Source organism: Peribacillus simplex, assembly GCF_900156045.1.
Taxonomy (GTDB): domain Bacteria; phylum Bacillota; class Bacilli; order Bacillales; family DSM-1321; genus Peribacillus; species Peribacillus simplex_D.
The window spans coordinates 1-56,178 of sequence record NZ_FTMX01000015.1 but is presented as its reverse complement, the minus strand read 5'-3'; the positions used below and the strand labels follow the sequence as shown (position 1 = coordinate 56,178).

The 56,178-nt window shown below is 41.0% G+C and carries 72 protein-coding genes, 1 rRNA gene and 2 other annotated features (1 of these 75 only partly in view); of the genes, 70 read left to right on the top strand and 3 right to left on the bottom strand.

The features are described 5' to 3' along the window. From radA to rpsI, 62 genes are all read left to right on the top strand, one after another. Positions 1–113, top strand: partial view of a DNA repair protein RadA gene (radA, locus tag BW986_RS27850; RefSeq protein ID WP_076372905.1) — the final stretch only. The gene continues 1,276 nt to the left of window position 1, outside the view; the window shows 113 of its 1,389 coding nt (coding positions 1,277–1,389); the start codon falls outside the window, past its left edge; its stop codon occupies positions 111–113. A 2-nt stretch (positions 114–115) separates the two neighbouring features. Beyond that, positions 116–1,189, top strand: a complete 1,074-nt coding sequence (disA, locus tag BW986_RS27845; RefSeq protein WP_076372903.1) for a DNA integrity scanning diadenylate cyclase DisA — start codon at positions 116–118, stop codon at positions 1,187–1,189. Between the two features lie 225 nt (positions 1,190–1,414). Continuing rightward, positions 1,415–2,512, top strand: a complete 1,098-nt coding sequence (locus tag BW986_RS27840; protein ID WP_076372901.1) for a PIN/TRAM domain-containing protein — start codon at positions 1,415–1,417, stop codon at positions 2,510–2,512. Positions 2,513–2,533: 21 nt separating this feature from the next. After that, the gene (gene ispD, locus BW986_RS27835; RefSeq protein WP_076372899.1) at positions 2,534–3,223 is read left to right on the top strand and encodes a 2-C-methyl-D-erythritol 4-phosphate cytidylyltransferase; all 690 of its coding nucleotides are present in this window, start codon (positions 2,534–2,536) and stop codon (positions 3,221–3,223) included. A 14-nt stretch (positions 3,224–3,237) separates the two neighbouring features. Further along, complete coding sequence (ispF, locus tag BW986_RS27830) at positions 3,238–3,717, top strand: 2-C-methyl-D-erythritol 2,4-cyclodiphosphate synthase (RefSeq protein WP_076372897.1); 480 nt, start codon at positions 3,238–3,240, stop codon at positions 3,715–3,717. A gap of 90 nt (positions 3,718–3,807) precedes the next feature. Beyond that, positions 3,808–5,265, top strand: a complete 1,458-nt coding sequence (gene gltX, locus BW986_RS27825) for a glutamate--tRNA ligase (RefSeq protein ID WP_076372895.1) — start codon at positions 3,808–3,810, stop codon at positions 5,263–5,265. 42 nt (positions 5,266–5,307) lie between these two features. Continuing rightward, positions 5,308–5,556 (top strand) — a binding site (T-box leader). An 84-nt stretch (positions 5,557–5,640) separates the two neighbouring features. Continuing rightward, entirely contained in the window at positions 5,641–6,291 is a 651-nt protein-coding gene (gene cysE, locus BW986_RS27820; protein WP_076372893.1) for a serine O-acetyltransferase, read from the top strand. A 1-nt stretch (position 6,292) separates the two neighbouring features. Continuing rightward, entirely contained in the window at positions 6,293–7,690 is a 1,398-nt protein-coding gene (cysS, locus tag BW986_RS27815; protein ID WP_076372891.1) for a cysteine--tRNA ligase, read from the top strand. Between the two features lie 3 nt (positions 7,691–7,693). Next, positions 7,694–8,116 (top strand): Mini-ribonuclease 3, encoded by a 423-nt coding sequence (locus tag BW986_RS27810; RefSeq protein ID WP_076372889.1) that lies wholly within the window; start codon positions 7,694–7,696, stop codon positions 8,114–8,116. After that, the gene (gene rlmB / locus BW986_RS27805; protein ID WP_076372887.1) at positions 8,113–8,856 is read left to right on the top strand and encodes a 23S rRNA (guanosine(2251)-2'-O)-methyltransferase RlmB; all 744 of its coding nucleotides are present in this window, start codon (positions 8,113–8,115) and stop codon (positions 8,854–8,856) included. The genes BW986_RS27810 and rlmB overlap by 4 nt, the downstream gene beginning before the upstream one ends. Positions 8,857–8,860: 4 nt before the next feature. Further along, the gene (locus BW986_RS27800; RefSeq protein WP_034305067.1) at positions 8,861–9,370 is read left to right on the top strand and encodes an NYN domain-containing protein; all 510 of its coding nucleotides are present in this window, start codon (positions 8,861–8,863) and stop codon (positions 9,368–9,370) included. A gap of 85 nt (positions 9,371–9,455) precedes the next feature. Continuing rightward, positions 9,456–10,088: an RNA polymerase sporulation sigma factor SigH gene (gene sigH, locus BW986_RS27795; protein WP_094246690.1), complete on the top strand. Its 633-nt coding sequence runs from the start codon at positions 9,456–9,458 to the stop codon at positions 10,086–10,088. A 200-nt stretch (positions 10,089–10,288) separates the two neighbouring features. After that, the gene (rpmG, locus tag BW986_RS27790) at positions 10,289–10,438 is read left to right on the top strand and encodes a 50S ribosomal protein L33 (RefSeq protein ID WP_076372885.1); all 150 of its coding nucleotides are present in this window, start codon (positions 10,289–10,291) and stop codon (positions 10,436–10,438) included. A 50-nt stretch (positions 10,439–10,488) separates the two neighbouring features. After that, positions 10,489–10,671, top strand: a complete 183-nt coding sequence (secE, locus tag BW986_RS27785; RefSeq protein WP_076372883.1) for a preprotein translocase subunit SecE — start codon at positions 10,489–10,491, stop codon at positions 10,669–10,671. 257 nt (positions 10,672–10,928) lie between these two features. Continuing rightward, a complete protein-coding gene (gene nusG, locus BW986_RS27780) occupies positions 10,929–11,462 on the top strand; it encodes a transcription termination/antitermination protein NusG (protein ID WP_048677866.1) in 534 nt (177 codons plus the stop codon). 175 nt (positions 11,463–11,637) lie between these two features. Beyond that, positions 11,638–12,063 carry a 50S ribosomal protein L11 gene (gene rplK, locus BW986_RS27775; RefSeq protein ID WP_063235791.1) on the top strand — a complete coding sequence of 142 codons (426 nt, stop codon included), beginning with the start codon at positions 11,638–11,640 and terminating at the stop codon, positions 12,061–12,063. Positions 12,064–12,167: 104 nt separating this feature from the next. Continuing rightward, on the top strand, positions 12,168–12,860 hold the full coding sequence (rplA, locus tag BW986_RS27770) for a 50S ribosomal protein L1 (protein WP_076372881.1): 693 nt from the start codon (positions 12,168–12,170) through the stop codon (positions 12,858–12,860). Between the two features lie 49 nt (positions 12,861–12,909). Further along, positions 12,910–13,060: a sequence feature (ribosomal protein L10 leader region), on the top strand. A gap of 39 nt (positions 13,061–13,099) precedes the next feature. Continuing rightward, positions 13,100–13,600 carry a 50S ribosomal protein L10 gene (gene rplJ, locus BW986_RS27765; protein WP_076372879.1) on the top strand — a complete coding sequence of 167 codons (501 nt, stop codon included), beginning with the start codon at positions 13,100–13,102 and terminating at the stop codon, positions 13,598–13,600. Between the two features lie 62 nt (positions 13,601–13,662). Then, positions 13,663–14,022: a 50S ribosomal protein L7/L12 gene (gene rplL / locus BW986_RS27760; RefSeq protein WP_034305050.1), complete on the top strand. Its 360-nt coding sequence runs from the start codon at positions 13,663–13,665 to the stop codon at positions 14,020–14,022. Positions 14,023–14,217: 195 nt separating this feature from the next. Next, positions 14,218–14,823, top strand: a complete 606-nt coding sequence (locus BW986_RS27755; RefSeq protein ID WP_076372913.1) for a class I SAM-dependent methyltransferase — start codon at positions 14,218–14,220, stop codon at positions 14,821–14,823. Positions 14,824–15,061: 238 nt separating this feature from the next. Continuing rightward, a complete protein-coding gene (rpoB, locus tag BW986_RS27750) occupies positions 15,062–18,631 on the top strand; it encodes a DNA-directed RNA polymerase subunit beta (protein ID WP_076372877.1) in 3,570 nt (1,189 codons plus the stop codon). Positions 18,632–18,815: 184 nt separating this feature from the next. After that, positions 18,816–22,415, top strand: coding sequence for a DNA-directed RNA polymerase subunit beta' (rpoC, locus tag BW986_RS27745; RefSeq protein ID WP_076372875.1), 3,600 nt, complete (start codon positions 18,816–18,818; stop codon positions 22,413–22,415). Between the two features lie 293 nt (positions 22,416–22,708). After that, on the top strand, positions 22,709–22,957 hold the full coding sequence (locus BW986_RS27740; RefSeq protein ID WP_034305040.1) for a 50S ribosomal protein L7ae-like protein: 249 nt from the start codon (positions 22,709–22,711) through the stop codon (positions 22,955–22,957). Between the two features lie 104 nt (positions 22,958–23,061). Further along, complete coding sequence (gene rpsL, locus BW986_RS27735; RefSeq protein WP_034305038.1) at positions 23,062–23,484, top strand: 30S ribosomal protein S12; 423 nt, start codon at positions 23,062–23,064, stop codon at positions 23,482–23,484. A 41-nt stretch (positions 23,485–23,525) separates the two neighbouring features. Continuing rightward, positions 23,526–23,996 carry a 30S ribosomal protein S7 gene (gene rpsG / locus BW986_RS27730; RefSeq protein WP_048677878.1) on the top strand — a complete coding sequence of 157 codons (471 nt, stop codon included), beginning with the start codon at positions 23,526–23,528 and terminating at the stop codon, positions 23,994–23,996. Between the two features lie 44 nt (positions 23,997–24,040). Continuing rightward, positions 24,041–26,119 (top strand): elongation factor G, encoded by a 2,079-nt coding sequence (fusA, locus tag BW986_RS27725; protein WP_076372873.1) that lies wholly within the window; start codon positions 24,041–24,043, stop codon positions 26,117–26,119. A gap of 120 nt (positions 26,120–26,239) precedes the next feature. After that, positions 26,240–27,427, top strand: a complete 1,188-nt coding sequence (tuf, locus tag BW986_RS27720) for an elongation factor Tu (protein ID WP_076372871.1) — start codon at positions 26,240–26,242, stop codon at positions 27,425–27,427. 418 nt (positions 27,428–27,845) lie between these two features. Beyond that, the gene (gene rpsJ, locus BW986_RS27715; RefSeq protein ID WP_019244375.1) at positions 27,846–28,154 is read left to right on the top strand and encodes a 30S ribosomal protein S10; all 309 of its coding nucleotides are present in this window, start codon (positions 27,846–27,848) and stop codon (positions 28,152–28,154) included. A gap of 40 nt (positions 28,155–28,194) precedes the next feature. Beyond that, positions 28,195–28,824 (top strand): 50S ribosomal protein L3, encoded by a 630-nt coding sequence (gene rplC / locus BW986_RS27710; RefSeq protein WP_076372869.1) that lies wholly within the window; start codon positions 28,195–28,197, stop codon positions 28,822–28,824. A gap of 25 nt (positions 28,825–28,849) precedes the next feature. Then, positions 28,850–29,473 (top strand): 50S ribosomal protein L4, encoded by a 624-nt coding sequence (rplD, locus tag BW986_RS27705; RefSeq protein WP_076372867.1) that lies wholly within the window; start codon positions 28,850–28,852, stop codon positions 29,471–29,473. Then, positions 29,473–29,757 (top strand): 50S ribosomal protein L23, encoded by a 285-nt coding sequence (gene rplW / locus BW986_RS27700; RefSeq protein WP_034305023.1) that lies wholly within the window; start codon positions 29,473–29,475, stop codon positions 29,755–29,757. The genes rplD and rplW overlap by 1 nt, the downstream gene beginning before the upstream one ends. Before the next feature lie 26 nt (positions 29,758–29,783). Next, complete coding sequence (gene rplB / locus BW986_RS27695; RefSeq protein ID WP_076372865.1) at positions 29,784–30,614, top strand: 50S ribosomal protein L2; 831 nt, start codon at positions 29,784–29,786, stop codon at positions 30,612–30,614. 60 nt (positions 30,615–30,674) lie between these two features. After that, complete coding sequence (gene rpsS, locus BW986_RS27690) at positions 30,675–30,953, top strand: 30S ribosomal protein S19 (RefSeq protein ID WP_034305018.1); 279 nt, start codon at positions 30,675–30,677, stop codon at positions 30,951–30,953. Between the two features lie 17 nt (positions 30,954–30,970). Continuing rightward, positions 30,971–31,312, top strand: coding sequence for a 50S ribosomal protein L22 (gene rplV, locus BW986_RS27685; protein ID WP_034305017.1), 342 nt, complete (start codon positions 30,971–30,973; stop codon positions 31,310–31,312). A gap of 3 nt (positions 31,313–31,315) precedes the next feature. After that, the gene (gene rpsC, locus BW986_RS27680) at positions 31,316–31,972 is read left to right on the top strand and encodes a 30S ribosomal protein S3 (protein WP_034305014.1); all 657 of its coding nucleotides are present in this window, start codon (positions 31,316–31,318) and stop codon (positions 31,970–31,972) included. 1 nt (position 31,973) lies between these two features. Continuing rightward, on the top strand, positions 31,974–32,408 hold the full coding sequence (gene rplP, locus BW986_RS27675; RefSeq protein ID WP_034305012.1) for a 50S ribosomal protein L16: 435 nt from the start codon (positions 31,974–31,976) through the stop codon (positions 32,406–32,408). Beyond that, complete coding sequence (gene rpmC, locus BW986_RS27670; protein ID WP_034305010.1) at positions 32,398–32,601, top strand: 50S ribosomal protein L29; 204 nt, start codon at positions 32,398–32,400, stop codon at positions 32,599–32,601. Before rplP ends, rpmC begins: the two co-directional genes overlap by 11 nt. A gap of 18 nt (positions 32,602–32,619) precedes the next feature. Beyond that, on the top strand, positions 32,620–32,883 hold the full coding sequence (rpsQ, locus tag BW986_RS27665; RefSeq protein ID WP_034305007.1) for a 30S ribosomal protein S17: 264 nt from the start codon (positions 32,620–32,622) through the stop codon (positions 32,881–32,883). A gap of 41 nt (positions 32,884–32,924) precedes the next feature. Further along, positions 32,925–33,293 carry a 50S ribosomal protein L14 gene (gene rplN / locus BW986_RS27660; RefSeq protein WP_076372863.1) on the top strand — a complete coding sequence of 123 codons (369 nt, stop codon included), beginning with the start codon at positions 32,925–32,927 and terminating at the stop codon, positions 33,291–33,293. A gap of 43 nt (positions 33,294–33,336) precedes the next feature. Continuing rightward, entirely contained in the window at positions 33,337–33,648 is a 312-nt protein-coding gene (gene rplX / locus BW986_RS27655) for a 50S ribosomal protein L24 (RefSeq protein ID WP_034305002.1), read from the top strand. A 29-nt stretch (positions 33,649–33,677) separates the two neighbouring features. Further along, positions 33,678–34,217 (top strand): 50S ribosomal protein L5, encoded by a 540-nt coding sequence (rplE, locus tag BW986_RS27650; protein ID WP_063235797.1) that lies wholly within the window; start codon positions 33,678–33,680, stop codon positions 34,215–34,217. Positions 34,218–34,242: 25 nt separating this feature from the next. Beyond that, positions 34,243–34,428, top strand: coding sequence for a type Z 30S ribosomal protein S14 (locus BW986_RS27645; protein ID WP_034304998.1), 186 nt, complete (start codon positions 34,243–34,245; stop codon positions 34,426–34,428). 30 nt (positions 34,429–34,458) lie between these two features. Next, on the top strand, positions 34,459–34,857 hold the full coding sequence (gene rpsH, locus BW986_RS27640) for a 30S ribosomal protein S8 (RefSeq protein ID WP_034304995.1): 399 nt from the start codon (positions 34,459–34,461) through the stop codon (positions 34,855–34,857). A 30-nt stretch (positions 34,858–34,887) separates the two neighbouring features. Then, positions 34,888–35,424 carry a 50S ribosomal protein L6 gene (gene rplF, locus BW986_RS27635; protein WP_076372861.1) on the top strand — a complete coding sequence of 179 codons (537 nt, stop codon included), beginning with the start codon at positions 34,888–34,890 and terminating at the stop codon, positions 35,422–35,424. Positions 35,425–35,456: 32 nt separating this feature from the next. After that, positions 35,457–35,819 (top strand): 50S ribosomal protein L18, encoded by a 363-nt coding sequence (rplR, locus tag BW986_RS27630; RefSeq protein WP_076372859.1) that lies wholly within the window; start codon positions 35,457–35,459, stop codon positions 35,817–35,819. Between the two features lie 22 nt (positions 35,820–35,841). Beyond that, positions 35,842–36,342, top strand: a complete 501-nt coding sequence (rpsE, locus tag BW986_RS27625; RefSeq protein WP_034304987.1) for a 30S ribosomal protein S5 — start codon at positions 35,842–35,844, stop codon at positions 36,340–36,342. A gap of 16 nt (positions 36,343–36,358) precedes the next feature. Continuing rightward, positions 36,359–36,541 carry a 50S ribosomal protein L30 gene (gene rpmD, locus BW986_RS27620; RefSeq protein ID WP_076372857.1) on the top strand — a complete coding sequence of 61 codons (183 nt, stop codon included), beginning with the start codon at positions 36,359–36,361 and terminating at the stop codon, positions 36,539–36,541. A 32-nt stretch (positions 36,542–36,573) separates the two neighbouring features. Continuing rightward, positions 36,574–37,014, top strand: coding sequence for a 50S ribosomal protein L15 (rplO, locus tag BW986_RS27615; protein WP_034304982.1), 441 nt, complete (start codon positions 36,574–36,576; stop codon positions 37,012–37,014). Then, positions 37,014–38,309 carry a preprotein translocase subunit SecY gene (secY, locus tag BW986_RS27610; protein WP_034304981.1) on the top strand — a complete coding sequence of 432 codons (1,296 nt, stop codon included), beginning with the start codon at positions 37,014–37,016 and terminating at the stop codon, positions 38,307–38,309. Before rplO ends, secY begins: the two co-directional genes overlap by 1 nt. A 58-nt stretch (positions 38,310–38,367) precedes the next feature. Then, positions 38,368–39,021, top strand: coding sequence for an adenylate kinase (locus BW986_RS27605; RefSeq protein WP_076372856.1), 654 nt, complete (start codon positions 38,368–38,370; stop codon positions 39,019–39,021). 565 nt (positions 39,022–39,586) lie between these two features. Next, positions 39,587–39,805 (top strand): translation initiation factor IF-1, encoded by a 219-nt coding sequence (gene infA, locus BW986_RS27600; RefSeq protein WP_028390440.1) that lies wholly within the window; start codon positions 39,587–39,589, stop codon positions 39,803–39,805. Between the two features lie 40 nt (positions 39,806–39,845). Continuing rightward, positions 39,846–39,959, top strand: a complete 114-nt coding sequence (gene rpmJ, locus BW986_RS27595; protein ID WP_003156543.1) for a 50S ribosomal protein L36 — start codon at positions 39,846–39,848, stop codon at positions 39,957–39,959. Between the two features lie 22 nt (positions 39,960–39,981). Continuing rightward, positions 39,982–40,347, top strand: coding sequence for a 30S ribosomal protein S13 (rpsM, locus tag BW986_RS27590; RefSeq protein WP_034304978.1), 366 nt, complete (start codon positions 39,982–39,984; stop codon positions 40,345–40,347). A 22-nt stretch (positions 40,348–40,369) separates the two neighbouring features. Further along, positions 40,370–40,759 carry a 30S ribosomal protein S11 gene (rpsK, locus tag BW986_RS27585; protein WP_028390438.1) on the top strand — a complete coding sequence of 130 codons (390 nt, stop codon included), beginning with the start codon at positions 40,370–40,372 and terminating at the stop codon, positions 40,757–40,759. Positions 40,760–40,936: 177 nt separating this feature from the next. After that, positions 40,937–41,881, top strand: a complete 945-nt coding sequence (locus tag BW986_RS27580; protein WP_034304976.1) for a DNA-directed RNA polymerase subunit alpha — start codon at positions 40,937–40,939, stop codon at positions 41,879–41,881. An 83-nt stretch (positions 41,882–41,964) separates the two neighbouring features. Then, a complete protein-coding gene (gene rplQ, locus BW986_RS27575; RefSeq protein ID WP_034304973.1) occupies positions 41,965–42,327 on the top strand; it encodes a 50S ribosomal protein L17 in 363 nt (120 codons plus the stop codon). Positions 42,328–42,695: 368 nt separating this feature from the next. After that, complete coding sequence (locus BW986_RS27570) at positions 42,696–43,535, top strand: energy-coupling factor ABC transporter ATP-binding protein (RefSeq protein ID WP_076372855.1); 840 nt, start codon at positions 42,696–42,698, stop codon at positions 43,533–43,535. After that, positions 43,511–44,377, top strand: a complete 867-nt coding sequence (locus BW986_RS27565; RefSeq protein ID WP_076372853.1) for an energy-coupling factor ABC transporter ATP-binding protein — start codon at positions 43,511–43,513, stop codon at positions 44,375–44,377. Before BW986_RS27570 ends, BW986_RS27565 begins: the two co-directional genes overlap by 25 nt. Continuing rightward, on the top strand, positions 44,377–45,174 hold the full coding sequence (locus BW986_RS27560) for an energy-coupling factor transporter transmembrane component T family protein (protein ID WP_076372851.1): 798 nt from the start codon (positions 44,377–44,379) through the stop codon (positions 45,172–45,174). Before BW986_RS27565 ends, BW986_RS27560 begins: the two co-directional genes overlap by 1 nt. A 14-nt stretch (positions 45,175–45,188) precedes the next feature. Continuing rightward, positions 45,189–45,929 (top strand): tRNA pseudouridine(38-40) synthase TruA, encoded by a 741-nt coding sequence (gene truA / locus BW986_RS27555; RefSeq protein WP_076372849.1) that lies wholly within the window; start codon positions 45,189–45,191, stop codon positions 45,927–45,929. A gap of 267 nt (positions 45,930–46,196) precedes the next feature. Next, the gene (gene rplM, locus BW986_RS27550) at positions 46,197–46,634 is read left to right on the top strand and encodes a 50S ribosomal protein L13 (RefSeq protein ID WP_034304960.1); all 438 of its coding nucleotides are present in this window, start codon (positions 46,197–46,199) and stop codon (positions 46,632–46,634) included. A gap of 20 nt (positions 46,635–46,654) precedes the next feature. Then, positions 46,655–47,047: a 30S ribosomal protein S9 gene (gene rpsI / locus BW986_RS27545; RefSeq protein WP_034304957.1), complete on the top strand. Its 393-nt coding sequence runs from the start codon at positions 46,655–46,657 to the stop codon at positions 47,045–47,047. Between the two features lie 169 nt (positions 47,048–47,216). Here the strand turns inward: rpsI and BW986_RS27540 are convergent, their stop codons facing one another. Continuing rightward, positions 47,217–48,671, bottom strand: a complete 1,455-nt coding sequence (locus BW986_RS27540) for a DHA2 family efflux MFS transporter permease subunit (RefSeq protein ID WP_076372847.1) — start codon at positions 48,669–48,671, stop codon at positions 47,217–47,219. A gap of 170 nt (positions 48,672–48,841) precedes the next feature. Between BW986_RS27540 and BW986_RS27535 the strand changes: the two genes are divergently transcribed. From BW986_RS27535 to BW986_RS27515, 5 genes are all read left to right on the top strand, one after another. Further along, a complete protein-coding gene (locus BW986_RS27535; protein ID WP_076372845.1) occupies positions 48,842–49,390 on the top strand; it encodes a TetR/AcrR family transcriptional regulator in 549 nt (182 codons plus the stop codon). 269 nt (positions 49,391–49,659) lie between these two features. Then, on the top strand, positions 49,660–50,190 hold the full coding sequence (locus BW986_RS27530; protein ID WP_076372843.1) for an ECF transporter S component: 531 nt from the start codon (positions 49,660–49,662) through the stop codon (positions 50,188–50,190). A gap of 577 nt (positions 50,191–50,767) precedes the next feature. Then, positions 50,768–51,193, top strand: a complete 426-nt coding sequence (locus BW986_RS27525) for a DUF2521 family protein (RefSeq protein ID WP_076372841.1) — start codon at positions 50,768–50,770, stop codon at positions 51,191–51,193. A gap of 83 nt (positions 51,194–51,276) precedes the next feature. Beyond that, positions 51,277–51,993, top strand: coding sequence for an N-acetylmuramoyl-L-alanine amidase CwlD (gene cwlD / locus BW986_RS27520; protein ID WP_076372839.1), 717 nt, complete (start codon positions 51,277–51,279; stop codon positions 51,991–51,993). 140 nt (positions 51,994–52,133) lie between these two features. Continuing rightward, positions 52,134–53,192: an Mrp/NBP35 family ATP-binding protein gene (locus tag BW986_RS27515; RefSeq protein ID WP_076372837.1), complete on the top strand. Its 1,059-nt coding sequence runs from the start codon at positions 52,134–52,136 to the stop codon at positions 53,190–53,192. Between the two features lie 45 nt (positions 53,193–53,237). Here the strand turns inward: BW986_RS27515 and gerD are convergent, their stop codons facing one another. After that, positions 53,238–53,798 carry a spore germination lipoprotein GerD gene (gerD, locus tag BW986_RS27510; protein WP_076372835.1) on the bottom strand — a complete coding sequence of 187 codons (561 nt, stop codon included), beginning with the start codon at positions 53,796–53,798 and terminating at the stop codon, positions 53,238–53,240. A gap of 137 nt (positions 53,799–53,935) precedes the next feature. On the opposite strand from gerD, the gene BW986_RS27505 reads away from it, so the two are divergent. Then, positions 53,936–54,616 (top strand): KinB-signaling pathway activation protein, encoded by a 681-nt coding sequence (locus tag BW986_RS27505; RefSeq protein ID WP_076372833.1) that lies wholly within the window; start codon positions 53,936–53,938, stop codon positions 54,614–54,616. A gap of 93 nt (positions 54,617–54,709) precedes the next feature. On the opposite strand, the gene pdaB is transcribed toward BW986_RS27505, so the two are convergent. Continuing rightward, positions 54,710–55,462: a polysaccharide deacetylase family sporulation protein PdaB gene (gene pdaB, locus BW986_RS27500; protein WP_076372831.1), complete on the bottom strand. Its 753-nt coding sequence runs from the start codon at positions 55,460–55,462 to the stop codon at positions 54,710–54,712. 132 nt (positions 55,463–55,594) lie between these two features. On the opposite strand from pdaB, the gene BW986_RS27495 reads away from it, so the two are divergent. Continuing rightward, positions 55,595–55,831, top strand: coding sequence for a hypothetical protein (locus tag BW986_RS27495; RefSeq protein ID WP_076372829.1), 237 nt, complete (start codon positions 55,595–55,597; stop codon positions 55,829–55,831). Between the two features lie 279 nt (positions 55,832–56,110). Continuing rightward, positions 56,111–56,178: ribosomal RNA gene (locus BW986_RS27490) — 16S ribosomal RNA — on the top strand; the annotation flags it as partial.

Genomic DNA, 56,178 nt, shown 5'->3' with positions numbered 1-56,178 from the left:
AGCGGGTTATCATACCGGCTAATAATATAGGGGGATGGACCGCGCCGAAGGGTATTAAGATCGTGGGTGTTTCATCGGTTTCGGAGGCTCTTAAACAATCGTTAGGGGGTTAAGTATGACAGATAAAAAAGGGTATGAGAAAACAAAATTGGAAATTCTGCAAATTGTAGCTCCGGGTACCCCGCTTAGGGAGGGGATTGAAAATGTCCTGAGGGCAAACACAGGTGGTTTGATAGTGGTCGGATATAATGAGAAGGTGCGAGTGATCGTGGATGGCGGCTTCGAAATCAATTGCAGCTGTACCCCCAGCACATTATATGAGTTGGCAAAGATGGATGGGGCCATCATTTTAAATGAAACAGCCGATAAGATCATTTTCGCCAATGCCCAGCTAGTGCCGGATAACAGTACACCTTCCACTGAAACGGGAATGCGGCATAGGACAGCGGAACGTGTTGCAAGGGAGACCAAGTCGTTGGTCATCGCAATCTCACAACGTCGGAATGTCATCACATTATATCAAGGCAACTTCCGATATGCCCTTAAAGATATAGGAGTCATACTTGCCAAGGCTAATTTAGCCATCCAGACCTTGGAAAAATACAAGGTGGTTCTGCAGCAGAGCATATCGGTTTTAGGAGCGCTCGAGTTTGAGGAAATCGTGACCTATGCCGACCTTTTGCAGGTATTTCACCGATATGTAATGGTGCTCAGAATCAAGGCGGAGCTATTAACGTACCTTAATGAGCTTGGTACGGAAGGAAGATTGATCCGTTTGCAAATGAATGAAATCCTGGCAGATATTGAAACGGAAGGAAAATGGCTTATCAAGGATTATACCTCCAGTAATGATGAAAATCCTGAGGAAATCATTTTTAGGCTTCAAGAGTTGGCCATGCAGGAAAAACTGGATGAAAGCATTCTTCTTAAGGTGCTGGGCTATCATGGTTACATACACCTTGATGAGTCAGTACATCCCCGTGGTTACCGTATTCTTCATAAAATCCCACGCTTGCCGGGTTTGATCATCGAAAATTTAGTGAAACAGTTCGGAAGCTTTAGTGAAGTCAATAAAGCTACGGTTGAAAACCTTGATGATGTGGAGGGCATAGGCGAAGTCCGGGCTAATAAAATCAAAGAAGGACTCCGGATTTTAAAAAATCAGCTTGTCACAAATAGAAGGATGTAGGTGCGGCTGACCTTTAAAATTCCCCTGAACTAGCTTGAAATTGGTTGGTGTTTATTTTTGACACTCAAAACTCAGGGTGCTAGGCTAATATTACGAAAAAGAGAAGAAATCATATTTGTAAATCCACTAATTCCTTAAGTGAATTTAACGTATATAATGAAAACGAATTTTCGAAGGTTTCATTTTATTTTATTGGTCAATAATGAGTAGAAGGAGGTGAAAGGGATGTTAAAACGCATTATACAAGCATGCTTCTTAATAGTCGGCGGAACACTTGGTATGTTACTTATTCCAGAATTATTAATTGTTTTACATGCAGATGATATTGCTTTAATAAACAATCCTTATGTAAGTGTACTGTTGGGTGCCATTATCTTTTATCTTATAACTTTTTGGGCAGTAGATCATGTGATCTATTTTATGAAGTGGCTGGAGGAACAGCTTGTAAAGATACCGATTACGGATATAATCTTTGGCAGCGTCGGTCTTTTAGTGGGACTGCTTGCGGCGTTCTTGGTTGGCTCTGCCTTCAGTGCCATCAAGGTTCCTATTCTAAATACAGTGGTTCCCATCATCCTTACGCTTTTATTTGGTTATCTTGGTTTTCAGGTGGGCTTTAAAAAGCGTGATGAGCTATTGAGTTTATTCACGAAAAGCAATAAGAAAAAGAACACGGATGGTGAAGCGAGCGAAGAGGATGAAGAGGGGTATAGCAAGCGGCTGAAGATTCTCGATACAAGCGTCATCATTGATGGCAGAATTGCAGATATTTGTCAGACAGGCTTTCTGGAGGGTACCATAGTCATTCCTCAATTCGTATTAAACGAACTGCAGCACATTGCCGATTCATCCGATGCATTGAAAAGGAATCGTGGAAGGCGTGGTTTGGATATCTTGAATCGGATTCAAAAAGACCTTCCGATTAAAGTGGAGATGTACGAAGGGGATTTTGAAGACATTCAGGAAGTGGACAGTAAACTAGTGAAACTTGCCAAAATATCGGGCGGAATGGTCGTTACCAATGATTTCAATTTAAACAAAGTATGCGAGTTTCAAAATGTGGCGGTCCTTAATATCAATGACCTTGCCAATGCCGTAAAACCTGTTGTCCTTCCTGGGGAAGAGATGAATGTTCAGGTCATCAAGGATGGGAAAGAGCAGAACCAGGGCATCGCTTATTTAGACGATGGCACCATGATCGTTGTCGAGGGTGGCCGTGACCATATCGGGAAACGCATCGATGTACTTGTCACAAGTGTATTGCAAACTTCTGCAGGCCGTATGATATTCGCTAAACCGAAACTATTAGAAAAAGCATTATAAAGAAGAGTAGGAGAAACCGTTATGTTTTATGAAGTAGTGATACCTGCAGCTGGACAAGGCAAAAGAATGAAGGCGGGCAAGAATAAACTTTTTATTGAACTATCGGGTATCCCGATTATTGTTTATACACTGCGTGTCTTCGAAGAAGATCCTGACTGTCGGGGGATCATCCTTTCGATAAACCCGGCAGAAAAGGATTATTTCAATCAATTGATTGCAGCGTATGGGCTTAAAAAGGTCAAGAAACTGGTCATGGGTGGAAAGGAGCGCCAACAAAGCGTTTATAATGGACTGCAACATGCAGGAGAAGAAATCATCCTGGTCCACGACGGTGCCCGCCCTTTTATCAATGTTGGGCAAATCAGTGAATTGACTACTGCCGCCTCCCTTCATGGAGGTGCCGTAATTGCAGTGCCCGTTAAGGATACGATTAAAAAAGCATCAAACAATAAGGTAGTGGAAACAGTGGAACGATCAAGCTTGTGGGCGGTACAAACTCCACAAGCTTTTCGTGTATCCATATTAAAAAGTGCGTATGAACAGGCAGAAGCTGATGCATTTTTAGGGACGGATGATGCAAGTTTGCTAGAGCGGATCAATGAACAGGTAGTTATTATTGAGGGCAATTATGATAATATTAAAATTACGACTCAGGAAGACCTTTATTTTGCAGAAGCGATTTTACATAAACAACAACATGGAAAACGATGATTGGGGAGAATGATATGTTTAGAATAGGACAAGGATATGACGTTCATCAGCTTGTGGAGGGGAGACCTTTGATTATTGGCGGGATTACGATTCCGTATGAGAAAGGTTTGCTAGGTCATTCGGATGCGGATGTCCTTCTGCATACTGTTGCTGATGCCTGCTTGGGGGCAATTGGTGCAGGGGATATCGGTAAGCATTTTCCGGATACCGATCCTGAATTTAAAGATGCCGATTCGGCAAAACTGATGCAGCATATTTGGGCGATCGTAAAAAAAGAAGGATATTCGCTAGGTAATGCGGATTGTACAATCATTGCACAAAGCCCGAAAATGGCACCGTATATTGAGGAAATGCGAGGCAGGATTGCTGAACTTTTAGATGCGTCGATAGACAGGATTAATGTAAAGGCGACCACTACCGAGAAACTTGGATTTACAGGCAGGAGCGAAGGAATCGCGGCACAGGCTGTGGTTTTATTGGTTAAATCAAACTAATTTCGTTTTTAGAGTGGATGCCTTTATCCCAATGTATTTAAATGATAATATATACAATAGAATAGAACGACTGGGAGGTCTATATATATCATGAGCAGCGATATTCGAGTTCGCTATGCACCGAGTCCGACTGGACATTTACATATTGGTAATGCACGGACTGCTTTATTTAATTATTTATATGCACGAAATAAAGGCGGGAAATTCATCATCCGTATTGAAGATACCGACCAAAAGAGAAATATTGAAGGCGGAGAGGAAAGTCAGCTTAAATATTTGAAATGGCTTGGTATGGATTGGGATGAAGGTGTTGATGTTGGCGGTGAATTCGGGCCATATCGTCAATCCGAAAGGAACGACCTTTATCAGGAATTGTATCAAGAGCTTTTAGATAAGGGTTTGGCATATAAATGCTATTGTACGGAAGAAGAACTTGAAGCAGAGCGTGAAGGACAGGTCGAACGGAATGAAACGCCAAAATATTCAGGGAAGTGCAAGCATTTAACCGAAGAAGAGCAAGCGGAGCTAGTGGCTCAAGGAAGAAAACCGAGCATTCGCTTTGCCGTTCCAGCTGGGAAGGTCCTAACTTTTAAAGATATGGTTAAGGATGAGGTTTCGTTTGAAGCGGATGGCTTTGGTGATTTTGTCATCGTTAAAAAAGATGGCATTCCAACCTATAACTTTGCAGTGGCCGTCGATGATCACTTGATGAAGATTTCCCATGTCCTTCGCGGTGATGATCATATCTCCAATACTCCAAAACAACTGATGATTTATGAAGCTTTCGGCTGGGAACCGCCGGTATTCGGACATATGACGCTGATTGTAAACGAAAGCAGGAAGAAACTGAGTAAACGTGATGAGTCGATCATTCAATTCATTGAGCAATATGAAGAGCTTGGTTATGTACCTGAAGCTTTATTCAATTTCATTACATTACTTGGATGGTCTCCGGTCGGGGAAGAAGAGATTTTCACGAAGGAAGAATTCATTAATCTTTTCGATGCTGATCGACTGTCTAAATCACCTGCACTTTTCGATAAACAAAAGCTTACATGGATGAATAACCAATATGTGAAGCAATTGGACGTAAATCGTGCAGTGGAATTGTCAATGCCTCACTTAATTAAAGCCGGGAAGGTTTCAGAGACAATGACCGCCGAAGAAGAAGAGTGGGTACATGGGCTAGTTTCCCTTTTTCAAGAGCAGATGAGCTATGGAGCGGAAATAGTCGAGCTATCTGAACTGTTTTTCAAGGATGAGGTCGTGTTCGAGGAAGAAGCTAAGGAAGTACTGGCTGAAGAACAGGTACCGGAAGTCATGAAAGCTTTCCTTCAGGAGATCGACGGCCTTGAAGAATTTAACGCGGATGAAATCAAGAAGTCGATTAAAGCCGTACAAAAAGGCACAGGCCATAAAGGGAAAAAATTATTCATGCCGATAAGGGCGGCCGTCACGGGTCAAACACATGGTCCTGACTTGCCTAAGGCGATTTCATTATTGGGCAAAGAAAAAATTAAACAGCGTATTCAGAGTATTTTATATTAACAATTTGTCAAAAATGTAATATAGTATTTAATAATCTTACAAAAGAACGCGTAGATGGGGAGAAGTAAGTAAACGAAGCTTTTTAGAGAGAACCATAACCTGCTGAAAGTGGTTCAGGCCTCTCGTTTTCTGAAATGCACCCTTGAGTCCTTTGCTGAACTAACCTATAGTAGGCACAGGCGGAATGTCCTCCGTTACAGGGATTAAAGTTGGGGATGAAAAAACAGGAAAAAGCTTTACCTGCTTCGTACATTCCAAACAGAGTGGAACCGCGCTTAAAGCGTCTCTGTCTATTTGGACAGAGACGCTTTTTTATATGCTTTAAAAGCTTCAAAGGGGATGTTGGAAAAGTACGGAACATAGGGGGGAATCATTTTGTTAAAGATGTTTAAAGAGGATATCGAAGTGGTTTTTGATCAAGATCCTGCTGCGCGCAGCTATTTGGAAGTCATATTGACGTACGCGGGTTTACATGCGATTTGGAGTCATAGGATGGCTCACGCATTATTTAAGAAGAAATTCTTTTTCCTGGCGAGAAGTATATCTCAGATCAGTCGGTTTTTTACCGGAATTGAAATTCATCCTGGGGCTACGATTGGCCGTCGTTTCTTCATTGACCATGGAATGGGGATCGTCATTGGCGAAACTTGTGAAATTGGCGACAATGTATCTGTCTTTCAAGGTGTAACCCTTGGGGGGACAGGAAAGGAAAAGGGAAAACGTCATCCTACGATAAAGGATAACGTATTGATTGCTACAGGAGCAAAAGTGCTGGGTTCCATCACTGTTGGGGAAAACTCAAAAATCGGTGCAGGATCGGTCGTTTTAAAGGAAGTGCCACCTAATTCCACAGTGGTGGGCATTCCAGGTAAAGTGGTCATTCAAGATGGTATCAAAATCAACAAAGATCTAAATCATTGTGATCTTCCTGATCCAATCGCTGATCGCTTTAAGGAATTGGATAGTGAAATCAGGGCTTTAAGAGCGAAGATGGCTGAACAGAGGCAGGAAGAAAGGAGTCTATAATATGGCGATTAAAATATATAACACAGCTACAAGAAAAAAGGAAACCTTCGTCCCGATTGAAGAGGGAAAGGTGAAGATGTACGTATGCGGACCCACTGTTTATAATTACATTCATATTGGTAATGCAAGACCCGCAATCGTATTCGATACCGTTCGTAGGTATTTGGATTACCGTGGATATGATGTGCAATTCGTTTCGAATTTTACGGATGTGGATGATAAGCTGATTCGTGCTGCAAAAGAATTGGGGGAAGATGTCCCAACCATATCGGAGCGTTTCATCAAGGCTTATTTTGAAGACGTGTCGGCATTGGGCTGCAAAAAAGCGGATGCTCACCCAACTGTAATGGAGAACATGGATGCAATCATTGAATTCATCTCGGCATTAATTGAGAAAGGATTCGCTTATGAATCTGAAGGGGATGTGTATTACCGAACTCGTAAGTTTGAGGGGTATGGAAAACTTTCACATCAGTCCATCGATGAGCTGCGAGTGGGGGCACGTATTGAAATAGGGGAGAAAAAACAAGATGCCCTTGATTTTGCCCTTTGGAAAACGGCCAAGGATGATGAAATATCTTGGGAGAGCCCATGGGGTAAGGGGCGTCCTGGCTGGCATATCGAATGCTCCGCAATGGTCAAAAAGTATTTGGGAGATACAATCGATATTCATGCAGGAGGTCAAGATCTGGCTTTCCCGCATCATGAAAATGAAATTGCACAATCCGAGGCATTGACTGGTAAGACCTTTGCGAATTATTGGATGCATAACGGGTATATAAATATTGAGAATGAAAAAATGTCTAAGTCCTTAGGCAATTTCGTCCTTGTGCATGACATCATTCAGAAGCATGATCCACAAGTGTTACGCTTCTTTATGTTATCTGTACATTACCGTCATCCCATCAATTATAGTGAAGAAGTGCTTGAAAATGTAAAAGCGTCCCTCGATCGCTTAAGGACTTCTTATCAAAACTTAAAACATCGCCTTCAAGTTAGTGACGGATTGACTGAGAATAATGATGTTTGGTTGGGGAAGCTGAATGAATTACATGAACAATTCATTAAGGAAATGGACGATGATTTCAACACGGCTAATGCAATATCCATGCTCTTTGAACTTTCCAAACAGGCAAATTATTACTTGATGGAGAAAAACACAGACAAGGAAGTGATTGATGCTTTCCTTGATAAATTCAACATCTTATTTTCTGTCCTAGGTTTGTCCCTTGAAGAGGAGGGGCTGTTGGATGAAGAGATTGAAGGCTTGATACAGCAGAGAATTCAAGCGCGGAAAGACCGCAATTTTGGGTTATCTGATGAAATTCGTGATCGCTTGAAAAACATGAATATCATATTAGAGGATACCCCTCAAGGTACAAGATGGAAAAGAGGGTAATTAATGCTTCATTACGATAGTAAGGTAGATGCAAAAATGCTGAACAGTCTTGCTTTAGCATATATAGGTGATGCTGTATACGAAACGTATATACGGCATCACCTCATTCAAAAAGGAGCGGTCAAGCCCAATCTGCTCCACAAAAAAGCTACATCTTTTGTAGCTGCTAAAGCGCAAAATAAAATCATCCACTTTTTCCTGGAGTCAGATTGGTTATCGGAAGAGGAATCCGCTGTCGTTCGGCGTGGGCGAAATGCAAAATCCGGTACGGTACCGAAGAATACAGATGTGCAAACGTATCGCTACAGTACAGCCTTCGAGGCACTTATGGGCTTTTTGTATTTATCCGGCCGAAAAGAAAGAATGGAAGAACTTATCAAAAAATCCATTGAATACATTGAAGAAGAAAAGGGGAGTAACCCATGAGCGAAGAATATATCATTGGCAGGAACCCCGTATTGGAGGCACTTCGCTCCGAACGGGATATTAATAAAATTTGGATAGCCGAGGGCTCGCAAAAAGGCTCGATGCAACCGCTCATCGGTCTGGCGAAGGAAAAGAAGGTATTCGTGCAAATCGTCCCGAAGAAAAAGATCGACCAAATGGCAGAAGGCATCCATCAAGGCGTTATCGCACAAGTGGCTGCATATGAATATGTGGAGCTGGATGACTTATTCGCAAAAGCGGCTGAACGGGACGAAGCACCTTTTTTCATGATTCTTGATGAAATTGAAGATCCGCATAATTTAGGGTCGATCATGAGGACGGCCGATGCAGTCGGGGCCCATGGAATCATCATCCCAAAAAGAAGAGCGGTGGGCTTGACGGCAACAGTGGCAAAAGCTTCGACGGGTGCAATCGAATATATTCCGGTAGCTCGCGTGACAAATTTGGCTAGAGCGGTGGAAGAGTTGAAAGAGCGAGGGGTATGGATAGTCGGTACCGATGCGAAAGGCAGCGATGATTACCGTAACATGGACGGAAAGATGCCTATCGGACTTGTTATCGGCAGCGAAGGAAAAGGCATGGCCCGGTTAATGAAGGATAAATGTGATTTTCTCATCCGTCTCCCTATGGCAGGACAAGTAACTTCGTTAAATGCATCGGTAGCGGCCGGTTTATTGATGTATGAGGTTTATAGAAAAAGAAATCCTCTAGGACAATAATGAAATGAATATTCTGTTGGTGGACGGTTATAACATTATTGGAGCTTGGCCGGAACTGAGAGAATTAAAAGAACGGGATCTTGCTGCTGCAAGAGATCGGCTGATAGAAATGATGGCGGAATATCAAGCATTTACCGGATACCGTGTAATTGTCGTATTTGACGCTCAATATGTTCAGGGAATTGCCCGCATATTCAAAAATCACAAAGTTGACGTAATTTTTACAAAAGAAAATGAAACTGCGGATGAAAGAATAGAAAAGATGGCGATTGAACTGAATAATGTCAAAACGCAAATTCAAGTGGCGACCTCTGACTTCACGGAACAGTGGGTGATTTTTGGCCAAGGGGCCCTAAGGAAATCCGCTCGTGAACTGCTTATTGAAATGGAAGAAATTCAAGGTGAAATCAAGAAAGATGTAAGAAAAACAACGACGATAAGACCCGTGGCTAAAATTCCTTTAAGTGAAGAAGTGGCAGAAATTTTCGAAAAATGGCGCCGGGGTAAAATTTGAACCATTGACGGGTAAAATTTACCTGCTGTATAATATTTCTATCTGAGTCAGGTCAGGGGGATATAATGTGGGTCTCAAATTCGGAATGAAGCTGAACGAAAAGTATCTGCAGTTTGAGGATGATGAATTGATAGGGTTGGTGCACACTGGAGACAGTGAAGCGCTGGATTATTTGATCCAAAAGTATCGTAATTTTGTAAGAGCGAAGGCAAGGACTTATTTCTTGATTGGTGCCGATAAGGAAGACATCGTGCAAGAAGGTATGATTGGTTTATATAAAGCCGTCCGTGATTTTAAAGGGGATAAATTATCTTCTTTTAAAGCATTTGCAGAACTATGCATTACGAGGCAGATCATTACAGCTATCAAAACAGCAACACGTCAAAAACATATTCCGCTCAATTCCTATGTTTCCCTGGACAAGCCCATTTATGATGAGGAATCGGATCGAACTCTAATGGATATCATATCGGGTACGAAAGTTTTGGACCCGGAAGAACTGATCATCAACCAAGAAGAGTTTGACGATATCGAATTAAAGATGGCCGAGCTCCTGAGTGATCTTGAGAGAAAAGTGTTAGCTCTTTACCTTGATGGACAAACCTACCAAGAAATTTCGGAAGAGTTGAACCGGCATGTTAAGTCAATCGACAACGCCCTTCAGCGGGTGAAAAGAAAGCTCGAGCGCTATCTGGAAGTAAGGGAAATCAGTTTATAATCCCTCCGCTTTTTCCGCTTAATTTCATCTGTCCCTTCTCCACATGGAAGTTTATTATTCACTAAAATTTTTAATGGATGTCATGTATCCGATGTTTTGATTTCCGGTGTCCATTATGGGTGGAACCCGCTTTGATATTGACAATAAAAAACAGCCGTGATAAGGTTTTATGGATATAGTAGATAGGATAGGTGTATCTAATGCGAAAAAAAATAGTTCTTGCATGCAGTGATTGCGGTTCAAGAAATTATAGTTATGAGAGCAAACAATCGACAAGCGGCGAACGACTGGAAATCAAGAAATTTTGCAGTACGTGCAACTCACACTCGATTCATAAAGAAACGAAATAACCGTTTTATAAATAGATTGACAGAAGCTTCTAAAGCTTGGAGGTACATTCATGAAACGTTTTACCGAATTTTTCAGCGGAGTCGCTCGCGAAATGCGAAAAGTAAGCTGGCCGAAACGCAAGGAGCTTACCAAATATACAATCGTGGTAGTAACGACTGTATTGTTCATGGCTTTGTTCTTTACAGTGGTCGATTTGGGCATTTCCGAATTAATTCGCTTAGTTATTGAATAAGAGATTCAAAAATAAGGTATAATAGTGATAGAATAATATGTGTCAGCAGAAAAGCCCGGAAACGGGTTTTTTAATTTGTCTTTTTTAATAAGTGAAGAAGCTCAAAATCGAGCACTGCTGTAATATGAATCATCACAATATTTTCTAGTTGAGTCGGGATGACGCTGGTATGGTATTTTGGCTAAAACGTTCAAAGATAAAGATTAATAAAGAAAATGATTGATTGCAGGGAGGGAAGGACGTTAAAGTCCTAACACATGGAAAAGAATTGGTATGTAGTTCACACCTATTCAGGTTATGAGAACAAGGTTAAGGCTAACTTGGAAAAACGTGTTGAAACTATGGGGATGGAAGACAAGATCTTTCGCGTTGTAGTTCCAGAAGAAGAAGAAACAGAAGTTAAAGATGGCAAAAAGAAAGTGACAAAAAAGAAAGTGTTTCCAGGTTATGTATTGGTTGAGATCATCATGACGGATGATTCATGGTATGTTGTACGGAATACGCCAGGCGTAACAGGTTTCGTAGGTTCATCTGGAGCTGGGTCAAAACCGACTGCGTTGCTTCCTGAGGAAATTGAAGTCGTCCTTAAACGAATGGGCGTAGATGAAAGCAAAATCGAGGTTGATTTTGAAATCGGTGATACGGTCCAAGTTAAAGAAGGACCATTCGCAACCTTTGCAGGGCCAATTGAAGAACTTGATAAAGACAAAGGTAAAGTAAGGGTCCTAGTCAATATGTTCGGTCGTGATACACCGGTTGAACTTGATTTTAATCAAGTGGAAAAATTATAAACGGAAAAAAACTTGAAATTGCCTTTTGAAAGTGGTAAAATTTCAAAGGTCAGTATGTTTCAAATTTTTAGGCCTCAACGATACAAGCATTCTTTATTAATATATAAAGAATTCAAGATGAGTGGGAGGGTATTACCCTATTACCACATCACGGACTTATAAGGAGGTGTGTCTCGTGGCTAAAAAAGTAATTAAAATGGTTAAATTGCAAATTCCTGCTGGTAAAGCGAATCCGGCACCGCCAGTCGGTCCTGCATTAGGTCAAGCTGGTGTAAACATCATGGGATTCTGTAAGGAGTTCAACGCTCGTACAGCAGATCAAGCTGGTCTAATTATTCCTGTTGAAATCACGGTATTTGAAGACCGTTCATTTACATTCATTACAAAAACTCCGCCGGCTGCAGTATTGCTTAAGAAAGTAGCTGGTATCGAGTCTGGTTCTGGTGAACCTAACCGTAAAAAAGTTGCTACAGTCAAGCGTGATCAAGTGCGCGAGATTGCTGAAACTAAAATGCCTGACCTAAACGCTGCAAGCGTAGAAGCTGCAATGCGTATGGTTGAAGGTACTGCTCGCAGCATGGGTATTGTCATCGAAGACTAATCCATGTAATTGCTATTTGTTTCTACGGGGTTGCGATTGATACTCGCAACCTTTATTCGTGGGAGGTCATTCCGTTAAAACCACAATTTAGGAGGATTTATATCATGGCGAAAAAAGGTAAAAAGTATCTTGAAGCAGCTAAGCTTGTAGAAGTTTCTAAGGCTTATGCTGTAACTGAAGCAATCGAAGTTGCTAAAAAAGCAAACTTCGCAAAATTCGATGCGACTGTTGAAGTTGCTTTCCGTTTAGGCGTAGACCCTAAGAAAGCTGACCAACAAATTCGTGGAGCTGTTGTTCTTCCGAATGGTACTGGTAAAACTCAACGCGTATTAGTGTTCGCTAAAGGCGAAAAAGCAAAAGAAGCGGAAGCTGCTGGTGCTGACTACGTTGGCGAATCTGACTACATCAACAAAATCCAACAAGGATGGTTCGAATTCGATGTAATCGTTGCGACTCCAGACATGATGGGTGAAGTTGGTAAACTTGGCCGTGTATTAGGACCTAAAGGTTTAATGCCTAACCCTAAAACTGGCACAGTAACTTTCGATGTAACGAAAGCTGTTAATGAAATCAAAGCTGGTAAAGTTGAATACCGCGTAGATAAAGCTGGTAACATCCATGCTCCAATCGGTAAAGTATCTTTCGAAGATGCTAAACTAGTGGAAAACTTCACTACTATCTATGATACATTATTAAAAGTTAAACCTGCGGCTGCTAAAGGAACTTACATGAAAAACGTTTCTGTAACAACTACAATGGGCCCTGGTGTGAAAGTTGATCCTTCTACTTTCAAATAATAATTGACATACCAAAACTATTATTGTTATAATAAGTTTTGTTGTGAATAAATGAATACTATTTGTACCGTAGACAGTAGGTGCTCATTACGAGCTTAATTCCCTGCCGAGGTAATTCGATAATAATAGTCCTGGACTATGACTTTTGAAATTACTGCCTTCATGTCTGCAATAGAGATGAAGGCTTTTTCTTTGAAACGGTATAAATGTTTTCAAGCAAATCTACAGGAGGTGTAAGGATGAACGCAATTATTGAACAAAAGCAAAAAATCGTTGCTGAGATTTCTGATAAGTTAACTTCAAGCCAATCAACAGTAGTTGTTGACTACCGTGGATTGACTGTTGCTCAAGTAACAGAACTTCGTAAGCAACTTCGTGAAGCTGGCGTTGAGTTTAAAGTTTACAAAAACTCTTTAACTCGCCGTGCTGCTGAAAGTGCTGAACTTAGCGCTTTGAACGAATCATTAACAGGTCCAAACGCAATTGCATTCTCAACTGAAGATGTTATTGCGCCAGCAAAAATCCTTAACGATTTTGCGAAAAAACATGAAGCTTTAGAAATCAAAGCTGGAGTTATCGAAGGAAATGTTGCAACTGCTGAAGAAATTAAAGCTCTTGCAGAACTACCTTCACGCGAAGGCCTACTTTCAATGCTACTCAGCGTGCTACAAGCACCTATGCGCGGACTTGCTCTTGCTACAAAAGCTGTTGCAGAGCAAAAAGAAGAACAAGGCGCGTAAGCTAACCGCTTATCTAGCCTATTGATTCAAAAAAAACCAACCATTTCGAGGAGGAAATAAAAATGACTAAAGATCAAATCATTGAAGCAGTTAAAAATATGACTGTTTTAGAATTAAACGACCTTGTAAAAGCAATCGAAGAAGAATTCGGCGTAACTGCTGCTGCACCTGTAGCTGTAGCTGCTGCTGGTGGCGCTGCTGCTGAAGAAAAAACTGAGTTTGATGTAATCCTTACATCTGCTGGAGATCAAAAAATCAAAGTTATCAAAGCTGTACGTGAAGTTACAGGTCTTGGACTTAAAGAAGCAAAAGAACTTGTTGACAACACTCCAAAAGCAATCAAAGAAGCTGCTTCTAAAGAAGAAGCTGAAGAAATCAAAGCTAAACTTGAAGAAGTTGGAGCTGGCGTTGAAGTTAAGTAATCTTGCATAAACAAAAAGCTCGCTATCACTGGCGGGCTTTTTTTCTTCATTTTTAAAGAAATGACGGAAACTAGCCGTTAATGGTTTAGTAACGAGGATTTCGTTATTCGAACATTCCGGCGTGCAAGCATCCATTCTTCAATTCTCTTCTCTCATTAAATCTTCAATATTCCTTTCTGATAGGGGGAGATGACTCTGACAGAGCATTACTACTCACATAAACCGGATGTCGTAAGCAATCCGAAATTTTGGGATTTCACATTAAAGGGACGTACATTTCGCTTCAAAAGTGATAATGGTGTTTTTTCGAAAAAGGAAGTTGATTTCGGATCGCGTCTTTTGGTTGAAAGTTTTAACCTAGATGAAGCTGTGGAAGGAGATATTCTCGATGTTGGTTGCGGTTATGGGCCAATTGGAATATCGATTGCGGCAGCTTATCCCGATAGAACGATTGAAATGATTGATATAAATAGCCGGGCAGTTGAATTGTCAAAAGAGAATGCGGCTTCAAATGGGATCTCAAATGTGAAGGTTTACGAAAGTGATCGTTTTGACAAAGTTGCCTCCAATCAATTCGCGGCGATTCTTACGAACCCTCCCATTCGCGCAGGTAAAAGTGTAGTCCACGAAATTTTAGAAGAAGGCTATCGCAGTTTGGTAGCTGGTGGAGAATTATGGGTTGTCATTCAAAAAAAACAAGGGGCTCCATCCGCAATGGATAAAATGGAGCAATTATTTGGAAATATTGAAGTACCCGTTAAGAAAAAAGGTTACTATATACTATTATCCAAAAAGGTTTGACTCTAAATTTTCGCTATGTTAGTATTATAAAATGCATATATATAATTCCGTAACTATGCAATTTTTATACCATTGATGTATAATCAATGGATAATATGGAAAAAATATATAAATAATAGTTCGTTTTATGAGAAATAGTGGTTTTTAAAATAAAAACCATTTTCTTTTTGTCTATGGAAATGATTCCTTTTCCGAGGCAAATGGATCCTTATAACGCTTGATTTAAGGGGTGAATCAGTTGACAGGTCAACTTGTTCAGTATGGACGACACCGCCAACGTAGAAGTTATGCAAGAATCAGTGAGGTTTTGGATCTTCCAAATCTGATTGAAATTCAAACAGCTTCTTATCAATGGTTTCTAGATGTAGGTTTAAAGGAAATGTTCCAGGATATTTCTCCTATTGAGGATTTTACAGGTAATTTATCGTTAGAATTCATCGATTACAGCTTAGCTGAGCCGAAGTATTCTGTGGAAGAAACAAAAGAACGCGATGTTACGTATTCTGCACCACTTCGTGTGAAAGTGCGCCTTGTTAACAAAGAAACAGGGGAAGTGAAAGACCAGGATGTATTTATGGGCGACTTCCCGCTGATGACTGAAACAGGTACATTTGTCATCAATGGTGCTGAACGGGTAATTGTATCCCAATTAGTGCGCTCACCGAGTGTTTACTACAATGGGAAAATGGATAAAAACGGTAAGCTTGGATTCTCTGCGACCGTTATTCCTAACCGTGGCGCATGGCTCGAATATGAAACAGACGCCAAGGATGTTGTGTATGTCCGGATCGACCGCACCAGGAAATTACCGATCACGGTATTGATGCGTGCCCTTGGATTCGGAACAGATCAAGAAATCATCGATTTGATCGGAGACAACGAATACCTTCGCAACACTCTTGAAAAGGATAACACCGAGAGTGTGGAAAAAGCATTACTAGAAATCTATGAGCGTCTGCGCCCAGGTGAACCGCCTACTGTCGAAAACGCGAAAAGTCTTTTAGTATCACGCTTTTTTGATCCAAAACGTTATGATTTAGCTAATGTAGGCCGTTATAAAATTAATAAAAAACTGCATATCAAGAACCGTTTATTCGGACAACGTATTGCAGAGACTTTGATTGATCCTGAAACAGGTGAAATCATCGTTGAAAAAGGGACAATGCTTGATCGTCGGACTCTTGATAGGATCCTGCCTCATATCGAAGGTGGAATCGGATTCAAAACATTCCATCCATCAGGCGGTGTAGTAGAGGAAGAAACTCTTCTTCAACCTATTAAAGTGTTTGCGCCAAACGATGCTGAAGGTGAAAAAGTGATCAATATCATCGGTAATGCCTATGTGACCGACCAGGTCAAAAACATTACTCCGGCTGATATCATTTCTTCCATCAGTTATTTCTTTAATTTATTGCATGGTGTGGGAATCACGGATGACATTGACCATTTAGGTAACCGTCGTCTGCGTTCAGTTGGTGAATTGCTGCAAAACCAATTCAGAATTGGTTTATCCCGTATGGAGCGTGTTGTCCGTGAAAGGATGTCCATTCAGGATACGAACACAATCACTCCACAGCAACTAATCAACATTCGTCCGGTCATTGCATCCATTAAAGAGTTCTTTGGAAGCTCACAGCTTTCCCAATTCATGGATCAAACGAACCCATTGGCTGAATTGACACATAAACGTCGTCTATCTGCATTGGGACCTGGTGGTCTGACACGTGAGCGTGCTGGCTTTGAAGTACGTGACGTTCATTATTCCCACTATGGCCGCATGTGTCCGATTGAAACGCCTGAGGGACCGAATATTGGTTTGATTAACTCGTTATCCAGTTTTGCAAAGGTTAACCCATATGGCTTCATTGAAACACCATATCGCCGTGTGGACCCTGAAACAGGTAAAATTACAAGCCAAATTGACTACTTAACAGCTGATGAGGAAGATAATTATGTAGTTGCCCAAGCGAATGTACGACTGTCAGATGACGGCTCATTCCTTGATAATGATGTTGTTGCACGTTTCCGTGGTGAAAATACCGTTGTTCCGCGTGACCGCGTAGATTACATGGATGTATCTCCTAAACAGGTTGTATCTGCTGCGACAGCATGTATTCCTTTCTTGGAAAATGATGACTCCAACCGTGCCCTTATGGGAGCGAACATGCAACGTCAAGCAGTTCCTTTGCTGCAACCGGAAGCCCCTCGAGTAGGAACGGGTATGGAGTATGTTTCAGCGAAAGACTCCGGTGCTGCCGTAATCTGTAAACACCCTGGTATCGTAGAGCACGTTGAATCACGTGAAGTTTGGGTACGTAGGGTAAGTGAGGTTGACGGAAAGCAAGTAAAAGGAAACCTTGATAAATACCGTCTATTAAAATTCATTCGTTCCAACCAAGGAACGTGCTATAATCAACGCCCTATCGTAAGTGTTGGCGACAACGTTGTAAAAGGTGAAATTCTTGCTGATGGTCCTTCAATGGAAAAAGGTGAGCTGGCACTTGGACGTAACGTATTGGTTGCCTTCATGACATGGGACGGATATAACTATGAAGATGCCATCATCATGAGTGAACGATTGGTTAAAGATGATGTGTACACTTCCATTCATATTGAAGAATATGAATCTGAATCACGCGATACAAAATTAGGACCTGAAGAAATCACACGTGATATCCCTAACGTAGGGGAAGATGCGCTTCGTAATCTTGATGAGCGCGGAATAATCCGTGTGGGTGCTGAAGTGAAAGACGGAGACCTTCTCGTTGGTAAAGTCACGCCTAAAGGTGTAACGGAACTGACTGCTGAAGAACGTCTATTACATGCAATCTTCGGTGAAAAAGCACGTGAAGTAAGGGATACATCACTTCGTGTACCTCACGGCGGCGGCGGAATCGTTCTTGATGTTAAAGTATTTAACAGAGAAGACGGCGATGAACTGCCTCCTGGTGTAAACCAACTAGCACGTGTATATATCGTTCAAAAACGTAAAATCCATGAAGGCGATAAAATGGCTGGACGACATGGTAACAAAGGGGTAATCTCCAGGATTCTTCCTGAAGAAGATATGCCTTATTTACCAGATGGCACTCCAGTCGACATCATGTTAAACCCATTGGGTGTACCTTCACGTATGAACATCGGTCAGGTGTTGGAGCTTCACTTAGGTATGGCTGCACGCGCACTTGGCATTCATGTAGCATCTCCTGTATTCGATGGTGCCACTGAGGAAGATGTTTGGGGTACGATTGAAGAAGCCGGGATGTCCCGTGATGCAAAAACAGTCCTTTATGACGGCCGTTCAGGTGAAGCATTCGATAACCGTGTATCAGTTGGTGTCATGTATATGATCAAACTGGCACATATGGTCGATGATAAACTTCATGCGCGTTCAACTGGACCTTACTCCCTTGTTACGCAGCAACCACTTGGTGGTAAAGCGCAATTTGGCGGACAGCGTTTCGGTGAGATGGAAGTATGGGCACTTGAAGCTTATGGTGCTGCTTATACATTACAAGAAATCCTAACCGTTAAATCAGATGATGTCGTAGGTCGTGTTAAAACGTACGAAGCGATTGTCAAAGGTGAAAATGTCCCTGAACCAGGCGTTCCTGAGTCCTTCAAAGTATTGATTAAAGAGCTTCAAAGTTTAGGATTGGATGTTAAAATCCTCAATGCTGAAGATCGTGAAATCGAAATGCGTGATTTGGAAGATGAAGATGATGCTAACCAAGCCGACAAATTAAGCCTTGATTCAGAAACTAAGGATATGGTTGCTTCCGAAGTAGGGGCACCTGTCAAAGAATAAAATTAAATATAAACATATCTAGTTATATATTACCTGCTCTGACTGGCAGTGAGATGTTCATTTGAAGATCATGCTGCCTTGTTAGAGCCTTATTGATTCAATCAACCATCATCCGGTGTAAGATTGCCTGATATTTGACGGCAATCAAGGGTTAAACCTGGAGATTAAAAGGGAGGTAGGCCCCTTGTTAGACGTTAATAATTTTGAGTATATGAAAATTGGTCTTGCTTCACCAGACAAGATTCGTTCTTGGTCTCATGGAGAAGTTAAAAAACCAGAAACAATCAACTATCGTACGTTAAAGCCAGAAAAAGACGGTTTATTCTGTGAGAGAATTTTTGGACCTCAAAAGGACTGGGAATGTCATTGCGGAAAATATAAACGTGTTCGTTATAAAGGCGTAGTCTGTGACCGTTGTGGCGTTGAAGTCACTCGTGCTAAGGTGCGTCGTGAGCGTATGGGTCATATTGAGCTGGCAGCTCCAGTTTCACACATATGGTATTTTAAAGGAATCCCTAGCCGTATGGGACTTGTACTTGACATGTCTCCGCGGGCTTTGGAAGAAGTTATTTACTTTGCATCTTACGTCGTAACTGAAACGGGCGATACAACTTTAGAAAAGAAACAGCTTCTTTCCGAAAAGGAATATCGTACATACCGTGAAAAATACGGTAAGAAATTCCAAGCTGCCATGGGTGCGGAAGCTATTAAAAAACTTTTGCAAGATATTGATACGGAAAAGGAAGTAGAGTCGTTGAAAGAGGAGCTTAAAACAGCTCAAGGACAACGCAGAACCCGTGCAATCAAACGCTTGGAAGTGCTTGAAGCATTCCGTAACTCCGGAAATGAGCCTTCATGGATGATCCTTGACGTGCTTCCGGTCATTCCACCGGAACTTCGTCCTATGGTTCAACTTGATGGAGGACGTTTTGCCACATCTGATCTAAATGATTTATATCGCCGTGTTATCAACCGTAATAATCGGTTGAAAAGATTACTGGACCTTGGAGCACCAAGCATTATCGTTCAAAATGAGAAGCGTATGCTGCAAGAAGCTGTCGATGCTCTTATCGATAATGGCCGTCGGGGCCGTCCGGTAACTGGACCTGGTAACCGTCCGTTAAAATCTTTATCTCACATGTTAAAAGGTAAACAAGGTCGTTTCCGTCAAAACCTTCTTGGTAAACGTGTTGATTATTCTGGCCGTTCCGTTATCGTAGTCGGACCAAATTTAAAGATGTACCAATGTGGTCTTCCAAAAGAAATGGCGATTGAATTATTCAAACCATTCGTTATGAAGGAGCTTGTTCAAAGAGGCCTGGCACATAACATCAAATCCGCTAAGCGTAAAATTGAACGTTTATCTCCTGAAATTTGGGATGTATTAGAAGAAGTTATTAGAGAACACCCAGTACTATTGAACCGTGCACCGACTCTTCACAGACTTGGGATCCAAGCATTTGAACCAACTTTAGTTGAAGGTCGCGCAATTCGTTTGCATCCGCTCGTATGTACAGCTTACAACGCTGACTTTGATGGTGACCAAATGGCGGTCCACGTTCCTCTATCTTCTGAAGCCCAAGCTGAGGCGCGCATGCTTATGCTTGCAGCACAGAACATTTTGAACCCTAAAGATGGTAAACCTGTCGTTACACCTTCTCAAGATATGGTATTAGGTAACTATTACTTAACATTGGAAAGAGAAGGCGCTATCGGTGAGGGTATGATCTTTAAAGATACAAGTGAAGCATTACTTGCATACCAAAACGGATATGTACACTTACATTCTCGTTGTGCCGTACATGCATCGTCACTAAATAACGAAACTTTCACTGAAGAACAAAACGGCCAACTTCTCATTACGACTGTTGGTAAATTGATCTTCAATGAGATTTTGCCTAAATCATTCCCGTATATTAACGAACCGACACGATATAATTTGGAAACGAAAACTCCAGAGAAATATTTTGTGGAAAAAGGCGCTAATATCCCTGAGTTGATTAAGGCCCAACCTGCAATCGATCCATTCAAGAAAAAAATTCTTGGAAATATCATTGCGGAAGTCTTTAAACGCTTTAAAATTACCGAAACATCCAAAATGCTTGACCGGATGAAAGATCTTGGATTCAAATATTCGACAAAAGCTGGTATTACCGTTGGTGTGGCTGATATCGTCGTTTTAAAAGAAAAACAAGAAATCATCACTGAGGCTCAAACCAAAGTGGATAACGTCTTGAAACAATTCAGACGCGGTCTTATTACTGAGGATGAGCGTTATGATCGCGTCATTTCGATTTGGAGTGCTGCCAAGGATACCATTCAGTCCAAACTTATGGACTCACTGGACCGCCGCAACCCGATCTTCATGATGAGTGACTCCGGTGCCCGTGGTAATGCTTCCAACTTTACGCAGCTTGCGGGTATGCGTGGTTTGATGGCCAACCCGGCTGGACGTATCATTGAATTACCGATCAAATCAAGTTTCCGTGAAGGTTTAACAGTGTTGGAGTACTTCATCTCTACACATGGTGCGCGTAAAGGTCTTGCCGATACAGCGCTTAAAACAGCCGATTCCGGTTACCTTACCCGTCGACTTGTTGACGTTGCACAAGATGTCATCATCCGTGATGACGATTGCGGAACTGACCGCGGCTTGAAAATTTCAGCCTTGAGAGAGGGTACTGAAATAATTGAGCATCTTGAAGAGCGCCTAATCGGCCGTTATGCAAGAAAAGCGATCAGACATCCAGAAACAAATGAAGTAATCGTGGCTGAAAACGACCTTATTACTGAAGATCTTGCTAACTATATTGAATCACTTGGAATTGAAACAGCGTGGATCCGTTCCGCATTTACATGTAATACCAGCCATGGTGTATGTAAAAAATGTTACGGACGTAACTTGGCTACCGGTCAAGAAGTTGAAGTGGGCGAAGCAGTCGGTATTATTGCCGCTCAATCAATCGGAGAACCTGGTACACAGTTGACGATGCGTACATTCCATACAGGTGGGGTTGCCGGGGACGATATCACTCAAGGTCTTCCTCGTATCCAAGAGATATTTGAAGCGAGAAATCCGAAAGGTCAAGCTGTCATTTCCGAAATCGAAGGAACGATTGTTTCGATTAATGAAATTCGGGATAAACAACAGGAAATCGTTGTTCAAGGTGCTGTTGAATCACGCACGTATACTGCGCCGTACACAGCTCGTTTAAGAGTAACTGTCGATACGCCTGTCCGTCGTGGTGAAGAGTTGACTGAGGGTTCCATCGATCCGAAAGAATTGCTGAAGGTTACAGACGTGCTTACTGTTCAGGAATACCTGCTTCATGAAGTTCAAAAAGTATACCGGATGCAAGGTGTTGAAATCGGCGATAAACATATCGAGGTAATGGTTAGACAAATGATGCGTAAAGTCCGTGTGCTTGATGCAGGTGAAACTGAAGTGCTTCCAGGAACATTATTGGATGTTAACCAGTTCACTACTGCAAACACTGATGCATTGCTTACCAACAAATTACCGGCTACAGGACGCCCTGTGTTGCTAGGTATCACAAAAGCATCCCTAGAAACGGATTCCTTCTTGTCCGCCGCGTCATTCCAAGAAACAACTAGAGTCTTGACTGATGCAGCAATTAAAGGAAAACGTGATGAATTGCTTGGACTTAAAGAAAATGTCATCATCGGTAAACTTGTCCCTGCAGGAACAGGAATGCTTAGATACAGAAAAGCAAACCCTGTCGTTGTTGGTGACGAAAATGCCGATACCGTAACGGTGGATTAAAGGAAAAAGGACCAGCTCAATAATTTAAACTGAAAACTCCACTCCTGTTTCCCATTGGAGCTGTAGGATCAGAGTTTATTGAGCTGGTCTCTCTTATTACTCATGGCTGACTGAAAAGCAGTATGGGGATTTGATATATTCCGTTTAGGCAAATTGATAATCTTAATAGAATTATGTAAGGAAAACCTTTTGCTTGAATTAATTTTTTGAAAGAAGTTGACAGTATCCGACTTATAATGATACTATAGCAAAGGTGCTCCTATGTTACCCTGTAACTTTGGAGGATATGGACCATGTCTTATGAAAAAGTAATACAGGCAAAGTCAGTGATTATAGGGACGAAGCAAGCAGTTAGAGCTCTTAAAAACAATTTAATTCAAGAAGTTATCATCGCTGATGATGCAGATATATACTTGACTGGGCGTGTCGTTGAGACCGCCAAAGAATTGGATGTTCCTATCACATATGTTGATTCGATGAGAATGCTTGGCAAAGCATGTGGTATTGATGTCGGAGCAGCAACTGTTGCCATCAAAAAGTAAAGATGTTTTTGCAATTATATTTGCAAAGACTTTGTTTTTACCCATTTATGAACCACCTGGATGTGTGGTACTAGAAATGAAAACGTGAAGGGAGGAAAAATGTAATGCCTACTATTAATCAATTAGTGCGTAAAGGACGCGAGTCTAAAGAGGTTAATTCAAAATCTCCAGCACTTAACAAAGGCTACAACAGCTTTAAAAAAGCACAAACTAACGTATCATCTCCGCAAAAACGTGGTGTTTGCACTCGTGTGGGTACTATGACACCGAAAAAACCAAACTCCGCGTTACGTAAATATGCGCGTGTACGTTTAACAAACGGTATCGAGGTAACAGCTTATATCCCAGGTATCGGTCACAACCTACAAGAACACAGCGTGGTTCTTATCCGTGGCGGTCGTGTAAAAGATTTACCAGGGGTACGTTACCATATCGTACGTGGTGCTCTTGATACAGCTGGAGTTAACAATCGTATGCAAGGCCGTTCTAAATACGGTACTAAGCGTCCGAAAGCAGCAAAAAAATAATCTTAAACAAAAATTGAACTTTCTTGAAAGGAGGAAATATAATGCCTCGTAAAGGACCTGTAACGAAAAGAGACGTATTACCAGATCCAATATATAATTCAAAACTTGTGACTCGCTTAATCAACAAATTAATGGTTGATGGACAAAGAGGTAAATCACAAAAAATTCTTTACTCTGCATTTGATTTAATCAAAGAACGTACTGGCAATGAGCCGATCGAAGTTTTCGATCAAGCACTTAAAAACATCATGCCAGTACTAGAAGTAAAAGCACGCCGTGTGGGTGGAGCTAACTACCAAGTACCAGTTGAGGTGCGTCCAGACCGCAAATCGACTCTAGGACTTCGTTGGTTAGTAAACTACTCTCGCCTTCGTGGAGAAAAAACGATGGAAGAGCGTTTAGCTTATGAAATCATGGATGCTGCTAACAACACTGGAGCAGCAGTTAAGAAACGTGAAGATACTCACAAAATGGCTGAAGCCAACAAAGCTTTCGCACATTATCGCTGGTAAGATCAAACACTATAAAATCCTTATAGAAGGAAGGAGAAAGACAAATGGCAAGAGAGTTCTCCTTAGCAAACACTCGTAATATCGGTATCATGGCTCACATCGATGCTGGTAAAACGACAACAACAGAACGTGTTCTATATTACACTGGTAAAATTCATAAAATTGGTGAAACGCACGAAGGTGCTTCACAAATGGACTGGATGGAACAGGAACAAGAACGCGGAATCACGATCACTTCCGCTGCAACAACTGCACAGTGGAAAGGTCACCGTGTAAACATCATCGATACACCGGGACACGTAGACTTCACAGTTGAAGTTGAACGTTCTTTGCGCGTACTTGATGGAGCTGTAGCTGTACTTGATGCCCAATCAGGTGTTGAGCCTCAAACTGAAACAGTTTGGCGCCAAGCTACAACTTACGGTGTACCGCGTGTCGTATTCGTAAACAAAATGGACAAAATCGGTGCAGATTTCTTGTATTCAGTTGGAACAATCCACGACCGTTTACAAGCTAACGCTCACCCAGTTCAGTTACCAATCGGAGCAGAAGATCAATTCTCTGCAATCATCGACCTTATTGAAATGAAAACTCATTTCTACGGTAATGACCTAGGAACTGATATCACTATCGGTGAAATTCCTGAAGAACACCGGGAATTAGCTGAAGAATACCGTGAGAAGTTAATTGAAGCAGTAGCAGAAGTTAATGAAGACTTAATGGAAAAATACCTTGGCGGCGAAGAAATCAGCATTGCTGAATTAAAAGCAGCTATTCGTACAGCAACCGTTAATGTTGAATTCTTCCCTGTTATTTGTGGATCAGCTTTCAAAAACAAAGGTGTTCAATTAATGCTTGATAACGTTATCGACTTCCTTCCATCTCCATTGGATGTACCAGCTATCAAAGGTACATTACCGGATTCAGAAGAAGAAGTAGAACGTCATTCAGATGATTCTGAACCGTTCTCGGCTTTAGCGTTTAAAGTTATGACTGACCCTTACGTTGGTAAACTTACATTCTTCCGTGTGTACTCAGGTACATTAGAATCAGGATCTTATGTAATCAACTCAACTAAAGGTAAACGTGAACGTATTGGACGTATCCTTCAAATGCACGCAAACAGCCGTGAAGAAATCTCAACTGTATATGCAGGGGATATCGCCGCTGCTGTTGGTTTGAAAGATACTACAACTGGTGATACGCTATGTGATGACAAGAACCAAGTAATTCTTGAATCCATGGTATTCCCAGAGCCTGTTATCTCACTGTCAGTTGAACCGAAATCCAAAGCAGACCAAGACAAAATGGGTCAAGCTTTACAAAAGCTACAAGATGAAGATCCAACATTCCGTGCGCATACTGACCAAGAAACTGGTCAAACGATTATCGCTGGTATGGGTGAACTTCACTTGGATATCCTTGTTGACCGTATGCGTCGCGAATTTAAAGTGGAAGCTAACGTTGGTGCTCCTCAGGTAGCATACCGTGAAACTTTCCGTGGTTCAGCTAAAGTTGAAGGTAAATTCGTTCGCCAATCAGGTGGTCGTGGACAATTCGGACACGTATGGATTGAATTTGGTCCAAACGAAGAAGGTAAAGGATTCGAATTTGAAAATGCTATTGTCGGTGGTGTAGTACCACGTGAATACATCCCTGCTGTACAAGCTGGATTAGTTGATTCACTTGACCGTGGTGTACTTGCTGGTTACCCGCTAGTCGACATCAAAGCAAAATTATTTGACGGATCTTACCATGACGTTGACTCCAACGAAATGGCATTTAAAATCGCTGCATCTATGGCACTTAAAAATGCAGCATCTAAATGTAAGCCTGTCATCCTTGAACCAATCATGAAAGTGGAAGTAGTTATTCCAGAAGATTACCTAGGCGACATCATGGGGGATATCACATCTCGTCGTGGTCGTGTAGAAGGTATGGAAGCTCGCGGTAACACGCAAATGGTTAAAGCGATGGTTCCACTATCTGAAATGTTCGGATATGCTACATCTTTACGTTCTAACACTCAAGGACGCGGAACATTCTCTATGCACTTCGATCATTATGAAGAAGTACCTAAGAGCATTTCTGAAGAAATCATCAAAAAAAATAAAGGTGAATAATTGATTTTCATCTCTTATTAAAGTATAACTATCTTATGTAAGCTGTGATGGAAGAATTAGTCTTCTTTCACAGCCCTATATACTTAATCTTTTATTTATAATTTTAAGGAGGAATTCCTAATGGGAAAAGCTAAATTTGATCGTTCAAAACCGCACGTTAACGTTGGAACAATTGGTCACGTTGACCATGGTAAAACAACTCTAACTGCTGCAATCACAACTGTACTTGCTAAATCTGGTGGCGCAGAAGCTCGCGCTTATGACCAAATCGATGGTGCTCCAGAAGAAAGAGAACGTGGTATCACAATCTCTACTGCACACGTTGAGTACGAAACAGCTACTCGTCACTATGCACACGTTGACTGCCCAGGACATGCTGACTATGTTAAAAACATGATCACTGGTGCTGCACAAATGGACGGCGGAATCTTAGTAGTATCTGCTGCTGATGGCCCAATGCCACAAACTCGTGAGCACATCCTTCTTTCACGTCAAGTAGGTGTACCATTCCTAGTAGTATTCATGAACAAATGCGATATGGTTGATGACGAAGAACTTCTTGAATTAGTAGAAATGGAAATCCGTGATCTTCTATCTGAATACGAATTCCCTGGCGATGACATTCCAGTTATCAAAGGTTCTGCTCTAAAAGCTCTTCAAGGAGACGCTGAATGGGAAGAAAAAATTCATGAATTAATGGCTGCTGTTGACGAGTATATTCCAGAACCAACTCGTGACACTGACAAACCATTCATGATGCCAGTTGAGGATGTATTCTCTATTACTGGTCGTGGTACAGTTGCAACAGGACGTGTTGAGCGTGGACAAGTTAAAGTCGGTGACGTTGTTGACATCATCGGATTCAACGAAGAGTCTAAACCAACAACAGTAACTGGTGTTGAGATGTTCCGTAAACTTCTTGACTATGCTGAAGCTGGTGACAACATCGGTGCACTACTTCGTGGTGTATCCCGTGAAGATATCCAACGTGGACAAGTACTTGCTAAACCAAGCACTATCACTCCACACACAAAGTTCAAAGCTGAAGTTTATGTTCTTTCTAAAGAAGAAGGTGGACGTCACACTCCATTCTTTACAAACTACCGTCCTCAGTTCTACTTCCGTACAACTGACGTAACTGGTATTTGTAACCTTCCTGAAGGCGTAGAAATGGTTATGCCTGGAGACAACATTGAAATGACTGTAGAACTTATCGCTCCAATCGCTATCGAAGAAGGTACTAAATTCTCTATCCGTGAGGGTGGACGTACTGTAGGCGCTGGCGTCGTTGCTACAATCACTGAGTAATTGATACAATATTGAATAATGGAAGGGACGCCTTCCGAGAAAAGCAGATGGGACGCCATCTGCTTTTTTTTGTTTTTGAAGATATTCATCCTTTCTTCTATAATATCTGTAAAAAATGAAGCGCATTTTATGAGGATCACGTGCATTTTCGAAATGAAGAAAATGGATATGAAAGACCACGTAGAATGTACTTGTAAATGCTTGTGATAGTATGTATAATAATAAAAGTGTGTTGCACAAGAAAAATTTAAGTTTAACTTGCATTTTACTTGTGTTATATGTATAATAGACAATGTTGGTCTTTGACTGCGATGATATGGAAGGTTGCTGACACACCCGGCCGCTTTGCCATGGCGAGTGTGTGGGAAATTTCCATTGAGAAGGTCTATTTTAAAATAGGCGAAAAGGAGGGAAAATTATGGCAAAACAAAAAATTCGTATCCGTTTAAAAGCATATGATCACAGAATTCTTGATCAATCTGCTGAGAAAATTGTTGAAACTGCAAAACGTTCTGGTGCGGCTGTATCTGGTCCGATTCCATTACCTACTGAAAGATCGGTATACACGATCCTACGTGCGGTTCATAAATACAAAGACTCTCGTGAACAATTCGAAATGCGTACGCATAAACGTCTAATCGACATCGTTAATCCAACTCCACAAACAGTTGATTCATTGATGCGTTTAGATTTACCATCAGGCGTTGACATTGAAATCAAATTATAATTCATATAAATATGAACAATTACTCTAGGAGGTGTGACTTATGACCAAAGGAATCTTAGGAAGAAAAATCGGTATGACTCAAGTTTTTGCTGAAAACGGTGAACTTATTCCGGTAACAGTTATCGAAGCTGCTAATAACGTGGTTCTTCAAAAGAAAACTGTTGAAACTGATGGCTATGAAGCAGTTCAAGTTGGTTTTGAAAACAAACGTGAAAAGCTTTCTAACAAACCTGAAAAGGGCCATGTTGAAAAAGCAAATACTACTCCTAAGCGCTTCATTCGCGAATTCCGCGGAACGGATCTTACTGAATATGAGATCGGTCAAGAAGTCAATGTAAGTATTTTCGCTGAAGGCGATTTAGTAGATGTATCAGGAATTTCAAAAGGTAAAGGATTCCAAGGCTCTATCAAGCGTCATGGACAATCTCGCGGACCAATGTCTCACGGTTCTCGTTACCACCGTCGCCCAGGTTCAATGGGTCCTGTAGCTCCAAACCGCGTATTCAAAGGTAAACTTTTACCAGGACGTATGGGTGGAGAACAAATCACTGTTCAAAACTTAGCTATCGTTAAAGTTGATGTTGAACGTAACCTACTATTGATCAAAGGTAATGTACCTGGTGCTAGAAAAGCATTGATCAAAGTTAAATCTGCTGTTAAAGCAAAGTAATTTCTGAGAAAGGAGGAGCAATAGAATGCCAAAAGTTACATTGTTCAACCAAACAGGTTCCCAAGTTGGCGACATCGAACTAAATGAATCCATCTTTGGTATCGAACCTAATAATCACGTATTATTTGAAGCAATCATCATGCAACGAGCTTCCTTACGTCAAGGAACTCACAAAGTTAAAAACCGTTCTGAAGTAGCAGGCGGTGGACGTAAACCTTGGAAACAAAAAGGAACTGGACGTGCGCGTCAAGGTTCTATACGTTCTCCACAATGGCGTGGCGGTGGTATTGTTTTTGGACCAACTCCAAGATCTTACTCTTACAAGTTGCCTAAAAAGGTACGTCGTTTAGCTATTAAATCTGCATTGTCTGCAAAGGCATTGGAAGAGAACATTTTGGTACTTGAAAGCTTGTCTTTCGAATCACCAAAAACAAAAGAGTTTGTAGCGGTTCTTAAAAACCTTTCTGTTGACACTAAAACATTAGTCGTTACTGACGGTTTAGATGAGAAAGTTGCTCTTTCTGCACGTAACATCCCTGGTGTTACTGTAGTTGAAGCTGATGGTCTTAATGTTCTTGATGTTGTTTCACACAACAAATTGATCTTGACTAAATCAGCTGTCGAAAAAGTAGAGGAGGTGCTTGCATAATGGATGCACGCGATATCATTAAGCGCCCCGTAATCACTGAACGCTCTTCAGACATAATGGCTGAAAAGAAATATACTTTTGAAGTTGATGTTAGAGCTAATAAAACTCAAGTTAAAGATGCTGTTCAAGAAATTTTCGGCGTTAAAGTTGAGAAAGTAAACATCATGAACTACAAAGGTAAATTCAAACGCATGGGCAAACATGCAGGCTATACTAACAAGCGCCGTAAAGCTATTGTTAAATTAACTGCTGACAGCAAAGAAATCGAGCTATTCGAAGCTTAATTCATTAGAGAAGGAGGGAAATACAAATGGCGATTAAGAAGTATAAACCTACCTCTAACGGTCGACGTAATATGACAAGTTCGGATTTTGCTGAGATCACTACAGACAAACCGGAAAAATCATTACTTGCTCCTTTACACAGCAAAGGCGGCCGTAATAACCAAGGTAAGTTAACAGTTCGTCATCAAGGTGGCGGCCACAAGCGTCAATACCGTATCATCGATTTCAAACGGAATAAAGATGGTATACCAGGACGCGTTGCTACTATTGAGTACGATCCAAATCGTTCTGCAAACATTGCATTAATTAATTACGTTGATGGAGAAAAACGTTATATCCTAGCTCCGAAAAACCTAGAAGTAGGTTTGGAAGTTATGTCAGGTCCAGAAGCTGACATTAAAGTGGGTAACGCTCTACCTCTTATTAACATCCCAGTTGGTACAGTAATTCATAACATCGAACTTAAACCAGGAAAAGGTGGACAATTAGTCCGTTCAGCAGGAACATCTGCTCAAGTACTTGGTAAAGAAGGTCGTTATGTACTTGTACGTTTAAACTCAGGTGAGGTTCGTATGATTCTTGCTACTTGCCGTGCTTCAATCGGTCAAGTTGGTAATGAACAACATGAACTTATCAACATTGGTAAAGCTGGCCGTAACCGTTGGTTAGGTAAACGCCCAACAGTTCGTGGATCTGTAATGAACCCGAATGATCACCCACACGGTGGTGGTGAAGGTAAATCACCAATCGGACGTAAATCACCAATGTCTCCATGGGGTAAACCTACTCTTGGATTCAAAACTCGTAAGAAGAAAAACAAATCCGATAAATTTATCGTACGTCGTCGTAAAAAATAACGGGATTGAGCTACGGTTCATATATAGAACCGTAGAACAGTCACGAAGGGAGGTACTCGCATGGGTCGTAGCTTAAAAAAAGGGCCTTTTGTTGATGATCATTTATTGGTAAAAGTTGAAAAATTAAATGAAGCTGACAAGAAACAGGTAGTAAAAACTTGGTCTCGTCGCTCAACAATCTTCCCGCAATTCATCGGACACACAATCGCCGTTTATGACGGTCGTAAGCATGTGCCGGTTTATGTAACAGAAGATATGGTAGGTCACAAACTAGGCGAATTCGCGCCTACACGCACTTATAAAGGTCACGCAAGTGATGACAAGAAAACAAGACGTTAATGAGAGGAGGGCATCTCATGCAAGCTAAAGCTGTCGCTAAAACAGTTCGTATTGCTCCTCGTAAAGTGCGTTTAGTCGCAGATTTAATTCGAGGAAAACAAGTAGGTGAAGCAGTAGCGATTCTTCGCTTAACACCAAAATCTGCTTCTCCAGTCGTAGAAAAAATTCTGAAATCTGCTATCGCAAATGCAGAACACAACTACGAAATGGATATTAATAACCTAGTCGTTTCAGAGGCATACGTTAACGAAGGACCAACATTAAAACGTTTCCGTCCTCGCGCTCAAGGTCGTGCGAGTGCTATAAACAAACGTACTAGTCATATTACAATCGTTGTATCAGAAAAGAAGGAGGGGTAATCTGTGGGTCAAAAGGTAAATCCAATCGGTATGCGTATCGGGATAATCCGTGACTGGGAATCCAAATGGTACGCTGATAAAGACTACGCAGTTCTTTTGCATGAAGACATCAAAGTTCGTGAATATATCGCGAAACGTCTAAATGATGCTTCAGTTTCAAAGGTTGAAATCGAACGTGCAGCTAACCGTATCAATGTATCTGTCCACACTGCTAAACCAGGAATGGTTATCGGTAAAGGCGGTACTGAAGTCGAAGCACTTCGTAAAGCTTTGAACCAGCTGACTGGCAAAAGAGTTCATATCAATATCATTGAAATTAAAAGAGCAGATCTTGACGCAAAATTGGTTGCTGAAAACATCGCTCGTCAACTAGAAAACCGTGTTTCATTCCGTCGCGCTCAAAAGCAAGCTATCCAACGTACTATGCGTTCTGGAGCAAAAGGAATCAAAACTCAAGTTTCTGGTCGTCTTGGCGGTGCCGATATTGCTCGTGCTGAACATTACAGCGAAGGAACAGTTCCACTTCACACACTTCGTGCAGACATAGATTATGCTCATGCTGAAGCAGATACTACTTACGGTAAGCTAGGCGTGAAAGTTTGGATCTACCGTGGAGAAGTTCTTCCTACTAAGAAGAAATCTGAGGAAGGAGGAAAATAATATGTTATTGCCAAAACGCGTAAAATACCGTCGTGAACACCGCGGTAAGATGAGAGGGATGGCTAAAGGCGGCACTGAAGTTCATTTCGGAGAATTTGGACTTCAAGCTCAAGAAGCTTCCTGGATCACGAACCGTCAAATCGAAGCAGCTCGTATTGCGATGACTCGTTATATGAAACGTGGAGGGAAAGTTTGGATCAAAATCTTCCCAAGCAAACCTTACACAGCTAAGCCGCTTGAAGTACGGATGGGTTCCGGTAAAGGTGCTCCTGAAGGTTGGGTAGCAGTAGTTAAACCGGGCAAAGTTATGTTTGAAATCTCTGGTGTATCTGAAGAGGTGGCAAGAGAAGCATTGCGCCTTGCAGCACACAAACTTCCAATCAAATGCAAGTTTGTAAAAAGAGAGGAAATTGGTGGTGAAACAAATGAAAGCTAATGAAATCAAAGATCTAACCACTGCTGAAATTGAACAAAAACTAAAATCTCTTAAAGAAGAACTATTTAATCTTCGTTTCCAGTTAGCTACTGGACAACTTGAAAATACAGCTCGCATCCGTGAAGTTCGCAAATCGATTGCTCGTATGAAAACAGTTGTTCGTCAAAGAGAGATCGGTGTCACTAATCGATAATGAATGGAGGTTTGCAGAATGAGCGAACGCAACCAACGCAAAATCTACACTGGACGCGTAGTATCCGACAAAATGGATAAAACAGTTACAGTAGTTGTAGAAACCTATAAAAAGCATTCTTTATACGGTAAACGCGTGAAATACTCTAAAAAGTTAAAAGCTCATGACGAGCTAAATGAAGCGAAAGCTGGCGACGTAGTACGTATTATGGAAACTCGTCCACTTTCAGCTACGAAGCGCTTCCGTCTTGTAGAAGTAGTAGAAAAAGCAGTAATTATTTAATATAGTTCGGATTAAGCTAATTCCGAAGGGAGGTACCGTACATGATTCAACAAGAATCTCGTTTAAAAGTCGCTGACAATTCAGGTGCTCGTGAAGTGCTAACAATTAAAGTCCTAGGTGGGTCTGGCCGTAAATATGCTAACATCGGTGATGTTATAGTTTGTACAGTTAAACAGGCAACACCAGGAGGCGTTGTTAAAAAAGGTGAAGTCGTTAAGGCTGTTGTTGTCCGTACAAAACGTGGTATGCGTCGTCCTGACGGTTCTTACATTCGTTTTGATGAAAACGCATGTGTAATTATCCGTGACGATAAGAGCCCACGTGGAACTCGTATTTTTGGACCTGTTGCTCGTGAATTACGTGACAATAGTTTCATGAAGATCGTTTCTCTAGCTCCAGAAGTTCTATAATATGTAAAATTTGTATAAAGCCTTTCAAGGAGGTGCCAAGCTAATGCATGTTAAAAAAGGTGACAAAGTCGTAGTCATCTCTGGTAAGGACAAAGGCAAACAAGGAACAATTCTTTCTGCATATCCGAAACAAAATCGTGTGCTTGTTGAAGGAATTAACATCGTGAAAAAGCATTCCAAGCCATCTCAACTTAATCCACAAGGTGGAATTATCAGCAAAGAAGCTGCTATTCACGTATCCAATGTAATGCCACTTGATCCTAAATCAGGTAAACCGACTCGTGTTGGATATAAGATCGAAAATGGTAAAAAAGTACGCGTAGCTAAAATATCAGGTGAATCTTTAGATAAATAAGTCATAAATGAAGGGAGGTACACTAAGCAATGAGCCGCCTTAAAGAAAAATTAAAAAGTGAAATTACACCGTCATTGATGGGTAAATTCAACTATCAATCAGTAATGCAAGTACCAAACATTGAGAAAATCGTTATTAACATGGGTGTGGGTGACGCAGTATCTAACTCGAAAGCTTTAGATACAGCTGTTGAAGAACTTACATTGATCACTGGTCAAAAACCAGTTATAACAAAAGCAAAAAAATCAATCGCAGGCTTCCGTTTGCGTGAAGGTATGCCTATCGGAGCGAAAGTTACATTACGTGGAGAGCGTATGTATCAATTCCTTGATAAGCTAGTATCTGTATCTTTACCGCGTGTACGTGATTTCCGCGGCGTTTCAAAGAAATCCTTTGACGGACGTGGAAACTATACATTAGGCGTTAAAGAACAACTTATCTTCCCTGAGATTGATTACGATAAAGTGAGCAAAGTTCGTGGTATGGACATCGTTATCGTAACGACTGCCAACACTGACGAAGAAGCTCGTGAACTACTTACTCAAGTTGGAATGCCGTTCCAAAAGTAATCTCTAAATAAAGGGAGGCGAAATCGTGGCTAAAAAGTCTATGATCGTAAAGCAAAAACGCGAACAGAAGTTTAAAGTACAAGAATATACACGTTGCGAACGTTGCGGACGTCCACATTCTGTATTACGTAAATTTAAACTTTGTCGTATTTGTTTCCGCGAACTTGCATATAAAGGACAAATTCCTGGCGTTAAAAAAGCTAGCTGGTAAAACCCGAGTTTGGGAAGGAGGTAAAATATAATGGTCATGACAGATCCTATTGCAGATATGCTTACTCGCATCCGTAATGCGAATATGGTTCGTCACGAAAAACTGGAAGTTCCTGCTTCAAAGATCAAAAAGGAAATTGCTGAGATCTTAAAAAGTGAAGGCTTCGTACGTGACTTTGAATTAATCGAAGACAACAAACAAGGTATCATCCGTATCTTCTTAAAATACGGTGCAAACAACGAACGTGTTATCACTGGTCTAAAACGTATCAGCAAACCTGGTTTGCGTGTATATGCAAAAACTGGAGAGGTACCACGCGTTCTTAACGGTTTAGGTATCGCAATTGTTTCTACTTCTCACGGAGTTTTAACAGACAAGGAAGCTCGCTCTAAACAAGTTGGCGGAGAAGTTTTAGCATACGTTTGGTAATACATTTTCACAAGAATGGAGGTGCACATTATGTCTCGTATAGGTAAAAAACCTATTGAAATCCCTGCAGGCGTGACAGTTACTGTTACTGGAAGTGAAGTAACTGTTAAAGGACCTAAAGGTGAATTAACTAGATCATTCAATCCTGACCTTTCAATCGTTGTTGAAGAGAACGTGTTAACTGTTACACGTCCGTCTGACGAGAAGGCTCACCGTTCTTTACACGGTACTACTCGCGCACTTATCTCTAACATGGTTGAAGGTGTATCAACTGGATTCGTAAAATCACTTGAACTTATTGGGGTTGGGTACCGTGCACAAAAGCAAGGTAACAAGCTTGTCCTTAACGTAGGATATTCCCACCCTGTAGAAATAGAGCCAGAAGCTGGCGTTGAAGTCGAAGTTCCTTCTAATACAAAAGTAATCATCAAAGGTGCAAGCAAAGAACGTGTAGGAGCTCTAGCAGCTAATATCCGTGATGTACGCCCGCCTGAACCGTATAAAGGTAAAGGTATCCGTTACGAAGGCGAATTCGTTCGTCGTAAAGAAGGTAAAACTGGTAAGTAATGCCGCATAAGTAAACGAAAGGAGTGACGTAAATGATTACGAAGCTTGATAAAAATGCTACTCGTCAGAAAAGACATGCGCGTGTACGTGCTAAGCTTTCTGGAACAGAAGCTCGTCCTCGTTTAAATGTGTTTCGTTCAAACAAACACATTTACGCACAATTAATTGACGATGCAAAAGGCGTAACATTGGCAAGTGCTTCAACTCTTGATAAAGAGATCAGTATCGAAGCAGGTAGCAATGCTGAAGCAGCTCAAAAAGTTGGCGAACTTATTGCGAAACGTGCTGTTGAAAAAGGTTTCAAAGCTGTGGTATTTGACCGCGGTGGTTACCTCTTCCATGGTCGTGTAAAAGCATTGGCTGACGCTGCTCGTGAAAACGGCTTAGAATTTTAATGGATAAGGAGGGACATAACAGATGCGTAGCATTGATCCTAATAAATTAGAACTTGAAGAACGCGTAGTTACAGTAAATCGTGTAGCTAAAGTTGTTAAAGGCGGACGTCGTTTCCGTTTCACTGCACTAGTTGTTGTTGGTGATAAAAATGGTCATGTTGGATTTGGTACTGGTAAAGCTCAAGAAGTTCCGGATGCTATCCGTAAAGCTATTGAGGATGCTAAGAAAAATCTAATTACTGTACCGATGGTTGGTACTACTATTCCTCACCTTGTGAACGGTCGCTATGGCGCAGGTCACATTCTATTGAAACCAGCTTCTGAAGGTACAGGAGTAATTGCTGGTGGTCCTGTTCGTGCGGTACTTGAATTAGGCGGAGTTAGCGATATCTTGTCTAAATCACTAGGTACTAATACACCTATTAATATGGTTCGCGCAACAATTGAAGGATTGAAGCAATTGAAACGTGCTGAAGACGTAGCTAAGTTACGTGGAAAATCAGTACAAGAACTGTTAGGATAAGGAGGGAAATCGAATTATGGCTAATAAATTAGAAATTACCCTCACTCGCAGCTTAATTGGTCGTCCTGAAGATCAACGTGTTACAGTTAACACTTTGGGTTTACGCAAAATGCATCAAACGGTTATCCAAGAAGATAACCCTGCGATTCGCGGTATGATTACCAAAGTTGCTCATCTTGTTACTGTAAAAGAACAATAAAATAATTTTTAACTTAACAAGGAGGTGCCAACATGAAACTTCATGAGTTAAAAGCTGCAGAAGGTTCTCGTAAAGAACGTAAACGTAAAGGTCGCGGTATTGGATCTGGTAACGGTAAAACAGCAGGTAAAGGACATAAAGGACAAAACGCTCGCTCCGGCGGCGGTGTGCGTCTTGGATTTGAAGGGGGACAAACTCCTCTATTCAGACGTTTACCTAAACGTGGATTTACCAACATCAACCGTAAAGACTACGCTATCGTTAACCTTGATACGTTAAATCTTTTCGAAGACGGTACTGAAGTAACACCAGCTCTTTTACTTGAGACTGGGGTTGTAAGTAAAGAAAAAGCAGGAATCAAAATTCTTGCCAAAGGAAGCATTGAGAAAAAGCTTACTGTTAAAGCTCACAAATTCTCGTCTACTGCTAAAGAAGCTATCGAAGCTGCTGGCGGTAATACAGAGGTGATCTAATGTTTCGCACGATCTCCAATTTTATGCGCGTGGGTGAAATAAGGAATAAGATTATTTTTACCCTTCTAATGTTAATCGTCTATCGCATCGGTACATTTATACCTGTACCGCATGTGAATGCCGATTTTCTCGCTGAACAGGACCAGCTGAGCGTCATCGGTCTTTTAAATACCTTTGGCGGCGGGGCACTGCAAAACTTCTCCATATTGGCGATGGGTATCATGCCGTACATCACGGCATCCATCATCGTTCAGCTGTTACAGATGGACGTTGTTCCTAAGTTCACTGAATGGTCTAAACAAGGGGAAGCAGGGCGCCGTAAATTAGCTCAATTCACTCGTTACTTCACTATTATCCTAGGATTCATCCAAGCAGTTGGTATGTCTTATGGGTTCAATAATATGTCAGGTGGCCAGTTGATTGAAAATCCTGGAATTGCAACATACTTGCTTATTGCGACTGTCTTAACGGCAGGAACAGCTTTTCTTTTGTGGTTAGGGGAGCTGATCACTGCTAAGGGTGTGGGTAATGGGATTTCCATCATTATCTTTGCTGGTATCGTAGCTAGTTTGCCTACTACGGCAAATCAGATTTACGCCCAACAATTTGAAAATGCGGGAGATCAATTATTCTTACGAATCATAACGATTATCCTCATTGTTTTAGCAGTATTAGCAATCGTGGTTGCTGTTATTTTCATTCAGCAGGCATTGCGTAAAATTCCTATACAGTATGCGAAACGTGCTGCGGTAGGTCGTACACAAATGGGTGGCCAGTCTACTCATTTACCATTGAAAGTAAATGCTGCGGGGGTTATTCCGGTAATCTTTGCAATGGCATTTATCATTACTCCCACTACAATCGCTTCTTTCTTTGGAAAGAACAGCGTGACTAGTTGGATATCAACAAATCTTGATTACACCAAGCCAATTGGTATGATCATATATGTTGCTCTTATCATTGCTTTTGCGTATTTTTATGCATTCATTCAGGTTAACCCTGAACAAATGGCTGAGAATTTGAAAAAGCAAGGTGGCTATGTGCCGGGGATTCGTCCAGGTAAGAGTACACAAGAATATTTAACACGTGTTTTATACCGTTTGACGTTTGTAGGCTCTATATTCTTAGCCATCATTGCCGTTTTACCGGTATTTTTCATTAAGCTTGCTGATCTACCTCAATCTGCACAGATTGGTGGTACCAGTTTGCTGATCGTAGTGGGGGTTGCCCTTGATACGATGAAGCAGCTGGAATCACAACTTGTGAAGAGACACTATAAAGGCTTTATAAAGTAATGAGTTTTGGGAACGGCTTGTTCCCTTTACCCATTATAGAGTTTGAGGGGGAAGAAAATTGAATCTAGTTTTAATGGGTCTGCCGGGTGCTGGTAAGGGCACTCAAGCTGAACAAATCGTAGAAAAATATAATATCCCTCATATCTCTACTGGAGATATGTTCCGAACAGCTATCAAAGAAGGAACAGAACTAGGTCTAAAAGCGAAATCATTCATGGACAAAGGCGAATTGGTACCTGATGAAGTTACCATTGGCATCGTACGTGAACGTTTAAGCAAGGAAGACTGCCTTAAAGGATTTTTGCTTGATGGGTTTCCACGTACTGTGGCACAGGCAGAGGCACTTGAAAGCATTCTTGCTGATTTAGATCGTCAAATGAATTTTGTCATTAATATCGATGTTGATAAAAGCATCTTAATGGATAGATTGACAGGACGTCGTATTTGCAAATCATGTGGTGCGACATACCATCTTGTATTCAATCCTCCAGCTAAAGATGATGTATGCGACCGCTGCGGCGGAGAATTATATCAACGTGCCGACGATAATGCTGAAACGGTTCAGAATCGCTTAGATGTGAATTTGAAACAAACCAAGCCACTTCTTGATTTCTACGGAGACAAAGGGTACTTGGTCAACATTAACGGACAGCAAGATATTAATAAGGTATTTGAAGATATCGATGTGCTGCTTGGTGCTTTACAAAATTAATCATTCGTATTGATTTATGAAATTCATACCATTTTTATAACTTACTAGTTAAACTTGGTGCATTCCTATAATACAAAGGGTATAATGGATTTCGCGAGAGCATTCGCACATTTATTAATCAGGTTCTTGTACTTGGTATTCCCTGAATTGGGCGATTACTTTTCAAGTGATCTTCATGGACATATCCGGTCGGCAAAATTGATGAAGAAATGCAGTGACTCTATTGGGATTCCTAAAGAGTCGTGATATAGAGGGTTGAAAGAAGCTATGCCAGGCGTGCGCCTTTCAAACATCTCCCATGCTATTCAAACCTATGTCGAGACTAATTGCTTCTCTATTTCGAGAGTATGTCGGTCACGGAATCGGTCAAGACTTACATGAGGGCCCATAAAATCCTCATTTCGGTCCAACTGATAAAGGTCCTCAGTTAAAGCCTGGTTCTACAAAATGGTGAATACTTGATGCAGAATTGTAAGACTTATGAGGATAATTGGACTGTAGTAATGTTGACGGAAAGATGTGCACCTTTAATAGGTTCACGCATAGAGAAGGGAGAATCACTTTAATGGCGAAAGATGATGTAATTGAAGTAGAAGGCACAGTACAAGAGACTTTGCCAAATGCAATGTTTAAGGTAGAATTAGAAAATGGTCATACTGTTTTAGCTCATGTATCCGGTAAAATTCGTATGCACTTTATTCGCATTTTGCCTGGAGATAAAGTTACGGTTGAGCTTTCCCCGTATGATCTAACTCGCGGCAGAATCACATACCGGTTCAAATAATCCGGTTACGCTCCGATCTGTATAAGGAGGTTAGATAGCAATGAAAGTCAGACCATCAGTCAAACCAATCTGCGAAAAGTGTAAAGTTATCCGCAGAAAAGGTAAAGTTATGGTTATTTGCGAAAACCCTAAACATAAACAAAAACAAGGCTAAATAGAAGGAGGTGCACTCAAGCATGGCACGTATTGCTGGAGTAGATATTCCCCGTGACAAACGTATTGTTATCTCATTAACATATATATATGGTATTGGAAAACAAACAGCGATCAAGATTCTTGCAGAAGCAGGCGTTTCTGAAGAAACTCGCGTTCGTGACTTAACGGAAGACGAATTGAACAAAATTCGTGATATCATTGACAAGCTTAAAGTAGAAGGCGACCTTCGTCGTGAAATCTCCCTAAACATCAAACGTTTAATGGAAATCGGTTCTTACCGTGGTTTACGTCACCGTCGTGGTCTTCCTGTTCGCGGTCAAAATACAAAAAACAATGCTCGTACGCGTAAAGGACCTCGTCGTACTGTAGCTAACAAGAAAAAATAATTAGTAAAGGAGGTTACTTTTCATGGCACGTAAAACTAATACACGTAAACGTCGTGTGAAAAAGAATATAGAAACTGGTATTGCTCATATTCGTTCAACATTCAATAACACTATCGTTACGATCACTGACTCTCATGGTAATGCTATTTCTTGGTCAAGTGCTGGAGCTCTAGGATTCCGTGGATCTCGTAAATCCACTCCATTTGCTGCACAAATGGCTGCTGAAACAGCTGCTAAAACATCAATTGAACATGGTATGAAAACTCTTGAAGTTACAGTTAAAGGACCTGGTGCTGGACGTGAGGCTGCTATTCGTGCACTTCAAGCTGCTGGCCTAGAAGTAACTGCAATTAAAGATGTAACTCCAGTTCCACATAACGGATGCCGTCCACCAAAACGTCGCCGTGTTTAATTTTTCTGTATAGATTTTGTATTCCTGTCAATAATGGGATATAATACTGAGTTTGCGTTCTTACAGAGGATTAATTTTCAGTTGTTGCGCACAGCGGGAACGTATACATGGGGAATTTCGGTTTAAGTGACTTCGTTTACTTGCCGGGGTTTTGACGTTTTGAAGGAGGGTTTATTGATGATCGAAATAGAAAAACCAAAAATCGAAACGGTTGAAATCAACGACGATACCAAATACGGTAAATTCGTCGTAGAGCCACTAGAGCGTGGGTATGGTACTACATTGGGTAACTCCTTACGTCGTATCCTTTTATCCTCACTCCCAGGTGCTGCTGTCACAGCTATACAAATTGATGGAGTGCTACATGAGTTCTCAACAATTGAAGGCGTCGTGGAAGATGTAACATCTATCATTCTTAATGTGAAAAAACTAGCTCTTAAGATTTACTCTGATGAAGAGAAGACGCTGGAAATTGACGTTCAAGGTGACGGAGTCATCACGGCTGCTGATATCACTCATGATAGTGATGTAGAAATTCTTAATCCGGATTTATATATTGCTACAATTGGTAAAAACGGTCATATGCGTATGCGTTTATCTGCACGTCGCGGCCGCGGCTACACTCCTGCTGTTCAAAACAAGAGAGAAGACCAGCCAATTGGTGTAATTCCAATCGATGCTCTTTACACTCCGGTTTCACGCGTATCTTTCCAAGTTGAAAATACACGTGTTGGACAGTTGTCTAACTTTGACAAGTTAACGTTCGATGTTTGGACTGATGGCAGTACTGGTCCGCAAGAAGCGGTAGCACTTGGAGCTAAGATTTTAACAGAGCATCTGAATATCTTTGTTGGTTTAACCGATGAAGCTCAAAATGCTGAAATCATGGTTGAAAAAGAAGAAGATCAAAAAGAAAAAGTTCTTGAGATGACGATCGAAGAATTAGATCTTTCTGTTCGTTCTTACAACTGCTTGAAACGTGCTGGAATCAATACCGTTCAAGAGCTAGCTCATAAAACGGAAGAAGATATGATGAAAGTACGTAATCTAGGTCGTAAATCACTTGAAGAAGTGAAAGCGAAACTAGAAGAATTAGGCTTAGGTCTTCGTAAAGACGACTGATAACATGGCGGAATCAATCCATTATGTTGTGAGCCTTGTTATGGACACACAATATAGAACTTCAACAAAGGAGGGAATCTCTAATGGGTTACAGAAAGTTAGGACGCACTAGCGCACAACGTAAAGCATTACTTCGTGATTTAGCTACGGATCTTATTATCCATGAGCGCATTGAAACTACTGAAGCACGTGCAAAAGAATTACGTTCTGTAGTAGATAAAATGATCACTCTTGGTAAACGTGGTGACTTGCATGCACGCCGTCAAGCTGCATCTTTCATCCGTAACGAAATCGCTGACGCTGAGAATGGCACAGATGCCCTTCAAAAACTATTCAGTGACGTGGCTCCACGTTATGAAGAACGTCAAGGTGGATACACTCGTATCATGAAAGTTGGTCCACGCCGCGGTGACGGTGCACCAGTCGTGGTTATTGAATTAGTTTAATAACAACGATGAAAAAGGGCGGGACAAATGAATATACTCACTTGTTCTATGCCCTTTTTCTTTTTTTAAAATAGAAATTCTTTCATCTAGAAATTCGCATTGAGTGTTACGATGGCTGGCGGAACCTGTATTATGCAGGGAGCCTTCACGTCTAGCTCAAGCATCCCTTCCCGCTTTTGATAAGCGATTATAAGATAACCTGTTTTTCGTAACAGGCCCGCTGTTAGCTGCTCTTAATTTACCGAAAATTCTTTCGGTGGAAGGGGTGCAGCGTTTTTTTATATTTTCAGAAGGAAAAAACGACTATATTTATATTGAGTGAGCAGAGTTTAGTTTAGACGAGTGCAGTCGAGGATGAGGAGGGCCACATAATGAAGAAGCTGGTTTCTTTAAAAAATATTGTTTTTAAATATGAGGGTCAGTCTCGAAACGCCTTGGATGATGTTTCTTTTGATATTCATCAGGGGGAGTGGCTTGCGATTGTCGGACATAATGGCTCTGGCAAGTCGACATTAGCAAAGTTACTGAATGGTCTTCAGTTCGCTAACTCAGGTACCATTACGATTAATGATCAACTTTTGACAGAAGAATCCGTTTGGGATGTACGCCAGAAAATTGGCATGGTTTTTCAAAACCCAGATAATCAATTTGTAGGCACTACAGTTCAGGATGATGTGGCTTTTGGTTTAGAAAACGCCGGTGTTTCTCAGCAGGTTATGGTGGAGCGTGTTCATGGTGCGTTAAATAAGGTTAAAATGAATGCCTTTCTTAATCAAGAGCCGCACCATCTATCCGGCGGTCAAAAGCAAAGAGTGGCCATAGCAGGTGTAATAGCCTTGCAGCCAGACATAATCATCTTAGATGAAGCAACCTCCATGCTTGACCCAAGAGGCCGTGAAGAAGTGCTTGAAACAGTTAGGGAATTGAAGCAGGAAAACGAGATCACTGTCATATCAATCACCCATGATCTTGAGGAAGCTGCCAAAGCCGATCGAATGATAGTCATGAACCAAGGTCGGTTATATCGTGAAGGGCCGCCTCAGGATATTTTTGAGTTAGAGGAAGAATTGATTGCTCTTGGTCTGGATATTCCCTTTTCAGTGAAACTAACCAAGGAGTTACAAAAAAATGGTGTTCGTGTAGTTGATGGGCATTTGACAGAGGAAGAGTTGGTGAAGGATTTATGCGAATTACACTCGATGATGTAGAATACCGCTATCAGGTGAATACTCCTTTTGAACATCTAGCCCTTCATGATGTCAATATTTCAATGGAGCCGGGAACCTATACCGCAATCATCGGGCATACAGGGTCCGGGAAATCCACGCTACTGCAGCATTTGAATGCTCTTTTAAAACCGACGAAGGGTCGTGTTTTCATTGGGGATCGGACGATTGAAGCCGGAAGAAAAGAAAAGGCTTTACGGCCAATAAGACAAAAGGTCGGAATTGTTTTTCAGTTTCCGGAACATCAGTTATTTGATGAAACGGTTGAAAAGGATATATGTTTCGGACCTATGAATTTTGGACTTTCTGAAAACGATGCTAAACAACTGGCCAGGAAAGCCATCGCGCAAGTCGGATTGAATGAGGAAATTCTTGAAAAATCTCCATTCGACTTATCTGGCGGACAAATGCGACGGGTCGCCATCGCTGGGGTACTTGCCATGGAGCCGGAAGTATTGGTCCTTGATGAGCCCACAGCGGGTCTGGATCCGCGAGGACGCAAAGAAATCATGGATATGTTTTATGATCTGCATAAAGCAAGGGGCATTTCAACGATTCTTGTGACACATAGCATGGAGGATGCAGCTAAGTACGCTGATGACATCATTATCATGCACAAGGGTACGGTGTTCAAGAAAGGAACACCCCATGAAATTTTCGCAGAGCCGGAGCAATTAATGGAGCTTGGCCTGGATGTTCCTGATACGGTCCGTTTTCAGCTAAAGCTCCAGAAGGAACTTGGTGTTCGATTTGATCATCCATGTCTTAATATCGGAGATTTAGCGATAGAAATAGATAAAGTCATGAAACGGGGGAACCGCTGATGCTGGATAAAATGATTATCGGGCGTTATGTCCCTGCAAATTCACTGATGCACAAGATGGACCCAAGGGCTAAATTGCTCCTCGTGTTCCTGTTTGTTTGTGTCGTCTTTTTAGCGAATAATGTCGTTTCTTACGGTTTGCTTGCTGTATTCACGATCCTTTTAATCAGTATTTCCAAAATACCGCTTCGCTATCTTTATAATGGGTTAAAACCAATCTTTTTCTTGATCGTATTTACATTCCTTCTCCATATATTTTTTACGAAAGAGGGGGAATTGCTTTTTGAATACGGTTGGTTTGAAATCTATGAAGGCGGTCTGATTCAAGGTTTTTTCATATCCGTTAGATTTACTTTACTAATCCTTGTTACGTCACTTTTAACTTTGACGACATCCCCGATATCCATTACAGATGGGATGGAAGAGCTGTTGGGGCCCTTGAAAAAGTGGAAGATGCCTGTACATGAACTGGCATTGATGATGTCAATTGCCCTTCGTTTCATTCCAACGCTAATGGAGGAAACGGAAAAAATCATGAAGGCCCAAACTGCAAGGGGCGTTGACTTTTCTTCTGGCCCGATAAAGGAAAGGGTTAAATCGATTGTACCGCTGCTTGTTCCTTTATTTGTCAGTTCGTTCAAACGGGCTGAGGAATTGGCAACTGCCATGGAATCAAGAGGATACCGTGGCGGGGAAGGCCGCACGAAATATCGCCAATTGGACTGGAAGACGAGTGATAGTCTTTTGATGGTCTCGATAGGCGTTCTAACGGTCATGTTATTTTTATTACGTTCATAATAAGGAAGAGAACTATGCCAAAATATAAATGTGTGATCGCTTATGACGGCACGGATTTTGCTGGTTATCAGGTGCAGCCAGAGAAACGCACCATACAAAGTGAATTCGAGGCAGTCTTGGCCCAAATGCATAAAGGCACAATTATAAAAGTGACTGCTTCAGGCAGGACAGACTCAGGGGTCCATGCAAAGGGGCAGGTGCTTCACTTTGAATCGCCCCTTACATTCCCTACTGAAAATTGGGTAAAGGCGTTCAGCGCCCTTCTTCCGACCGATATCATCGTTCTGGAAGTCGATATCGTACCTGACGATTTTCATGCGAGGTTCCATACGACTGGGAAAGAGTACCGTTATATCATCGCCCGTTCGAAACTACGGGATCCGTTTAAGCGGAATTACGCCTATCATTATCCCTACCCATTAGATGGGGAGGCGATGAGGGAAGCAATCTCCTATTTGATAGGGACACATGACTTTACAAGTTTTTGTTCGGCAAAAACGGAAGTGGTCGATAAAGTTCGAACCATAAAAGAAATGGATTTTGAAGAGAGCGATGATTTCATGGTTTTCCGCTTCGTTGGGGAAGGTTTCTTGTATAATATGGTGCGTATCTTGGTTGGGACGCTCCTGGATGTCGGCAGCGGCAAGATGTCACCCCGTGACATGAGCGGGATTTTGGAAAAGAAGGACCGCAGTTTTGCAGGGAAAACAGCGCCAGCCCAAGGCTTATATTTATGGAAAGTATTTTACAAATAAAAATATTTTCGAAGTGATACCAGTTTTTTTACAACCAGGAAACGGGATGAAGTCAGTAATGGAGCGGTTTGTCGCTATACTACCCTTTTCATGGAGTTGCAGAGAGTGTTTTATAGACAACTTATCCTAGTGTAACATTCCCTTGACAATGAATATGGGAGAAGTTAATATAATATGGTATGTATTTTAATCCCACGATAAGCCCCGGAAGTTTATTGTGATTGAAAATAAATATAAAAAATTAAAAAGTTTTTTAGGAGGTTAACCATGCGTACGACATTTATGGCGAAAGCTAATGAAGTAGAACGTAAATGGTATGTGATTGACGCTGAAGGCAAAACTTTGGGTCGCCTTTCTACTGAAGTAGCATCCATCTTACGTGGTAAACATAAACCAACTTTTACACCGAACATTGACACTGGTGATCATGTAATTCTTATCAATGTTGAAAAAATCCACTTGACTGGTAAAAAATTGACAGACAAAATTTATTACCGTCACACTATGCATCCAGGCGGTCTTAAAACTAGAACTGCTCTTGAAATGCGTACAAACTACCCTGAGAGAATGCTTGAACTTGCTATCAAAGGTATGCTTCCAAAGAATTCTCTTGGTCGTCAAATCTACAAAAAATTACACGTATACGCTGGAGCTGAGCACCCACACGCTGCTCAACAACCAGAAGTATACGAATTACGCGGATAATTACTAAGGAGGTTACTATCTTGGCACAAGTTCAATATTATGGTACTGGTCGCCGTAAGAGCTCAGTAGCTCGTGTACGTTTAGTACCAGGCGAAGGTCGCATCGTTATTAACGGTCGTGACATCAATGAATATATTCCTTTCGCAGCATTACGTGAAGTTGTTAACCAACCACTAGTTGCAACTGAAACTACTGGAAATTACGACGTTCTAGTTAACGTTAGCGGTGGTGGATACACTGGTCAAGCTGGAGCAATCCGTCACGGTATCGCTCGTGCATTGCTACAAGTTGATCCAGAATACCGTCCATCTCTTAAAACTGCTGGTTTACTAACTCGTGACCCACGTATGAAAGAACGTAAAAAATACGGTCTTAAAGGCGCACGTCGTGCACCTCAGTTCTCAAAACGTTAATTCTATTACCGTTTCGAAAGGCTCTCAACCATTTTGGTTGGGGGTCTTTTTTTGTCCGGAAAAAGATGTTGATCACAGCACGGACCATGAACTTAAATATTAAAAATAATAAAGCATATCTGGGATATCCCAGATATGCTTTATTTTAAAGATTGTATTGTTATCGATTTTAGTTAGGGGATTCACTTTCACTTTTTTTAATTGCGGCTTTTTTCGGCATAAAGCATGCAAAAATTAACGCCACAAAAGATAGGATTAACATGAAAACATAGGCACCACTTGAGCCAAAGATAGAAGCCAATGCCTCTAGTTGTATATCTGTAATGTTTTCATTTTGCATTGATAGCTCAGAGGCATGCGAAGTTGCTTGCATTGTATATACTGTGACGACAACGGCTGTTCCAATAGCACCTGACAATTGGCGGATGGTATTATTTACAGCTGAACCATGGGAACCCAATTCTCTTGGTAAAGCATTCAATCCTGCTGTATTTAAAGGCATAGAAATAAAGCTTAATCCAATCCGTAATAAAATGGTACGAACCATTAAATATATATAGGTTGTGGATTCGTTTAGATCTATGACTCCCCACATAGAAACAATGATAAATACTAAACCTGTAATAAAGAGTGGTTTAGCACCGTATTTATCATACATTTTACCTGTGACAGGGGACAAGAAGGCGTTGATCACAGCTCCTGGCAATAACAGTAAACCTGCTTCAAATGCTGTAAAGCCCCGTCCATTCTGCAAGTAAATTGGTAAAAGAATTAAATCCGCATACATAATCATCGTAATGAGTACATTGATGAAAGATGTGAGCGTGAAAACTTTGTATTTAAATACAGATAAATTTAATAATGGATCGCTGGATTTCATTTGACGTAAACAGAATAGAGCCGTCACGATTATCCCGGCGATAATTGTAGTAATGATAATGGGATTATCCCATCCCTTGCTTCCGGCGCTGCTAAATCCAAATAATATGCAGCCAAAACCAATCGTTGATAAAATGACACTTGTGATATCTAATTTTGCTTTTGTTGTCTCTGCAACATTCATTAAATATTTGAACGCTAGAACAATGACGATTATGATAAATGGGGTTAACCCAATAAACAACCATCTCCATGAAACATATTCAATGATAAAACCAGATAATGTAGGTGCTATGGCTGGAGCAAAAATTATCGCAAAGCCGATTGTCCCCATAATACTTCCACGCTTTTCGCTAGGATATAAATATAAAATGACTGTCATCATTAGAGGCATTATAATCCCGGCACCAATTGCTTGAATCATTCTTCCCGTTAACAGCATGCCAAAATTCACCGCACATGCACTAAGTGCAGATCCGATAAACAAAAAGAACATCGAGCTAATAAATAGCTGCCTTGTTGTAAACCGTTTCATTAAAAAAGCCGTAATCGGCACTAAAACACCGTTTACTAGCATAAATCCCGTTGATAACCATTGTACAGTTGCAGCAGTTACATGAAATACGTCCATTAAACCACTCAATGCAACATTTAATAAAGTCTGATTTAATGTTGATAAAAAACAGCCAGCAATCAGTACAATTAATAAAATCTTTTTATTTCCTTCTGTTATTTCATTTTTCATTCGTAAACTCCTTTATTTTTGACTTGCATTCTCAACATCGTGTCGATAAAATCGATGGTAACAAAAAAATATGTTGCTTACCATGAACAGTTTTCTTAAAAATGTTCACTAATCGACATAGGAATTTATGCTGTCGAGAAAGTCAAAGAAAATCTATAAAGGAGTTAAAAATGTCTATTCCTAAGAAAGAAGACCCTCGTACGATTCGGTCAAGAGAAATGTTTAAGAACGCTGTCATTGCTCTCTTATCCGAGGACCCTGCCATTCCAAATTTAACGGTTCAGAAAATCGCAGCCAAAGCAGGATTAAACCGGACAACATTTTACCTGCATTATCAGGATATTCAAGATTTACTAACACAAATCACCGAAGAGATTTTAAATGAGCTATCTGATAAAATTTTTGCTTTAATACATGCAAAAGATTTATCAGAAAAACAACAGCTAACTCAATTACTTGATTATTTATATATCCATCGAAATTATTTACTCATTTTATTTAAGACGAATCAGTTTGAGGAACAATTGTTTACATTATTAAAGCATTTAGTAGAAATAAGAAGGAAGAATACCAAGAAGGATTTACCTGCTGATTATGTTGACATTGATATTAAAACGGCCTCATTGGTAGGCATTATAATATGGTGGTTAAGAAAGGGGCTTCATTTTAGTTCGGATTATATTGCCAACCAAATTTATTTAATGTACAGAGTGCAATGATACTTAAACCGTTTGAAAGAATCTTGAATTTCATTAAGTCTTTGTTATGCCCGGAATAAAATGAGACCTTTTCATGCCATCCATCCCAGTCTTCCAGACTCAATGCAAATGAAACCCGCGGTGAGGGGCTTCAGATGTTGATGATAGTCATGTTCCATTTGTTTACACATGAGTTTATTTATGTAATACTGAATTTTTTGTAAAATCCATATTTATTAAGTACCTGTTTAGGAGTATGATAATACTTAAAAAAAGAAAGAGGACTTCATATGAATTCAACATACTCACCGATTGAAACTACTAAAACAAAAGCTTTGGTCATCAATGCGCTATTCATTGCATTAACCCTTGTAGCGACAATGTTCATCAACATCAAGCTCCCGATAATGGGTAACGGCGGCCTGATCCATCTGGGTAACGTTCCCCTTTTTATAGCTGCTTTGGTTTATGGCAAAAAAACAGGAGCGATAGCAGGCGCCTTCGGTATGGCCTTCTTCGATCTTTTCTCTGGGTGGGCAGCATGGGCACCGTTTACATTCGTCATCGTAGGAGCAATGGGCTATCTAGCCGGTCTTATATCCGAAAGGGTACCGGGCAAAAGAGAACTTGTATACACGATCGCTGTTGCCGTTGCATTGATCATAAAAATCGTCGGCTACTATTTTGTCGAAGTTATTCTTTATGGTAACTGGATACAGCCATTTGGCTCCATCCCTGGAAACGTGATGCAGGTCGTTATAGCTGGTATAATTGTAGTGCCGCTTGCAGGTCGTTTAAAGAAAAGAGCTGGACAGATATAAACAAAAATAGGAAGCCATTACAAACTTTGTGTTGCACCACCTTTGGATGTTGTACAGCGCTTTGATCCTCAGGCAGTTTAAAAAGGCATCCGGCTAAGTGAACGGGTAATAAATTGAATTCGCTATTATAAAATGTTATATCATTTGAGAAAGGACATCCGTAAACCATGGATGTCCTTTTTATCTTAATGGACTACAGAGCCTGAAGTTCTCATGGAGGAAGGCTGACTTAAGTTTAAGGGAGAACACGACATGAATAATCAGTATTGATCAAGGTCCAAATAGACATGCGCAGTGAGCGACCCAAGTCGGCAAGGTCAGCCTCGGGTAGCTGCCTGAGTGGCGGGTTACGGGAGAAAACTCCAAGTTGTCTAACATTAAGTTTCTTGTGCAGTCTGCACTTTAACAGGTTTCTTATCATATTGCATATCGATATGCCTTTTTCAATTACCTGCTGAACCTATCCTCATTATTTTTTGCCAATGGAATAAATGAATGGTTAAAAATAGAACGCTAAAACTAAATTATGTCTTGGGAAATAATTTTGGGAAATGGGGAATTGCCCCGGAGGTGAATTATGGCTGTGATATTAGGTTTACAGGAGATGCAAAGGGAAAGGCAATTGAAGTTCGAACGTAGGCTGCTCAGGGAACTTTCTATCGAGGATATGAAGGGAAGGATTCAGCGTTACTTCGGGCAGGATCTGATGGATGTTTTGGAGGAAGGCTACTTTGATGTCGCCATCGAGGCTTATTTATTAGGGGCGAACTATAGTAAGTTTGGCTATTATGGTGAGTCGGAAGAAGATGTAAGGTCCAGGTGTTGGAGGGAAGAGAAGTTTTTGGTCGATACTCTTTTTAACTTTATTTTGTATTGGCGGGAAGTTACAGCGAATAACGCTTTCGATGAAGGTTTGTTTTATTGTTGTGAAGGGTTTGTTGGGGATTGGTGGCTGGATGGCTTTAAGACGGGGGAAAAACGATATAAAATGAAACTGCATTAAGAAGGCAAAATTCCCATTCCTTGTTCTAATTTCATGGTTTGTCCCATACTTTTTAGTAGAGAGACCATGGAAGGGGAAAGGTCATGCGCAGAAAGCTGAAATATACAGGGATCGCTATGGGATTGTTTGTCCTTTTTTTAATTGTGACGTTTAAATTTGTTGAAGATGATTCTTGGGACTCCTGGAATCTTCCTTTGGCAGGTAAGGTCATCATCTTGGATGCAGGTCACGGAGGAATGGACGGCGGGGCTAATGTACAAGAGGTTATGGAAAAGGAAATTGCCCTTTCCGTTTCATTAAAGGTCAGGGACTATTTACAGGAACAGGGTGCCCTTGTCATCATGACACGTGAGAAGGATGAAGATTTGGCAGAGGGAAATACAAAGGGGATCCGCCAGCGAAAACAGGAGGACTTACGGAACCGGGTTGAAATGATCAATGATTCGGAAGCGGACTTATTCTTAAGCATTCATTTGAACTCTTTTCCATCAGCGTCATCGAAAGGTGCCCAGACCTTTTATACAAACAGGTTTGAGGAAAATGAACAGGTGGCAAAATTCATTCAGACTGAAATCATTAGAAACCTGGAAAATACAAAGCGCGATGCCAAAACGATTAATCATGTGTATTTAATGAACTATGCCAAGAAACCTGGGGCTCTTGTGGAAATTGGATTTCTTTCGAATTCTGAGGAAAGGGAACGCCTTATCAGTGATAAGTATCAAGAAAAGGTTGCCAGTTCGATTTATATGGGTATTTTACGGTACTTTACAGAGGGAAAACTATCGGATGAAAAGTGATGTCTGGGTCTTGTAAGGTACAAGGCCTTTTTATTATGGGGAGAATCATCAGGTTTCGCATGCGGGGCAGATAATAAGCTTTCTTTCCGTAATATGTTATACTGAAAAATGGGAAAATAAAATTCAAAGGGGTGCTCGACTTGTTAACAGAAGAGAAAGTACTGAATTTATTAAAGGATCTTAAAGACCCTTTTCTACATAAAAACCTTGAAGAGACAAATGGAATTATAGAAATCAAAATAAAACCTGAAAAGAATCATGTAAGCGTTAAACTTGCGATTGCGAAAACGGGGACTGCCGAACAAATGCAAATGCAATCGGAAGTTGTGGACTTGCTGAAAACGAACGGGGCGGAATCGGTGGGCATCCGTTTCACGGAGCTTTCAGAAGAGGAGTTAGCCAAGCATCGTGAAAGCATTCCTCAGGATGAAGCGGACCAAGGTTTGCTTGGACCTAACAGCAAAACACAATTCATCGCGATCGCCAGTGGTAAAGGTGGAGTGGGGAAATCCACGATTTCAGTGAATTTCGCTACTTCACTTGCTCGTTTGGGTAAAAAGGTCGGACTGGTTGATGCCGATATTTATGGATTCAGCGTACCTGATATGATGGGGATAACAAAAAGACCGGTTGTTCGCGGGGAAAAAATCATTCCTGTAGAACGCTTTGGCGTTCAAGTGATCTCAATGGGCTTTTTTGTAGAGGATAACGCGCCGATCATCTGGAGAGGACCGATGCTGGGTAAAATGCTTAACAGTTTCTTTAATGAAGTGGAATGGGGAGATTTGGACTATTTGGTCCTTGACTTACCGCCGGGTACAGGCGATGTTGCTTTGGACGTGCATACGATGCTCCCTTCATGTAAAGAAATCATCGTTACGACACCGCACCCGACTGCAGCCTTCGTTGCAGCAAGAGCAGGTGCCATGGCCATCAAGACAGAACACGAAGTCATTGGTGTCATAGAGAATATGTCATTCTTCGAAAGTAAAACGACCGGTGAAAAAGAGTATGTATTCGGAAAAGGCGGCGGCGTGAAGCTTGCAGAAGAGCTTCGTACAGAAGTTTTAGGTCAACTTCCCCTGCAACAGCCAGATTGGAACGAAGAGGACTTTGCTCCATCCATTTACGCAGCGGACCATAGACTCGGCAGGATTTACGAAGATATTGCCAAAAAGGTCATTGGAAAACTACAATGAAAAAGAAGGCTGATTCCGTTTGGAATCAGCCTCTTTTCATTCTTTTTACTTTTTCTCCTTCTCTACCGCTTTAGTGGCCGCTTTATCCAATTTCTCTTGCATTTTCGCTTGAAGGAGAGGACTTTCCATGGTTTCAAGGATCAGCTCTTTATAGACCGACCGCATCTCCTTGGTTTTTAACAACTTATTCATTTCTTTTTCCATATCCGGTTCTTTCATTATTTCCATGAGCATTCCACGATACTGAGGATCAGCAGTTAAGTCCTTCAATACCTTTTTATGTTCGTCTTCTAATGCTTTAGCATAAGCGGAAGCAAATTCGGGATCATTAAATGTCTTTTTCCAAAATTCCTTCCCTTTATCTGAAGTGACAATATCTTCAATGGATTTCTTAATGTCTTCCGAATCCATAATAAGTTCAGCTTTCGTTTTATCATCAGTGATGATATCCTGGATGGCTTTTTTTCCATCATCTGTCTTCAAGATATCGACGACCATTTTCTTTGTCTCTTCATATTCCATTTTTTCTGCGCCTGCTCCATTTTGAGCACAACCGGAACAAACGAGTAAGAATGACGTGAAAAGCAAAGCAACTCCCACTCTCATACGCAGGGCCCCTTTCATCCTTCTTACTGTTAATATGGTTCCAATCGGCGATATTATTCCTTGGTGGAATAAGTGGATTTTTCCAAATTTGGTTGGTACAATTAAGGAAATGAAATAGAAATGTATGGAGGAAAACAATGAACAGCCGTAATTTAGTTAAATTGTTTTTAACAACATTGCTTATAGGTGGCGTAACGGGCGGGGTTGTAGGGTTCTTGGCTCGATGGAGTGAGTTTAAGCCTTATTTTTCTTCTTTTGATATCAGTGCCATCCTATCAACTTTTATTTGGTTATTCGGTGTTGGATTAATTTTCAGTGTCATAAGCCAAGCCGGCTTTTTTGCCTATTTAACGATACATCGTTTTGGTCTGGGGATATTTAAAAGCGCTTACTTATGGAACGCCGTTCAAGTTGTACTTATTCTTTTTGTTGTATTCGATCTTGTTTACCTGCGATATCTTAGCTTTGGTTCAGGAGAGGGGATCAGTTCCTACATCGTGTTAGCATTGGTTGTATTGGCTGCAGGGCTCATTACAGCTTATTTCAAAATGAAACAAACGAATAAACAGTCGTTCGTACCGGCCTTATTTTTCATGGTCGTGGTCACGGTTTTGGAGTGGATACCTGTCCTAAGTGCCAATGATGAAAGCTGGCTTTACTTCATGCTGTTTCCGTTGCTAGTCTGCAATGCTTATCAATTATTGGTTCTGAGCAAATTGATTGAACGTTCACAAAGGGAATTGGCCAGTAAAAGAGGGAGTAAGCAAACTCCTGCAAAGGGAAAGATGAAAGCCGGTGAACTGGGTAAAGGCAGCTAACCTATTTGTAAGTCGATCCATACATAAGGAAGTCAAAACAAAAAAACTGCGTACTAAAGGCTCATGGAGACCATTAGTGCGCAGTTTTTTCAGTCAGCGGATTTCCTCACTGCTTGCTGATGAATTGGAAATCATCTCTGAAACGTTTACGAAGTTCAAATTTTTTGATCGAAGTTCACTTATTAACTCCGGTAAAGCCTTATTCGTTTGTTTTGCTGAATCTGAAGCATGTAATAAGATGATATCACCCTTCTGTGCCTTGGTGATGTTCTGAACGATCCGATCCACACCTGGATTGGTCCAATCCTTTGAATCGATGCTCCAATGGACAACTGTATAACCAAAATTCTCGCTGATCTTTAAGAGGCGTTTATCAAAGTGGCCGGTGGGAGCACGTAAAAGTTCTATATTCTTAACATTAAGTTTTTTAAATGCTTCCTGGGCTTTAGAAATATCCCGGATGATTTCTTGATCTTCCATTTCGGAATAATCCTTATAATCGTAACCAAGCATGCCGATTTCATATCCTTCTTTAACAATTTCAGCTACTATGTCCGGATGACGTTCAGCCCAAGATCCCGCGAGGAAAAAAGTGGCCGATTTAATCTTTTCTCTTTTTAATGTCTCTATTATTGGAGCGGCTTTCTCATCACCCCAGCCAATATTGAACGTGATCGCAACATTCTTTTCCCCTTTATAAACCGCTTTCGGCCCATCTTCTGTAGAAAAAACGGGGGCATGTAGAATGTTTTGTACAAAAAGAAACCAAGCGGTAAAAAGTGCCGTAAGCAAAATTAGCGAATAATATTTGATGTTCTTGGCTTGAAGCACCATGAAAAATTTCATTAATCCATCCCCTTGTCCAAAGTACTCTTGTTTTCAAATTTATGCGTGAGGATTGTTGTTATGCAAAAAAATCAGTTGAAAATTCATAAAATTAGTGGGAATGGGGAAAGCTGTCTGATGGAGGTGTGAACCATGCTCGGTTTATTGATTAATGACAAGGAAAAGATGGAATTGGAGTACCTTTTAAAAAGGGAGATGGATGAAATACTATTCGATTTGCAGGATGACAGAATCGATCACTTAGTCAAAAGGGCTATAAACGAGAAATATAATATTCTTTTCAGGCTGTTTAAAAGGGTGAGCACCGAGGAGGAATGCCTGATGTATATGAGGGGGAAAACGAATTTATCCAAGTGGAATCAGTCATGATATATAAATGTGAATTATATTCAAAAAATCTATTGACTATTGGTTTATACGCTGGTATATTATAAAAGTTGCTGCAACGTAATAGCTTTTGAAAAAGAATGAAAAAAACTTTTTTAAAAAAAGTTGTTGACGAAGTGGTAATAAGATGTTAAGATATTAAAGTCGCTAAGAGAGAGACGGCGATCAAATTGCTCTTTGAAAACTGAACAAAACAAAGCGCCAACGTTAAATTTTAAGTGAGCACACACTATCAAAAAGCAAATGAGCAAGTCAAACATTTCTTCGGAGAGTTTGATCCTGGCTCAGGACGAACGCTGGCGGCGTGCCTAATACATGCAAGTCGAGCG

Bases quoted from the DNA above. Each gene is read 5' to 3' on its own strand.
- truA (WP_076372849.1), top strand. From the start codon at position 45,189: ATGCCAAAATATAAATGTGTGATCGCTTATGACGGCACGGATTTTGCT.
- BW986_RS27800 (WP_034305067.1), top strand. From the start codon at position 8,861: ATGAATATTCTGTTGGTGGACGGTTATAACATTATTGGAGCTTGGCCG.
- rlmB (WP_076372887.1), top strand. From the start codon at position 8,113: ATGAGCGAAGAATATATCATTGGCAGGAACCCCGTATTGGAGGCACTT.
- gerD (WP_076372835.1), bottom strand. From the start codon at position 53,798: ATGAGAGTGGGAGTTGCTTTGCTTTTCACGTCATTCTTACTCGTTTGT.
- rpsK (WP_028390438.1), top strand. From the start codon at position 40,370: ATGGCACGTAAAACTAATACACGTAAACGTCGTGTGAAAAAGAATATA.
- rplJ (WP_076372879.1), top strand. From the start codon at position 13,100: ATGAACGCAATTATTGAACAAAAGCAAAAAATCGTTGCTGAGATTTCT.
- rplR (WP_076372859.1), top strand. From the start codon at position 35,457: ATGATTACGAAGCTTGATAAAAATGCTACTCGTCAGAAAAGACATGCG.
- pdaB (WP_076372831.1), bottom strand. From the start codon at position 55,462: ATGAAATTTTTCATGGTGCTTCAAGCCAAGAACATCAAATATTATTCG.
- rplE (WP_063235797.1), top strand. From the start codon at position 33,678: ATGAGCCGCCTTAAAGAAAAATTAAAAAGTGAAATTACACCGTCATTG.
- disA (WP_076372903.1), top strand. From the start codon at position 116: ATGACAGATAAAAAAGGGTATGAGAAAACAAAATTGGAAATTCTGCAA.
- secY (WP_034304981.1), top strand. From the start codon at position 37,014: ATGTTTCGCACGATCTCCAATTTTATGCGCGTGGGTGAAATAAGGAAT.
- BW986_RS27540 (WP_076372847.1), bottom strand. From the start codon at position 48,671: ATGAAAAATGAAATAACAGAAGGAAATAAAAAGATTTTATTAATTGTA.
- tuf (WP_076372871.1), top strand. From the start codon at position 26,240: ATGGGAAAAGCTAAATTTGATCGTTCAAAACCGCACGTTAACGTTGGA.
- rpmC (WP_034305010.1), top strand. From the start codon at position 32,398: ATGAAAGCTAATGAAATCAAAGATCTAACCACTGCTGAAATTGAACAA.
- BW986_RS27530 (WP_076372843.1), top strand. From the start codon at position 49,660: ATGAATTCAACATACTCACCGATTGAAACTACTAAAACAAAAGCTTTG.
- rplQ (WP_034304973.1), top strand. From the start codon at position 41,965: ATGGGTTACAGAAAGTTAGGACGCACTAGCGCACAACGTAAAGCATTA.
- BW986_RS27810 (WP_076372889.1), top strand. From the start codon at position 7,694: ATGCTTCATTACGATAGTAAGGTAGATGCAAAAATGCTGAACAGTCTT.
- fusA (WP_076372873.1), top strand. From the start codon at position 24,041: ATGGCAAGAGAGTTCTCCTTAGCAAACACTCGTAATATCGGTATCATG.
- rpsQ (WP_034305007.1), top strand. From the start codon at position 32,620: ATGAGCGAACGCAACCAACGCAAAATCTACACTGGACGCGTAGTATCC.
- rpmD (WP_076372857.1), top strand. From the start codon at position 36,359: ATGGCTAATAAATTAGAAATTACCCTCACTCGCAGCTTAATTGGTCGT.
- secE (WP_076372883.1), top strand. From the start codon at position 10,489: ATGAAACGTTTTACCGAATTTTTCAGCGGAGTCGCTCGCGAAATGCGA.
- nusG (WP_048677866.1), top strand. From the start codon at position 10,929: ATGGAAAAGAATTGGTATGTAGTTCACACCTATTCAGGTTATGAGAAC.
- rplC (WP_076372869.1), top strand. From the start codon at position 28,195: ATGACCAAAGGAATCTTAGGAAGAAAAATCGGTATGACTCAAGTTTTT.
- rplA (WP_076372881.1), top strand. From the start codon at position 12,168: ATGGCGAAAAAAGGTAAAAAGTATCTTGAAGCAGCTAAGCTTGTAGAA.
- gltX (WP_076372895.1), top strand. From the start codon at position 3,808: ATGAGCAGCGATATTCGAGTTCGCTATGCACCGAGTCCGACTGGACAT.
- rplF (WP_076372861.1), top strand. From the start codon at position 34,888: ATGTCTCGTATAGGTAAAAAACCTATTGAAATCCCTGCAGGCGTGACA.
- rpsS (WP_034305018.1), top strand. From the start codon at position 30,675: ATGGGTCGTAGCTTAAAAAAAGGGCCTTTTGTTGATGATCATTTATTG.
- rplW (WP_034305023.1), top strand. From the start codon at position 29,473: ATGGATGCACGCGATATCATTAAGCGCCCCGTAATCACTGAACGCTCT.
- ispD (WP_076372899.1), top strand. From the start codon at position 2,534: ATGTTTTATGAAGTAGTGATACCTGCAGCTGGACAAGGCAAAAGAATG.
- rpsG (WP_048677878.1), top strand. From the start codon at position 23,526: ATGCCTCGTAAAGGACCTGTAACGAAAAGAGACGTATTACCAGATCCA.
- BW986_RS27505 (WP_076372833.1), top strand. From the start codon at position 53,936: ATGAACAGCCGTAATTTAGTTAAATTGTTTTTAACAACATTGCTTATA.
- rplL (WP_034305050.1), top strand. From the start codon at position 13,663: ATGACTAAAGATCAAATCATTGAAGCAGTTAAAAATATGACTGTTTTA.
- BW986_RS27560 (WP_076372851.1), top strand. From the start codon at position 44,377: ATGCTGGATAAAATGATTATCGGGCGTTATGTCCCTGCAAATTCACTG.
- rpsM (WP_034304978.1), top strand. From the start codon at position 39,982: ATGGCACGTATTGCTGGAGTAGATATTCCCCGTGACAAACGTATTGTT.
- BW986_RS27535 (WP_076372845.1), top strand. From the start codon at position 48,842: ATGTCTATTCCTAAGAAAGAAGACCCTCGTACGATTCGGTCAAGAGAA.
- BW986_RS27740 (WP_034305040.1), top strand. From the start codon at position 22,709: ATGTCTTATGAAAAAGTAATACAGGCAAAGTCAGTGATTATAGGGACG.
- rpsJ (WP_019244375.1), top strand. From the start codon at position 27,846: ATGGCAAAACAAAAAATTCGTATCCGTTTAAAAGCATATGATCACAGA.
- cysS (WP_076372891.1), top strand. From the start codon at position 6,293: ATGGCGATTAAAATATATAACACAGCTACAAGAAAAAAGGAAACCTTC.
- BW986_RS27495 (WP_076372829.1), top strand. From the start codon at position 55,595: ATGCTCGGTTTATTGATTAATGACAAGGAAAAGATGGAATTGGAGTAC.
- rplO (WP_034304982.1), top strand. From the start codon at position 36,574: ATGAAACTTCATGAGTTAAAAGCTGCAGAAGGTTCTCGTAAAGAACGT.
- BW986_RS27525 (WP_076372841.1), top strand. From the start codon at position 50,768: ATGGCTGTGATATTAGGTTTACAGGAGATGCAAAGGGAAAGGCAATTG.
- rplP (WP_034305012.1), top strand. From the start codon at position 31,974: ATGTTATTGCCAAAACGCGTAAAATACCGTCGTGAACACCGCGGTAAG.
- BW986_RS27580 (WP_034304976.1), top strand. From the start codon at position 40,937: ATGATCGAAATAGAAAAACCAAAAATCGAAACGGTTGAAATCAACGAC.
- BW986_RS27840 (WP_076372901.1), top strand. From the start codon at position 1,415: ATGTTAAAACGCATTATACAAGCATGCTTCTTAATAGTCGGCGGAACA.
- rpsH (WP_034304995.1), top strand. From the start codon at position 34,459: ATGGTCATGACAGATCCTATTGCAGATATGCTTACTCGCATCCGTAAT.
- rplN (WP_076372863.1), top strand. From the start codon at position 32,925: ATGATTCAACAAGAATCTCGTTTAAAAGTCGCTGACAATTCAGGTGCT.
- ispF (WP_076372897.1), top strand. From the start codon at position 3,238: ATGTTTAGAATAGGACAAGGATATGACGTTCATCAGCTTGTGGAGGGG.
- rpmJ (WP_003156543.1), top strand. From the start codon at position 39,846: ATGAAAGTCAGACCATCAGTCAAACCAATCTGCGAAAAGTGTAAAGTT.
- rplV (WP_034305017.1), top strand. From the start codon at position 30,971: ATGCAAGCTAAAGCTGTCGCTAAAACAGTTCGTATTGCTCCTCGTAAA.
- cwlD (WP_076372839.1), top strand. From the start codon at position 51,277: ATGCGCAGAAAGCTGAAATATACAGGGATCGCTATGGGATTGTTTGTC.
- rplD (WP_076372867.1), top strand. From the start codon at position 28,850: ATGCCAAAAGTTACATTGTTCAACCAAACAGGTTCCCAAGTTGGCGAC.
- rpmG (WP_076372885.1), top strand. From the start codon at position 10,289: ATGCGAAAAAAAATAGTTCTTGCATGCAGTGATTGCGGTTCAAGAAAT.
- rpsE (WP_034304987.1), top strand. From the start codon at position 35,842: ATGCGTAGCATTGATCCTAATAAATTAGAACTTGAAGAACGCGTAGTT.
- BW986_RS27565 (WP_076372853.1), top strand. From the start codon at position 43,511: ATGCGAATTACACTCGATGATGTAGAATACCGCTATCAGGTGAATACT.
- rpsL (WP_034305038.1), top strand. From the start codon at position 23,062: ATGCCTACTATTAATCAATTAGTGCGTAAAGGACGCGAGTCTAAAGAG.
- rplM (WP_034304960.1), top strand. From the start codon at position 46,197: ATGCGTACGACATTTATGGCGAAAGCTAATGAAGTAGAACGTAAATGG.
- rplB (WP_076372865.1), top strand. From the start codon at position 29,784: ATGGCGATTAAGAAGTATAAACCTACCTCTAACGGTCGACGTAATATG.
- sigH (WP_094246690.1), top strand. From the start codon at position 9,456: ATGAAGCTGAACGAAAAGTATCTGCAGTTTGAGGATGATGAATTGATA.
- infA (WP_028390440.1), top strand. From the start codon at position 39,587: ATGGCGAAAGATGATGTAATTGAAGTAGAAGGCACAGTACAAGAGACT.
- rplX (WP_034305002.1), top strand. From the start codon at position 33,337: ATGCATGTTAAAAAAGGTGACAAAGTCGTAGTCATCTCTGGTAAGGAC.